General features: G+C 60.6%; 43 protein-coding genes, 1 tRNA gene and 1 pseudogene. 22 read left to right on the top strand and 23 right to left on the bottom strand.

Annotated features, from left to right (window positions below; all coding sequences use genetic code 11):
• The coding region (locus BS626_RS16915; RefSeq protein ID WP_139308857.1) for an autotransporter outer membrane beta-barrel domain-containing protein at positions 1-5876 on the top strand (5876 nt) is incomplete at its 5' end.
• A 162-nt stretch (positions 5877-6038) separates the two neighbouring features.
• Here BS626_RS16915 and wzz(fepE) read toward each other — a convergent pair.
• Positions 6039-7175: an LPS O-antigen length regulator Wzz(fepE) gene (wzz(fepE), locus tag BS626_RS16910; RefSeq protein WP_075183554.1), complete on the bottom strand. Its 1137-nt coding sequence runs from the start codon at positions 7173-7175 to the stop codon at positions 6039-6041.
• A gap of 316 nt (positions 7176-7491) precedes the next feature.
• Here wzz(fepE) and BS626_RS16905 point away from each other — a divergent pair, with 316 nt between their 5' ends.
• The 10 genes and pseudogenes from BS626_RS16905 (at position 7492) to BS626_RS18455 (ending at position 16057) form a co-directional block, all read left to right on the top strand.
• Entirely contained in the window at positions 7492-7920 is a 429-nt protein-coding gene (locus BS626_RS16905) for a MarR family winged helix-turn-helix transcriptional regulator (protein WP_075183553.1), read from the top strand.
• Positions 7921-7924: 4 nt separating this feature from the next.
• Complete coding sequence (locus BS626_RS16900; protein ID WP_075183552.1) at positions 7925-9616, top strand: MFS transporter; 1692 nt, start codon at positions 7925-7927, stop codon at positions 9614-9616.
• The gene (locus BS626_RS16895; RefSeq protein ID WP_075183551.1) at positions 9613-10707 is read left to right on the top strand and encodes an HlyD family secretion protein; all 1095 of its coding nucleotides are present in this window, start codon (positions 9613-9615) and stop codon (positions 10705-10707) included. Before BS626_RS16900 ends, BS626_RS16895 begins: the two co-directional genes overlap by 4 nt.
• Positions 10704-12086, top strand: a complete 1383-nt coding sequence (locus BS626_RS16890; RefSeq protein ID WP_240494328.1) for an efflux transporter outer membrane subunit — start codon at positions 10704-10706, stop codon at positions 12084-12086. The genes BS626_RS16895 and BS626_RS16890 overlap by 4 nt, the downstream gene beginning before the upstream one ends.
• Before the next feature lie 73 nt (positions 12087-12159).
• Positions 12160-12708, top strand: a complete 549-nt coding sequence (locus BS626_RS16885) for a phosphonate C-P lyase system protein PhnH (protein ID WP_075183550.1) — start codon at positions 12160-12162, stop codon at positions 12706-12708.
• A 179-nt stretch (positions 12709-12887) separates the two neighbouring features.
• The gene (locus BS626_RS16880) at positions 12888-13367 is read left to right on the top strand and encodes an Rrf2 family transcriptional regulator (protein ID WP_075183549.1); all 480 of its coding nucleotides are present in this window, start codon (positions 12888-12890) and stop codon (positions 13365-13367) included.
• A gap of 338 nt (positions 13368-13705) precedes the next feature.
• Positions 13706-14062 (top strand): helix-turn-helix domain-containing protein, encoded by a 357-nt coding sequence (locus BS626_RS16875; RefSeq protein WP_075183548.1) that lies wholly within the window; start codon positions 13706-13708, stop codon positions 14060-14062.
• Positions 14063-14324: 262 nt separating this feature from the next.
• Positions 14325-15101 carry a histidine phosphatase family protein gene (locus tag BS626_RS16870; protein ID WP_075183547.1) on the top strand — a complete coding sequence of 259 codons (777 nt, stop codon included), beginning with the start codon at positions 14325-14327 and terminating at the stop codon, positions 15099-15101.
• A gap of 225 nt (positions 15102-15326) precedes the next feature.
• Positions 15327-15461 (top strand): annotated as a pseudogene (locus BS626_RS19105) (IS1 family transposase); the annotation flags it as partial.
• Positions 15462-15676: 215 nt separating this feature from the next.
• Positions 15677-16057: a hypothetical protein gene (locus BS626_RS18455; RefSeq protein WP_139308855.1), complete on the top strand. Its 381-nt coding sequence runs from the start codon at positions 15677-15679 to the stop codon at positions 16055-16057.
• 312 nt (positions 16058-16369) lie between these two features.
• Here BS626_RS18455 and BS626_RS16855 read toward each other — a convergent pair.
• The 3 genes from BS626_RS16855 to BS626_RS16845 all read right to left on the bottom strand — a co-directional run bounded on the left by BS626_RS16855 (position 16370) and on the right by BS626_RS16845 (position 18109).
• Positions 16370-16445: transfer RNA gene (locus BS626_RS16855), tRNA-Asn, on the bottom strand.
• 102 nt (positions 16446-16547) lie between these two features.
• Positions 16548-17333, bottom strand: coding sequence for a DgsA anti-repressor MtfA (gene mtfA, locus BS626_RS16850; RefSeq protein WP_075183546.1), 786 nt, complete (start codon positions 17331-17333; stop codon positions 16548-16550).
• Positions 17334-17437: 104 nt separating this feature from the next.
• Complete coding sequence (locus BS626_RS16845; RefSeq protein WP_075183545.1) at positions 17438-18109, bottom strand: hypothetical protein; 672 nt, start codon at positions 18107-18109, stop codon at positions 17438-17440.
• A gap of 256 nt (positions 18110-18365) precedes the next feature.
• On the opposite strand from BS626_RS16845, the gene BS626_RS16840 reads away from it, so the two are divergent.
• From BS626_RS16840 to dgcQ, 8 genes are all read left to right on the top strand, one after another.
• Positions 18366-19070: a phosphohydrolase gene (locus BS626_RS16840; RefSeq protein WP_075183544.1), complete on the top strand. Its 705-nt coding sequence runs from the start codon at positions 18366-18368 to the stop codon at positions 19068-19070.
• Between the two features lie 73 nt (positions 19071-19143).
• The gene (locus tag BS626_RS16835) at positions 19144-19386 is read left to right on the top strand and encodes a hypothetical protein (protein WP_075183543.1); all 243 of its coding nucleotides are present in this window, start codon (positions 19144-19146) and stop codon (positions 19384-19386) included.
• Positions 19387-19533: 147 nt separating this feature from the next.
• On the top strand, positions 19534-20961 hold the full coding sequence (locus BS626_RS16830; protein ID WP_075183542.1) for a DNA cytosine methyltransferase: 1428 nt from the start codon (positions 19534-19536) through the stop codon (positions 20959-20961).
• Between the two features lie 32 nt (positions 20962-20993).
• Positions 20994-21464, top strand: a complete 471-nt coding sequence (locus BS626_RS16825; RefSeq protein ID WP_075183541.1) for a very short patch repair endonuclease — start codon at positions 20994-20996, stop codon at positions 21462-21464.
• Positions 21465-21887: 423 nt separating this feature from the next.
• Positions 21888-22157 carry a hypothetical protein gene (locus BS626_RS16820; protein WP_075183540.1) on the top strand — a complete coding sequence of 90 codons (270 nt, stop codon included), beginning with the start codon at positions 21888-21890 and terminating at the stop codon, positions 22155-22157.
• A 17-nt stretch (positions 22158-22174) separates the two neighbouring features.
• Positions 22175-23086, top strand: coding sequence for a DUF808 family protein (locus BS626_RS16815; RefSeq protein ID WP_075183539.1), 912 nt, complete (start codon positions 22175-22177; stop codon positions 23084-23086).
• A 40-nt stretch (positions 23087-23126) separates the two neighbouring features.
• Entirely contained in the window at positions 23127-23258 is a 132-nt protein-coding gene (locus BS626_RS19005) for a hypothetical protein (RefSeq protein WP_256374865.1), read from the top strand.
• Between the two features lie 190 nt (positions 23259-23448).
• Complete coding sequence (dgcQ, locus tag BS626_RS16810; protein WP_075183538.1) at positions 23449-25122, top strand: cellulose biosynthesis regulator diguanylate cyclase DgcQ; 1674 nt, start codon at positions 23449-23451, stop codon at positions 25120-25122.
• A gap of 129 nt (positions 25123-25251) precedes the next feature.
• Here dgcQ and BS626_RS18450 read toward each other — a convergent pair whose 3' ends face one another.
• From BS626_RS18450 to BS626_RS18440, 4 genes are all read right to left on the bottom strand, one after another.
• Positions 25252-25482, bottom strand: coding sequence for a hypothetical protein (locus BS626_RS18450; protein WP_139308854.1), 231 nt, complete (start codon positions 25480-25482; stop codon positions 25252-25254).
• 366 nt (positions 25483-25848) lie between these two features.
• Positions 25849-26151, bottom strand: coding sequence for a hypothetical protein (locus tag BS626_RS18445; RefSeq protein ID WP_139308853.1), 303 nt, complete (start codon positions 26149-26151; stop codon positions 25849-25851).
• 126 nt (positions 26152-26277) lie between these two features.
• Positions 26278-27066, bottom strand: coding sequence for a mannosyl-3-phosphoglycerate phosphatase-related protein (locus tag BS626_RS16800; RefSeq protein ID WP_371328512.1), 789 nt, complete (start codon positions 27064-27066; stop codon positions 26278-26280).
• A gap of 372 nt (positions 27067-27438) precedes the next feature.
• Positions 27439-27633 (bottom strand): DUF2525 domain-containing protein, encoded by a 195-nt coding sequence (locus tag BS626_RS18440; RefSeq protein ID WP_139308852.1) that lies wholly within the window; start codon positions 27631-27633, stop codon positions 27439-27441.
• A gap of 287 nt (positions 27634-27920) precedes the next feature.
• On the opposite strand from BS626_RS18440, the gene BS626_RS16795 reads away from it, so the two are divergent.
• Both BS626_RS16795 and dsrB read left to right on the top strand, forming a co-directional pair.
• A complete protein-coding gene (locus BS626_RS16795; protein ID WP_075183536.1) occupies positions 27921-28079 on the top strand; it encodes a YqaE/Pmp3 family membrane protein in 159 nt (52 codons plus the stop codon).
• Positions 28080-28121: 42 nt separating this feature from the next.
• Entirely contained in the window at positions 28122-28313 is a 192-nt protein-coding gene (gene dsrB / locus BS626_RS16790; RefSeq protein WP_075183535.1) for a protein DsrB, read from the top strand.
• Between the two features lie 32 nt (positions 28314-28345).
• Here dsrB and BS626_RS16785 read toward each other — a convergent pair whose 3' ends face one another.
• The 15 genes from BS626_RS16785 to fliF form a co-directional block, all read right to left on the bottom strand.
• Complete coding sequence (locus BS626_RS16785; protein WP_075183534.1) at positions 28346-30040, bottom strand: methyl-accepting chemotaxis protein; 1695 nt, start codon at positions 30038-30040, stop codon at positions 28346-28348.
• Positions 30041-30245: 205 nt separating this feature from the next.
• A complete protein-coding gene (gene rcsA, locus BS626_RS16780) occupies positions 30246-30890 on the bottom strand; it encodes a transcriptional regulator RcsA (protein WP_075183533.1) in 645 nt (214 codons plus the stop codon).
• Between the two features lie 639 nt (positions 30891-31529).
• Positions 31530-32315, bottom strand: coding sequence for a flagellar biosynthetic protein FliR (gene fliR / locus BS626_RS16775; protein ID WP_075183532.1), 786 nt, complete (start codon positions 32313-32315; stop codon positions 31530-31532).
• 34 nt (positions 32316-32349) lie between these two features.
• Complete coding sequence (fliQ, locus tag BS626_RS16770; RefSeq protein WP_075183531.1) at positions 32350-32619, bottom strand: flagellar biosynthesis protein FliQ; 270 nt, start codon at positions 32617-32619, stop codon at positions 32350-32352.
• A 26-nt stretch (positions 32620-32645) separates the two neighbouring features.
• Positions 32646-33377, bottom strand: coding sequence for a flagellar type III secretion system pore protein FliP (gene fliP, locus BS626_RS16765; protein ID WP_139308851.1), 732 nt, complete (start codon positions 33375-33377; stop codon positions 32646-32648).
• The gene (gene fliO / locus BS626_RS16760) at positions 33374-33763 is read right to left on the bottom strand and encodes a flagellar biosynthetic protein FliO (protein WP_075183529.1); all 390 of its coding nucleotides are present in this window, start codon (positions 33761-33763) and stop codon (positions 33374-33376) included. The genes fliP and fliO overlap by 4 nt, the downstream gene beginning before the upstream one ends.
• 1 nt (position 33764) lies before the next feature.
• A complete protein-coding gene (gene fliN, locus BS626_RS16755) occupies positions 33765-34172 on the bottom strand; it encodes a flagellar motor switch protein FliN (protein ID WP_075183528.1) in 408 nt (135 codons plus the stop codon).
• Positions 34165-35172, bottom strand: a complete 1008-nt coding sequence (fliM, locus tag BS626_RS16750; RefSeq protein ID WP_075183527.1) for a flagellar motor switch protein FliM — start codon at positions 35170-35172, stop codon at positions 34165-34167. Before fliM ends, fliN begins: the two co-directional genes overlap by 8 nt.
• Before the next feature lie 9 nt (positions 35173-35181).
• Positions 35182-35664 carry a flagellar basal body-associated protein FliL gene (gene fliL, locus BS626_RS16745; protein WP_075183526.1) on the bottom strand — a complete coding sequence of 161 codons (483 nt, stop codon included), beginning with the start codon at positions 35662-35664 and terminating at the stop codon, positions 35182-35184.
• Positions 35665-35816: 152 nt separating this feature from the next.
• A complete protein-coding gene (locus BS626_RS16740; RefSeq protein WP_075183525.1) occupies positions 35817-36995 on the bottom strand; it encodes a flagellar hook-length control protein FliK in 1179 nt (392 codons plus the stop codon).
• The gene (gene fliJ / locus BS626_RS16735) at positions 36992-37435 is read right to left on the bottom strand and encodes a flagellar export protein FliJ (protein WP_075183524.1); all 444 of its coding nucleotides are present in this window, start codon (positions 37433-37435) and stop codon (positions 36992-36994) included. The genes BS626_RS16740 and fliJ overlap by 4 nt, the downstream gene beginning before the upstream one ends.
• Before the next feature lie 20 nt (positions 37436-37455).
• On the bottom strand, positions 37456-38817 hold the full coding sequence (gene fliI / locus BS626_RS16730; protein WP_075183523.1) for a flagellar protein export ATPase FliI: 1362 nt from the start codon (positions 38815-38817) through the stop codon (positions 37456-37458).
• Positions 38814-39515, bottom strand: coding sequence for a flagellar assembly protein FliH (fliH, locus tag BS626_RS16725; protein ID WP_075183522.1), 702 nt, complete (start codon positions 39513-39515; stop codon positions 38814-38816). The genes fliI and fliH overlap by 4 nt, the downstream gene beginning before the upstream one ends.
• Positions 39508-40500, bottom strand: a complete 993-nt coding sequence (gene fliG, locus BS626_RS16720; RefSeq protein ID WP_075183521.1) for a flagellar motor switch protein FliG — start codon at positions 40498-40500, stop codon at positions 39508-39510. Before fliG ends, fliH begins: the two co-directional genes overlap by 8 nt.
• Positions 40497-42221: a flagellar basal-body MS-ring/collar protein FliF gene (fliF, locus tag BS626_RS16715; protein ID WP_075183520.1), complete on the bottom strand. Its 1725-nt coding sequence runs from the start codon at positions 42219-42221 to the stop codon at positions 40497-40499. Before fliF ends, fliG begins: the two co-directional genes overlap by 4 nt.
• A 237-nt stretch (positions 42222-42458) precedes the next feature.
• On the opposite strand from fliF, the gene fliE reads away from it, so the two are divergent.
• On the top strand, positions 42459-42770 hold the full coding sequence (gene fliE, locus BS626_RS16710) for a flagellar hook-basal body complex protein FliE (protein ID WP_075183519.1): 312 nt from the start codon (positions 42459-42461) through the stop codon (positions 42768-42770).
• The last annotated feature ends 537 nt before the right edge of the window (positions 42771-43307 follow it).

Here is a 43307-nt window from a genome sequence, read left to right as displayed (position 1 = left end):
CGCTGAACGCCGCCGGCGGGACGCTGACGCTGAGCAATGCGGAAAATAACTACACCGGCGCGACGTCAATTGACGCCGGCACGGTGGTGGCGGGCAGCGACAGCGCGCTGGGGAACACCGCGCAGCTGACCACGGCGGCGGGCGCGGCGTTTAACCTCAGCGGCCGGGCCCAGACGCTGGGGGCGCTGACCAACAACGGCGCGGTGACCCTCGGCGAGAACGGCGCGCTGACCAGCGGCGCGCTGGCCAATGGCGGCACGGTGGACATCGGCGGCGGCGCGCTGACGCTGACGGACGGCGGCAGTTCGACGGCGGCCGGCGGCCTGACCGGCGACGGGCGGCTGGTGCTGACGGGCGGCGARCTGCTGCTGTYGCAGGCCAACGCGGGCCTGTCGGGCAGCGCGGCGGTCGGTAAGGGGGCGAGCCTGACCCTGAGCGGTGCGGGCGCGCTGGGCGCGGCGGCGGTGGACGTGGCGGACGGCGGGACGCTGAACCTGCAGGCGGCGCAGACGTTGGGCAACGCGCTGAGCGGCGCGGGGACCGTCAACACCGACGCGGCGGTGACGCTGAGCGGCAGCAACGGCGGGTTCAGCGGGGCGCACGCGGTGGGCGCGGACGGCGCGCTGACGGTAGCGTCCCCGGCGAGCCTGGGCGGCGACGGTGCGACGGTGAACCTGAGCGCGGACGGCGCGCGGCTGGAGCTGAGCGCGCTGAGCGGGGCGATAAACAACGCGCTGTCGGGGACGRCGGGGAGCACGGTGAGCCTGACGGGCGGGAGCCTGGCGTCGGTGGGCGGAAATAACGCGGGCTTCCTGGGCGCCTGGGCGGTGGAGGCGGGCAGCGTGCTGCGCGCGCAGGGCGCGGACAATCTGGGAGGGCAGTCCGGCGTGACGCTGGGCGGGCCGGACAGCGCGCTGAGCCTGGCGGGCTGGCGCGGCGCGTTTGGCAACCGGGTAGCCGGGAGCGGTCAGCTGCGGCTGAGCGACGGGTCGGCGGTGACGCTGAGCGGCACGGAGGGGCTGGGGTCGGAGGTTGGGGTGAATGTAGGCGCGGACAGCGCGCTGACGCTGGCGGGGCTGAGCGGCTTTAACCAGGCGCTGACCGGCGGCGGGGCGCTGAACGTGAGTGCCGGCAATCAGGCCTTCAATTTTGGTTCAAATACCGGCGATGCCTTTGTCGGTCAGGTTACGCTGACCGATACACTGTTCGCTCTGAATGCGGACAACCTCAGTGCGCTGACCAATGCAACGCTGCAGCTGAATCAGGGCAGCGTAACCCAGGTCGGTAGCACGGATAGCACGCTGAATAATCTGAACGTTAGCGGCGGTAAGCTGGTATTTGAGGTTGATGCACCGCAGTCAAAAGCGAATGGCATTGTTAACGTTGACCCGCTGACGTTAAACGGCGGAGAGATTGCGGTAAACGGTAACGCGGAGTGGGAAAATGTCGGCGTGCCGGCAGCACCCGGGGTTTCGATCCTCGATCAGGATCGAGGCGATGTGCTGATGACCCTGGTGAATGCTAAGCAAGTCAGCGGTAACGTTAATGATATGCGGCTCAGTATTAACGGCACACCTGTGAGTGCCGATGAGCAGACGGTCTCTACTGCCATCACGCAGGGCGATGAGATTGTTGCTAATGCCACATACAGTTACGGCTTAACCACCAATAAAGGTAACGACAACGGACTGTACGTCAAATACGGGCTGACAGCGCTGACGTTAATGTCGGACGGCGCGAACGCGCTGCTGCTGGAGAGCGGCGATGCTGCATCCAATCACACGCTAAACGCGTCATTATCGGGTGATGGTGGTTTGAACATTGACGCATCACGTGGGGCTATCACGATCGCGAATGGTCATAACCGTTATACAGGCAGCACGACGGTCACCGGGGGAGAGTTGCTGTTGGGCGCTAACGGCGCATTGGGTCAAACATCGACACTGAACATTAATGAGGGAGCAACTACGCGTCTGAATGGCTTTAAACAGACTATCGGTGAGCTGAACAACAGCGGTAGCGTGTCGCTGGATAGCGGTGAGCTGATCATCAACAGTGGTGGTCGAATCCGCGCCGAAGACGGACTGAAAGGCGAAGGTACGCTCACCATCGTCGGTGGCGAGCTTTCCGTATCGGGTACTAATGACAATTTGAGCGGTAATATCGCCATCACCGACGGCGCTGCCATTTCACTGAGCGATAGCGGCAGTCTCGGTAGCAGCAATATTGACGTGGAGGGAGCACTGAATCTGAACGTCGATGGGTTGATGCTGCAAAATGCACTGGCCGGTGCCGGGCGCGTGAACGTCAATGCGGCGACAACGCTGGCGGGCAACAGCACATTTACCGGTGTGCATCACGTCAGTGATGAGGCTTCCTTAACCATTCGTCAGGCCAGTAATCTGGGGGCCGATGCCGCCAGCGTGTCTCTGGATGGCAGCGCGGCCGCGTTGGTTATGCGTGGCGTGAATGGCGCGATTAACCACGCGCTGACAGGCGTTCGGGACAGTGTTGTTGCCCTGAGAGATCGGGCCAGCGTGCAATTAACCGCTAAAAACGACGGCTTCGCCGGACAGTATGATCTGAGTGGAAGCAGTACGTTGCGGGTCGGTTCGCAGAGTCAGTTGGGTAAAGACGCACGCGTGTCACTGGCGGGAGCGCTTGATACGCTTATCCTGTCAGGCTATCAGGGAACATTGACTAATGATGTCGTTGGCAATGGTCGTCTGAGCCTTGCCAACAAGGCGGCGGCCACTCTGGCTGCTGACTACCGGGTGGATAAGACAATCAGCGTCAGCATCAGCGATCAAAGCGCACTAACGCTTGCTGGACTGCAGGGCTTCAATCATGCGCTGACGGGCAATGGCACGCTGAACGTAGAGTCAGGCGGCGATGCATTCACATTCGGTGATAATACCGGTTCGGCATTTGCCGGTAAGGTCAATTTGCTCGATACCGGGATGACATTAAACGACGAAAATGCCGCGGCCCTCAGCCTGGCAAATTTGACGCTGTCCAAAAATAGCGAGCTGAATGTTGCTGACGGCGTACAGAACATCGCCGGGCTGACGATGAACGGCGGCACCATTAAGTTTAACAATATCATTGACCAGTCCGGTGAGTTTGTGTCTTCGGGCACCGTTGAGACAAATCGCATTGACGTTACCGGCGGTGGCACCGTACAGATCAATCTGCCGACCAATGTTACGCCAGGGATCGAGGGGAAAACCCTGTCAGAGCTTGATGAAGGGCTGGTTCTGATTGATTTGGTTCACGGCAGCGCGACGGGAACTGGCCAGGAGTTAACCCTGACGGATAGCAACGGCCAGTTAATTACTCAGCCTGTTCAGTCTGCGTTATCTAACGAAGGCGCCAGTGCGCCATCGGCCATGGGCCTGTTTGATTACGGCCTGACGACGGGTAATGGTCAGGACGGCCTGTATGTGAATTACGGGCTCAAGGCGATCAATCTGCTGGCTCGGGGGGAGGATGCGCTGAACTTACAGGCGACAGAATCCCTTAACGGTCAACCGTCAAACGGCCTGTCGGCAAAAATATCCGGCAGTGGCGATCTGGCGATTGCCGGACTGACTGATGGCGCAATATTCGCTTTGGCCAACGCGAATAATGACTACACTGGCGCAACCTGGGTCAGTAAAGGAGGATTACGGCTGGAGGCCAGTCACGCGCTTGGACAGACCTCGGCGCTGGAAATGTCTGCCGGTACGCTAGTCGATATCAATGCAACACGCCAGACCGTAGGTCAGCTTAATACGCAGGCCGCTAGCCGCTTTAATCTTAACGGGGGTAACGTTACGATCGTAAACGGCGGACAACTTGAGGGTGATCTGGCCGGTAGCGGTCAGCTTAATCTCTCAGCGGGGACGCTCAAGGTTAGCCAGGCGAACAGCGCGTTTACCGCGAGCACGGCGATTAGCCGCGCCGCCAGTGTGCTTCTGAATCAGGCCTCCGGACTGGGTAGCGGAAATATCGCGAATCAGGGGACGCTAATCCTGAACGGTGCCCGGGGCCTGTTTGCTAATAGTCTGAGTGGAACGGGGGACGTGCAGTTGCAAAATAAGGCGGCGATTGAGCTGAGTGGTATGAACAGCCAGTATTCCGGCGTATTTTCTCTGGCTGAAAACACGTCACTGACTGCCCGCCGGGCCGGGCAGTTGGGGGGCGCTGAGGTGAAAAACAATGGCCAGTTAATTCTGGATGTTACCAGTGACTGGGACTTCAACAATCAGCTGAGCGGCAGTGGTGATTTGATCAAGCAGGGCAGTGGAACGCTGACGTTTGCCGACAATGCGGTAACGGTGGGGAATACCCTGATTAAAAATGGTCTCATTCAGCTGGGCGCCGGAACGGTAAAAACTACCGCTTCGCAAACCTCTGTCTCCGGTGACAGCAAGCTCACCGCCCGGAATATCTCCGCGCCGGTCGTCCTGACCAGCCATGTCACCATAGAAAAAGCGGGGGCACTCGGTGGATTTGGCGTAGTGAATGGCAATATCGATAACGCCGGGCGAGTGATTATGCCGCATGCGCTAACGGGAGATCGCTACGCTGATTTAACGATCCAGGGTAATTACGTTGGTCAGCAGGGTAGCCGGGTGTTGTTCGATACGGTCCTTGCCGGCGATGACAGTGAAACGGATCGTCTGGTTATTAAAGGGGACGCCAGCGGTGCCAGCAGCATCAAGGTGAACAATATTGGCGGCCGCGGCGCTTACACGAGTAATGGTATCAAGATCGTGGATATCGCAGGCAAGTCGGAGGCCAATTTCACCCTTGACGGGCGCGTGGTCGCGGGTGCGTATGAGTACAAACTTTATCAGGGAAGCGTAATTAATCCGGCCGACGGCGACTGGTATTTGCGGACAGATAATCCGGATCGGCCGGAGGCGGGAAGTTACATTGCCAACCTGGCGGCGGCGAATACGCTGTTTAATACCAGTCTCGAGAATCGTTCCGGTGAGACCGGGTATACCGACGCCATCACCGGTGAGAAAAAAACCACCTCGATGTGGCTACGCAGCACCGGCAGCCATAATCGCTCTCGTGATGCCGGCGGCAGTTTTAAAACGCAGGATAATCGTTTTGTGATGCAGCTGGGGGGAGATGTGCTCCGCTTTAGCCGCAGCGAAAGCGATCTGTGGCGTCTGGGGCTGATGGCCGGCTATGCCAACAGCAGCAATCACACCGTAACCTCGGCTTCTGGCAGCCGTTCAAAAGGGTCGGCGCACGGCTATAGCATCGGGACTTATGGTACCTGGTTTGCCGATGAGCAGGCGCATACCGGGGCATACGTGGATACCTGGCTTCAATACAGCTGGTTTAAAAACGAAGTGAATGGTGAAGGCCTGGCGTCAGAAAAATACGATGCCAAAGGCTTTACAGCCTCGCTGGAGAGTGGCTATACCTTCTCTGTGGGTGCAAGCCAGGATTATCACTTCTATCTCCAGCCTAAAGCACAGGCAATCTGGATGGGGGTAAAAGCAGATGACCACCGGGAAGCCTCAAATACGCTGATTTCAGGTCAGGGCGAGGGCAATCTGCAAACCCGTCTGGGGCTGAAAGCATTTATGATTCAGCCCTCCCAGACCTTAGATCCGCACTCGCAGGTATTTAAACCTTACGTGGAAGCCACATGGATTCACAATAGCAAAGACTTTGCGGTGAAAATGTCGCATGAAACGACCGGTAGCCATACCTTCAAACAGGGTGGTACTGGTAACGTGGCTGAACTGAAACTGGGTGTGGAGGGAGATCTCTCTGACCAGTTGAATATGTGGGGTAACGTTGGCCAGCAGGTGGGAGGGAAAGGCTACAGCGATACGACCGTGACTTTTGGCGTGAAGTATCATTTTTAACCGCAATGAGTTTCTGACGGCTACAATGGCGGGGATCACCCCGCCATTTTTTTTGCTGAAATACCCGACCCATCCCGGTAGGCAAGATTCCGCCCGTTAATTTGCGTGGGGAGCTGAGTCAATAAACACGCATCCGCAAGTGCGTGTTTATCTGTGCTCGATTCAGGCGTCGGCGTCGGGGCGTCGGCGGCGATCGCTGACCAGCGCGTTCATCAGAATCACACCGCTGGCGCCCAGCAGGCCCGCCAGACCAAACAGCACGGCAATCAGCGCGCGCTTGGGTTTGTCTTTTTTCACTGGCTGGTAGGGCTCGCGCAGATATTTAAACGGCTCCACATCCATTTTGTCGATTTTCAGCGCGTTCAGCTTTTCAAGGTACAGCTTACGATTTTGTAAATCGGCGTTCAGCAGATTGACATCGGCAATGGATTTCTCAATTTCCAGCTTGCGCTGTAAACCGTCAGCCCCCAGCGTGACCGAGAAGTCCGGATCGTCGGCAATCACCGTACCGTTTGACCACGACGGCTTTTTCAGGCCGGCAGAGTTGGCAATCTGTAACGCATAGCCAAGGCGCTGCAGCTTGACGTCGCGCGCATTCTCCGCCCGCTGGCGATCGAGATTATACTGACCGGTAGCGCGGTTTTTCACCTGGTCGATCTGATAGGTAACTTTCTGCTGCAGCTCTTTCTCCACCACTTCGGTGACATAATTAATATAGCCCTGCAGCAGATCTCTGGCTGCGGTCGGGGTCTCCGCGCTGTACTTCAGCTCGTAGTAGCGATACTCCTTAACGTCCGCCCCTTTATCCTGCGTCGAACTGTGCGACATAATATTGCCGTCAAGAATCGAATCAATAAGTCGATAGCGCTGGGCGTCATCCAGATGCTTATCCTGCACCAGGTCTTTAAAATAGGTGGTATTGACCAGATATTTCTCACGCAGGTCGCGCGAGTCAAAATAGCGCATAAAGTCGGACAGCAGCGTGTCCGGGGTAATATCCACCTTAATATCCAGCACCGCGAGTTCTGTCAGCGTCTGCTCAATGCTGCGCATCTGCTGTGACTCCGGAGCAACCAGCACGGCGGCGCTGGTCCAGCGCTGCGGCAGCAGCATGCTAACGGCAACGCCCAGCGCCAGCGCGCCGGCGGTGGCCGCAATCAGCGTTTTTTTACGGCGCAGCAGCAGGGCGACAATTTCCAGCAGGTCGAGTTCGTCACGCTGTTCGGGAAATAGGGGCAGATTCTGCGGGTGGGGGCGGTTGGCTGTTGAAAAGCGCTCATCCTGAGTAAAGCTACTCATTTCAAGTCCTGTTAAGCAAAAACGGCGTGACGCCAGTGCACATTAGTAGAGAAAATACACGACGCGACGGATGTCAGAAAGTGTAAAGATATCATCATGAATGCTCATAAATTGCAATAAAAATCAGAACTATCTGGATTTCAGGGGGCGGCGCCCGGTAGCGATACATTCCGTCGAGGGCGGGCGGCACGGCCGTTCAGGAAAAAACGCGCGGTGACGTTGCGAGAGGCCGCGGCGGCGATGCAATCCGGACGGCGATACGCTATGCTTGCGGAAGATTTAGTTAGATATCTAAGAATAAGGCGTAAGTTTTACTATGCATCCTGAAACCCCGTTTTCCCACTTGCTGCACTTGACGGCCCATGCCTGGCGGCAGGCGATTGCCCGTCGGTTAAAAGAGACCGGACTGGGTATGAGTAGCTGGCTGGCCGTGTCCACGCTCGCCGCCAGCGACGCGCCGCTGACGCAGAAAGCGCTGGCGGAGCGGCTGGGTCTGGAAGGGCCCAGCGTCGTTTCGCTGGTGAACCGGCTGGTCAGCCAGGGCTGGCTGCAGCGCGTGCAGCCGGCCGAGGATCGGCGCAAGCGGTTACTGGTGGTGACGCCGGCCGGAATGGCGCTCTGGCAGCGCGTCAAATGCGAAGCGGACGATCTGCGCGGTGAATGGTTGGGCAACATCGATCGGCACGAACTGGCGGTGACGCACCGGGTGCTGGTACAGCTGCTTGAGCGCGCCGAGGCGCTGTAATTCGATGCCACGCCGCAAAACGAGTCCCTATGTCCCCCGCGACTGGCAGCCGCATGAAAAACCGATGCTGCCTGGCTCGCCCTCCACGCCCCTGCATCCGGGGCATAAACGTATTGCCTTTGGCCTGATCGGCCTGCTGATCTCCCTGACGGGCGCGCTGAGTAATGCGCTGGTCACCGCTAACCTGAGCAATTTGCAAGGAACCTTTGGGGCCTGGTCAACCGAAATAGCCTGGTTACCGGCGGTCTACGTGATGGGCAATATCTCCATCAACCTGCTGCTGGTGAAATTTCGCCAGCAGTTCGGGCTGCGTATTTTTACCGAAGCGTTTCTGGTGCTGTATGTGCTGGTGGCCTTTTTCCACTTATTGGTGAATGACCTGAGCTCGGCGATTATCGTGCGCGCCGCGCACGGCATGGTCGGCGCGGCGCTTAGCTCGCTGGGCATTTACTATCAAATTCAGGCCTGGCCGGCCAGGCACCGGCTTAAGGCGCTGACTATCGGCATCAGCGCCTCGCAGCTGGCGATCCCGCTGGCGCGGCTCTTTTCGACCGAGCTGCTGGCGGTGGACGAATGGCGCGGGCTGTATCTGTTTGAGCTGGGGCTGGCCATGGTGGCACTCGGCGGCGTGCTGGTACTGAAGCTGCCGCCGGGCGATCGCAGCAAAGTGTTTGAAAAAATGGATTTTGTTACCTTTATGCTGCTGGCGCCGGGTATGGCGCTGCTCTGCGGCGTATTGTCGTTGGGGCGCCTTGAGTGGTGGACCAGTACGCCCTGGCTGGGCTACTGCCTGGCGCTGGCGCTGGTGCTGATTGTCACCGCCATCGTGGTGGAGCACAATCGCCTTAATCCGCTGATCAATACCCGCTGGCTCAGCAACGGGGCCATATTGCGTCTCGGGCTGGTGATGATTCTGCTGCGTATTCTGCTGGCGGAACAGAACACCGGTGCGATCGGGTATTTGCAGCAAATTGGCCTGCTGAACGATCAGCTTCAGGGGCTGGCTCTGGCGATCCTCGCCGGTGTCGTTTGTGGCATCGTGGCCTGTGCGCTGACCATCAACCCGAAACACCTGAACTGGCCAATTGTCGTGTCGCTGATCATCATGCTGGTCGCCTCGCTCATGGATGCGCAGTCGTCGCCGCTGACCCGTCCGCAAAATATGTACCTGAGCCAGTTTTTACTTGGCTTTAGCAGCGCTTTTTTTCTGGCCCCGGCGATGCTGCTGGGGATTGGCGGGGTGGTCACCCAGCCGCAAAACCTGGTCAGCTTTGTCGTGCTGTTTGGCATGAGTCAGAATTTGGGGGGGCTGCTGGGAGCCGCCCTGCTGGGCACGTTTCAGACCTGGCGAGAAAAGTACCACTCCAGTCTGCTGGGCGATCAGCTGTCGCAGCTGAATCCCTGGGTGACCGAGCGCCTGAACCAATACCGCGGCCTGTTTAGCGGACAGATAACCGATTCGGCGCTGCTGAATGCGCAGGCGACGGCGCAATTGCACAGCGTGGCCACGCTGCAGGCTAACGTGCTCGCCTGGAACGATGTCTATTATTTGACGGCTTCTCTCGCTTTCGTGACGCTGCTTTGGGTCCTATGGCGACTAAGTCGTTTACGTTACTTGAAATGGCGGGAAGCGCCGCAGAGCGCAGAGTCTCTGCCCGCTACCCCAGAAAAACCGGCGACGACGGAGAACGCATGAGTCAGCAGGAACATACCCCTAACGCAGAGCGCGAGCGTAATAATAAACTGCGAATTCTCTCCATCGCCGTTGGGGCGGGCATTGCCGTGCTTGGCGTGCTGATCATTCTTTACGCCTGGCAGATCTGGCCGTTTACCCGCCAGTTACAGTCTACCGACAACGCCTACGTGCGTGGCCAGGTGACGTTTATCAGCCCGCAGGTAAGCGGCTATATCACCGCCGTGGAGGTCACGGATTATCAACCGGTGCGCAAAGGGCAATCGCTGATGACCATTGACGATCGCATTTACCGGCAGCGGGTCGAACAGGCGGAAGCACAATTGGCAATGAAAGAAGCCGCGCTGGCCAACAACGCGCAGCAGCAAAACAGCGCCGCAGCGATTATCACCCGCAATCAGGCCGCGCTGGAAAACGCGCAGGCCCAGGCGCGCAAAAGTACGCTGGATTTAACCCGCGTGGAGAACCTGGCGGCAGACGGATCGCTGTCGGTGCGGGAGCGCGACGCGGCCCGCGCCAGCGATGCGCAGGCGCGGGCCGCGGTGGCGCAGGCCAAAGCCACCCTTGCGGTGTCGAAACAGGATTTGCAGACGGCGCGGGTTAATCGGGCGTCTTTGCAGGCCGATGTCGCCAATGCGCAGGCGGCGTTAACGCTGGCCAGCCTCGATTTAGCCAATACCCGGATTGTGGCGCCGCAGGACGGCCAGCTGGGACAGATCGCCGTGCGGCAGGGCGCCTGGGTGAATGCCGGTACGCGGCTGACGTCACTCGTCCCGGCTGAAAACTGGATTGTGGCGAATTTTAAGGAGACTCAGATGGCGCATATTCGACCCGGAATGCCGGTCACCTTCACCGTCGATGCGCTGGACAATGCCCGCTTTCACGGCGAGGTAGCGTTCATTTCTCCCGCGGCCGGTTCCGAATTCAGCGCAATTTCACCCGACAACGCCACCGGCAATTTCGTCAAAGTCGCCCAGCGCATACCGGTACGCATCAGCATCAGTCCGCAAACGCAGCGGCGGCTGCGTCCGGGCATGTCGGTGGTAGTCAATATCGATACGGCGTCTGCTCCTGCGCAGGAGCCGCGGTCGTGATCCCTGTATTGCGACGCGCGGCGCTGCTGCTGCCGCTGCTGCTCAGCGCCTGCGCCACCGAGGTGGCGCAGGCGCCCGCATCGCTGCTGATTCCCGATGCCTGGCGGCAGCAGGTGGGACCACAGTCGCCGGTGGAAGCCGAGTGGTGGCGGGCCTTCCACGATCCACACCTGAACCGACTGGTCAGTCAGGCGCTGCGCCGCAACGATGACGTGCTGATCGCCCGGGCGCGGGTCGACGAATACCGCGCCCGACTGCGGGCGGCGCGGGGCGCCAATGTTCCGCAAGTCGACGCCGGTATTAATGTCAGCCGCACGCGCGCGCTGTCGGCGATCACTGGCTTACCCGGTGAGCGGGATCTGTTTCAGGGCGTGCTACAGGCCGACTATGACGTGGATCTGTGGGGAGCCCGGCGCAATACCGTCTCCGCGGCCGGCGCGAGTCTGGCAGCACAGCGCGCCGCGGCGGACGCCGCGTCGCTCACCGTTGCCAGTTCGGTTGCGGCTGGCTATTTTAGCCTGCTGTCGCTGGATGCGCAGCTGCGCGTCACGCGCGACACTCTGCAGGTGCGTGAGCAGTCGCTACGGCTCGCCAGGCGGCAGTATGAGGCGGGCTACAGTTCACGACTGGAGTGGATGCAGGCCGCGTCGGAGTTGCAGACCGCCAGGGCGCAGATCCCGCCGCTGCAGCAGCAAATTGCCCGACAGGAGAATGCCCTTAGCCTGCTTACCGGGATGAATCCCCGACAGATTGGCCGCGCGGACGAGTTTGCGGTGGTGACGCCGCACACCCTGCCGGCGCTGCTGCCGTCCTCACTGCTGCAGCGCCGGCCGGATATTGCTCAGGCTGAGCGCTTGCTGTTAGCGGCGGACGCCAGCCTTGCCGCCTCGCGGGCGCGACTGCTGCCATCACTCACATTAACCGCGTCGGGCACCCTGCAGGGCAGCACGCTCAACCAGTTACTCAGCGACCCGTTCCGCCTGTGGAGCATCGGCGGTAGCGTGCTGGCGCCGCTGCTTAATCGCGAAGCCCTGACTGCGCAGGTCGATGTTGATCAGGCGTTGCGCAATCAGGCGCTATATGGCTACGAGCAGGTGGTACGTCAGGCATTTAGCGAAGTGAACAACGATCTGGAGGCGATTGCGCGCGGCCGTGAGCAGGTGGCGGAGCTGGATACGCAGCAGCGGATTGCCGCCGAAACGCTGCGAATCGCGCGCAATCGCTATCAGAACGGCTACAGCGCCTATCTGGACGAGCTGGATGCGCAGCGGACCCTATTTAGCGCACAGCTCAGCCTGGTGCAGGCAAAGAGTAACCTGCTACTGGCGCAGGTGGATCTCTATCGCGCGCTCGGCGGCGGCTGGCAGCCGCCGCGCTGAGCGCTGTCATCCTGCTGTCATGCCTGCTGGGCATAGTGGCGTAGACACCGCTTGCCGACAGAGAGGATTACCCATGATGCCATGCCGGTCCCCGATTGCCACGCCGCGCCATTCGCGCGCTACCGGTTGTCATTTGCGCAACGCCAGCGGCAAGCCCGGCGCCATCGTCTGGGTGGCATCGGTGGCCGCGTCGCCGGGCAATCCGGTGGGTATGATCACCGCGCTGACGGAGCTGCTGCAGCCGGACACGCCGGTGTGGATTGATCCGACACTGCCGCTGGCGGCGCGCTACGCCGGCCAGTGTGCGTCACTGGGCGCGCGCCCGGTGGCCTTGACGGAGGCGCGCGTGGCGATCCTCAGCCCGGCGTCGGTCAGTACGCTATCTGATCTGGTCGCGCGTGCGATCACCGTCGTGATGGAAGTGCCGGCCCTGACCGGTGGCCTGACGCTGCGCCTGCGCGATGCCAGCGGGGGGGCGGTGCGCGATATCACGCCGCAGCTGCCGCCGGCGCTGCTGAGCTGGCTGCGTGCCGATCCGGCTCCGCGGCAGCTTGACTGGATCCTGACCAGCGGTGACGCGCTGCTGTCGCTGCCGCCGCGGGTTGGCCTGCAGGTTTGCTAGCCGCGGCGCTGAAACACACGAACGGTTAACTGATTTTGCTGCCCAGAGCACAGCACGCCTGGCGCCTTTCTTCAAAATCATCGGCTGATTTGTTATATTACCTCGGCATTTCCGGGGATACTGGGTATATCCGTGATTCCCGGACAGGCCCTTTTTCGTTTTGTGTATCAGGAATTACGATGATTGATTATCGCTTCCCCACTGCTTTGCAAATTGTGTTAGGCGTTGCATCGGCGGAGCAGGCGGGCAAACGCGCCACCAGCGCGATGCTGGCTGAAAGTCTGGATGCTAACCCCAGCTTTGTGCGTAAGCTGATGGTCCCGCTGACCCGCGACGGCATCATCGTGTCGACGCTGGGGCGAAACGGCTCCATTCATCTTGGACGTGCCGCCGGTGAGATAACCTTGCGCGATATCTACAGTTCAGTTATCGAGGACAAACCGCTGTGGGCAGCCCGTCCGGAGTCGGAGGGGCGCTGTCTGGTGAGCGCAAACGCCTGCTGGTATTTTAAATCCATCGTCTGCGAAGCCGAACAGGCCTCGCTCGACGTGCTGGCGCGCCACACGCTGGCCGATGCCCTGCGCGACATTGAGCGTAAAGACTGCCGCCCGCGCCATCCGGCCTGCGATAGCGAAACCCTTGCCGGCCACAACGACTGATCGTTGCCGTCCGGCAGACGGGCGGCGTCAACCTTTTTGATTTTGTTATTCAGATTTTTTGACCCTCTACTGGCTATCAACCCCCTGCCTTTTTGTCGCAATCTGCAACACGTTTCTCAGCGCCTTGATTTTGCGTATTTTTTAGCATGACTTTTTTCTTTTACCGGCAGTGGATCTGAAATTCCTTTCTGGCCAGTGGATTAGCCGACCACCGGCGGGCGAAATAAATGTACTCATAAAACTTGCATTATAGTCGGGGTTCCTCTAGGATTTTCTGTATCTTAAAAAGTTGCTTTTAATGTTCCCCTCGCGGGAGCTCACAGGAACAGGAAAAAGCCATGAGTCATACCGATTTTATTGAAGATCTGATTGCCTGGATTGATAACAATCTCGAAGGAAAACTGGATTTAGATACCGTCGCCCGGCGTGCCGGTTACTCCAAGTGGTATCTACAGCGGATGTTTAAACACCACACCGGTATTTCACTGGGTGAATATATCCGCAACGCCCGATTAAAAGATGCCGCCACCCGTCTGGCTAACAGCCAGGCGCCCATCATGGACGTGGCGATGTCGCTGGGCTTTGATTCGCAGCAGTCGTTTAATCGCAGCTTTAAGCGTCAGTTTGGTGAATCTCCCGGGGCATGGCGGCGCCATGTTTCTCAGGGGCACAGCGGTGCCGCTGGCCATCTCTGATCCCCAGCCGACCACCGGTCGGCTTTTTTGTGCTTTTTTTCATCCTAAGGCGACGCAGCAGCGTGGAAACTGTCGCAATGGTCCTAATCATCAGGGCAAGTAGTACTTCAAACACCGCTTCTGGCCAGTGCATAGCTGATGCCCCGTAAATTCGCGACATGAACGTCTACTCTGCTGCGATGGGGCCTTTTGTGATCCGCATCGGTATCGTCCCTTATCATCTGCAATACCCTCGCCTTTTAACCATCAGAAAGGGAAAGTGATGAAATCATGGCGAGTAGCAATCGTGTTGATGGGAGGGCTGTGCGGCGGTGCACAAGCGCATCCGCAGGGGGGGCCGCGGGGGGACGTTGAGATTCTGTGGGTACGTCACGATGAAACTGTATTCAATCACTATGATCGCGTCCAGGGCTGGTCGGATACGCCGCTCACGCCGGCGGGAGAGGCGGTGGCCCACGCCGTGGGCGTGGGAGCTGGCGACATCAGGATTGACCGCTACTACAGCGGCGATCTCGGACGCCAGCGAGAAACCCTGGCGGCAATCATGCGGGCGCAGGGGATAAACGCGCCGCCGGTGGTCTGGCCGGCCCTGCGCGAGGTGTTTTTTGGCAACTTTGAGGGACTGCCCAATGAGACGATGAACGCGGCGGTAGGGCGGCAGCTGGGGCTGGGTGACGGGCAGCAGGTGGCGCGCCTGCGGCAGCAGGGGAAGGTATCGCTGGTGGAATTCGTCGACGCTGTCCATCGTGCCGATCCGCGCGGAGAAGCGGAAACGGCGCAGCAGGTGCGCGATCGGCTGCAGCAGGCGCTGGAAAACATGGTCAATGAGGCGCTGCAGCACGGCAGGCAGCGTCTGCTGGTGGTCTCTTCCGGGCTGGCCATTGGCGTCATGATAGCCGATATGACCGACAATCCGCGGCGAAACGCACCGCTGGGCAACGGTGCGCTGGTGCGTATTCGTTACCATGACGGTCACTATCAGGTGCTGGAGGTAGGGGACCTGCACTACGCGCGGGCAGGCGGTCGTGCAGGGCAGTAAAGGCACATCCGGCGGATGATACATCGGTCCGCTCAGGTTTCCCTGAGTGGATCGGGTACAACAGGGCTTGTGCGGGCATCGCTTAAATCGACTCCCTGCCGCGGTGGCGCCCCCTTCTTCGCCTGCCGTCGGCCTGTGACGTGGCGCTGGGGATAACGAAAGGATGGCCGCGGGAGACATCACGCCTGACGGGAAGCCGCTCGTTATCAGCAAGCGGTAGCGCAGCGAATCGGGCGGCGTGAGTGTAACCTTAAGTCGCATCTGGTCAGCTGGGCAGGACGTTGCTGTCGTTTCTCAACCTGGGTATTACTGCATAACAACGTCACCGGGCATTATCTCAACATACATCATTGGCGATAAATTGGCGTCACTGTTCCTGCACGCGACCACCGATGATTTGCGCTGGGCGCGCATGGCAAACGGCGGCAAAAAATAGCTTTCCGAACGCTGTCAGGCCACTAAAGAAACAGTGAAATCATCAATGCCCTCGCCAGCATACGCCATCAATGTACCGGTCCGGTTCCGTCGCCGGACGATACACCTCGCTTTTAAGCCAGATGACCCGGCGGTTAGTATTGCATCCATTTATTCCTGAAAATGGCAAGGACAAGGGCAGGAAGCGTCAATACCACAATCAACTGGCTCCGCAACGGCTGGCAACCGGGGATCAATATCTGACTACGGCGGAACAACTGGACAGAATGAATAAAGCGAGAGCGCTCATCGCTAATCAGCAGGCGGATTGCCGCCAGCATCCCGTTAATGCCCTATACCGTATTCTCGTGCAGGGCCGTCTCACCAGGGCGGGTGGAAGAGGGCGGATTGCCTGTAGCGGAAATCAAATTGAACGGTCAGACGGCAGAAAGGTTAACGTTGCGCTGGTTGGTGAAGGCGGTGTTTACCCTGATGGAAGAACGGCTAAAATTTTAACGGATGCGGATAAGTTAGTGAGGTAAACGGCCGTGGCGTAGCGCTGGTCAACAGGCGTCTGGATAACGGAGATAAGATTATCAGCACGCTGTGCGCCAGCCCGATGATTGTTGGTCATGAAGGAGAAGACATACCGGAGGATTTCCTGTCATCTGGTGAGGTGGCGTAATGGGGGAAATCGATCTGACGGTTATGGGCGGAGAACCGCACTGGAGGGAGATAAAACAACCACGGGTGCGGAATCTCAATGCCCAATGATTCTGAACGTGGACGGAGGGAGAGCGCGTTGGGGATAAAACAAAAAACCAGACGTCAGCAGACGTCTGGTTTCTTTAAATTGGCTCCTCTGACTGGACTCGAACCAGTGACATACGGATTAACAGTCCGCCGTTCTACCGACTGAACTACAGAGGAATCGCGTTGCGATGGAGCGCATATTAGCGAGAGCCGATCCCGGTGTCAACGCTAAAAATCACATTAGCTTTCAACTGGCTGCGTTTGCAGCAATGCGTTGCATTACTGCACAGCCGGTGAGGCGGCGAGGGCTCCCTCGTTCAGCCGCGCCAGCGGCGACTGCTGATAGAACCGGCTGAAGTACGCATAGAGTGCGGGAAAGCGCCCGTGCAGCAGATCGGGGGCACTGAAAAAATACTCCGACAGCACCGCAAAACATTCGGCCGGATCGGTTGCGGCGTAGGGATCGAGGCTGGCGGCGGATTCACCGACCAGATCAACCTCCTCCTGGATAGCCGCCATCGCCGCCAGCAGCGCCTGCTCCCAGCCGGCAATCTCGCGCAGTGGAATCGGCGGAACACCGTTAGCCGTCCCGCCGCCGCGGGCATCCAGCTTGTGCGCCACTTCATGGATCACCAGATTAAAGCCGGAAAGATCAAACGAGTCCTGAATATCCAGCCAGTTGAGAACGACGGGGCCTTGCTGCCAGCTCTGGCCCGACTGTACGTTACGGTCGCGATGCACCAGCCCGTCTTCATCTTCCCACTCATCCTCAACGACGAAGGGCGCCGGGTAGATCAGTACCTCGTAAAAACCGTCCAGCCACTCCAGGCCCAGCTTCAGTACCGGCAGGCAAAACAGCAGCGCAATCCGCCCGCGGGCGAGGGCGTCCAGCCTGACTCCTTGCAGACAAACCAGCCGCTTCTGCTGCAAAAAGCGGCTTGCCAGCTGCACCAGCTGCTGCTGCTCTTCCGCCGTAAGCGAAGAAAACAGCGGCACCGCCAGCGCCTCCGCCCAGGGAAGCGTCTGCTCAACGTTGTCACGGGATTGCCACGGCCATTTAAACATTACAGCGCGATTCCTCTTCAGTGATATCTGCTTTGTCAGCGGACCCGAGCTTAGCGTAACGGCCGCTTGTTGTCTGCGATCGGCGCCGCACTGGCGCACCGGGATTATGCCGCAGCAGGCAGGATATGAAAGTCGATCACCCACACCCAGGGATTCACATTCCAGCTATTGGGACCGTAATGCTTCTCCCAGTACTGTTTGTACCGCGTTCTGGCGGACGGCGCGCTGCCGGGCTCGGCAAAAAACTGGTTAAGGAAATGGTGACCCGGCCCGATCCCTTCGGCGACAACGTCGGCCTCACTGATATCGTGTAACCGCTCGACGCGCACGGCGTCAATCTGCAGATGCAGTCGGCTGGCCCAGCGGGGCATGTGCACTGCCGTCTGCCAGCCGGCGGCGTCCCTGTCGGTCTCGGCCGCGATCGCGCTGCCGCGATCGGCCAGGTATTGGCACCAGCGCGCCTGCCTGAATGTGTCCGGCGCCCTGGCGTACTCCTCCAGCCTCTCCGGCGGGACAACCGGGCCGCGCCAGGTTTCGCGTACCCACAGTCGGTCGCCTGGCTGACCGAACGGGCAGTGGCGGTTAACGTCTTCCATCCCCAGCGCATAAAACCCCTGCTGATGATGACTGGTGACGTCAAAGCCGTAGCAGCCCTCATGATTATCCTGCCCGCGGGAAAAGGCAAAGGACTTCATGATCCTGCGCGTTTGGGTCTGTTGACCGCTGAGCAGGGCGGCTACCCGCTGAGTCGAGAACAGTATTGGGCGCTCTTTCATCGCGTTACCTCATCAAAACGGCACCGCCGGCATGACCGGCTATGCTTGAATCCTACCACTCACTTCAGTTATAGCGTAGCCACTGACTGAGACGGAACTTTTACTTATGCTTGACGCTGTGGTGCGCTGGCGCTTTATTGTCGGCAGCGCCGCGCCATTCGTTAGCCATTAACGGTGTAACCCGCTACCCGAGAGGGAGAACCCGCCGGCGGCTGGCCTGATGCCCCGACCGGATGGAGATAAAAAGGAGGTGCCGATGTCGCTCACGTTCTGGCAGAACCGCTTTGAAAAGTGGTTACAGGAGGCCTGGCCGCAGGCGGATAAGGCTCATGATGTGGCTCACCTGGCGCGGGTATGGCAAACCGCGCAGCACATCATGCAGCACACCGAGGCTAATGCGCTGCTGGTGCTGGCGGGGTGTTACTTTCATGATGTGGTTAATCTGCCCAAAGATCATCCCCAGCGTCACCTCGCGTCCCGCCTCAGCGCCGAGGAAACCCGGCGGATACTGCAGCAGGTGTTCCCCGATTTCCCCCCGGAACTGCGTGAACCGGTGGCCCATGCGGTACACGCGCACAGTTTCAGCGCCGCCGTGCCGCCCCTGACCCCCGAAGCGAAGATCGTGCAGGATGCCGATCGCCTTGAATCGCTGGGGGCGATTGGGCTGGCGCGGGTCTTTTATGTGTCAGGAGCGCTTGGCCAGGCGCTGTTTCACCCCCAGGATCCGCTGGGGCACCAGCGCGAGCTGGACGACAGCCGTTGGGCGCTCGATCATTTCCAGACCAAGCTGCTGCGCCTGCCGGATACCATGCAGACGGAGGAGGGACGGCGGCTGGCCCAGCATAACGCGGATTTTCTGGTCACCTTTATGGCAAAGCTCAGTGCGGAGTTGAAAGGGGATTTTTTTGCCGTGGATGAGGCGGTACTCAGCGCCTTTTCATCCCGCCGGCTGGCATATTAAATTTTTGTGACATATAGATTAATGGGTAACGGTTTCGCTAACGTAATGACATCATTCTCAGGAGAAAAATAGCATGACAGGTAATGTAAACCTCACCCTGAAAGTGAGTCCGGAGTTAAAAGAGATGCTGAAAGCGCTCGCGCTGGAAAATAACACATCCGTCAGCCAGGAGGTGGTTAAGCGGCTGGAGCAGAGCCTGCAGGCGCCGGCGCATGACGTAGATAGTCAGGCGGTTGAAGAAGAGGACGTTACGCCACTGAGCGCGGCGGAGCTGCGGCAAATTCGCAGCCTGCTGAAGAAAAAGAAGAAAAAATAGCAAAACGGGGGGAGCTAAGCCCCCGCTGTGCTCCTCTCGTGCGGCGGTTGGATTGCGTCTGACGCCGCGCTCGATTATCCTGGTAGCCATTTTAAGCCGGCCCGTGACGCGCTGCATCACGCTGCCCCAGGACCTTACAGTGAGCGCATGAAAACCCCAAACTCCTCCGATTCCGGCCAGCCCCGGGAGTCCTCGCTGACGGCCGATCGTCAGTTAGTTCGTCAACTGTTCAGCATTTACGATGCGAAAACGCTGGCGGCAGCGCTCAGTGCCGTCGGTCATCAGCCGTGGCGGCCGGAGGGACTGAAACGCTGGCTAACCGCCCGCCGCGCGCAGCCGCTGATGGCCGCCGAGCTTGAGCGACTGCGGGCATTACTGCCGGTGCCGCCGGCGCATCACCCTAATTACGCTTTTCGCTTTATTGACCTGTTCGCCGGTATTGGCGGGATCCGCAGCGGCTTTGAGGCGATTGGCGGCGAGTGCATCTTTACCAGCGAGTGGAATAACCAGGCGGTGCGTACCTACAAGGCTAACTGGTATTGCGATTCCGAACGGCACCGCTTTAACAGCGATATCCGCGAGATAACCCTGAGCAACCGGTCGGATATCGACGAAGCGCAGGCGCGGGCGCACATTGCGGCGCACATCCCTGAGCACCACGTGCTGCTGGCGGGGTTTCCATGCCAGCCCTTTTCGCTGGCCGGCGTGTCGAAGAAAAATGCGCTCGGACGGGCTCACGGCTTTGCCTGCGAGGCGCAGGGCACGCTGTTTTTCGATGTGGCGCGGATCATCGCGGCCAGGCGCCCGGCGATTTTTGTGCTGGAGAACGTGAAAAATCTCAAAAGCCATGACGGCGGCAACACGTTCCGCATCATCATGGCCACGCTGGACGAGCTGGGCTACGACGTCGCGGATGCCGATGCCCAGGGCAGCCCCGATCCAAAAATTATTGATGGCAAACACTTTCTGCCGCAGCACCGCGAACGTATCGTGCTGGTAGGCATGCGGCGCGATCTGGCGCTGCCGCCCTTCAGCCTGCGCGCGCTGCCGACGCACTATCCACCGCAGCGCCTGCCGCTGCGGGCGCTGCTGGATGCGTCAGTGGAGGAGAAATACATTCTCACTCCGGTGCTCTGGAAGTATCTTTATCAGTACGCGAAAAAGCATCAGGCGCGCGGTAACGGTTTCGGTTTTGGGCTGGTGGATCCGGCGCATGTCGACGGGGTGGTGCGCACCCTGTCGGCGCGCTACTACAAAGACGGCTCCGAAATTTTGATCGATCGCGGCTGGGATCGCGCCCTGGGCGAGGCGGATTTCGACCATCCGGACAATCAGGCTCGCCGCCCGCGCCGGCTGACGCCGCGCGAATGTGCGCGACTGATGGGCTTTGAACAGCCCGGTGAGCAGCGTTGGCGCATTCCGGTCTCCGATACCCAGGCCTATCGTCAGTTTGGTAATTCGGTGGTGGTGCCCGCGTTTGCCGCCGTCGCCCGCCTGCTGCGCCCGTGGATTGCCGAAGCCGTCGCACGGCAGGCGGAATTTACTTTGCCGCCGCGTCCGGCAGGAGTAGGCTAAGTCAGGCTCTCACTGCTGAAGAGGGAAGCGGCATGGCTGACGTTCACTCCCGGAATGTGCGCAGCAAAAATATGCGTGCGATCCGCACCCGCGACACGGCAATTGAATCACACCTCGCCCAACTGCTGCGGCAGGGGGGCTTTGACTATCGCTCACAGGATAAGATGCTGGCGGGGCGGCCCGACTTTATCCTTGACGACTACCGGGTGATCATCTTTGTTCACGGCTGTTTCTGGCATCGTCACCACTGCCATCTGTTTAAGGTACCGGAAACCCGCACCGCGTTCTGGATGGGGAAAATCAACAGTAATGTGCTGCGCGATGAGCGCCACATCGCCACCCTGACGGCAGCGGGCTGGCGGGTCCTGCTGGTTTGGGAGTGCGCGCTGCGCGGTAAGACCCGGCTCTCTGATGCCGCGCTGACCCCGCGCCTTGAAGAGTGGATCTGCGCCGGCAGCGGCAATGCGGAAATTGATGGCCAGGGGATTCAGGCGCGAACCTAGCCGCCCCCGGAGCGGCGTCGGCCGGCTGACGTGCTGCCAGCGTAAGCGACTCACCGACCGGGGGCTTATCCTGCATGCCAGGCGGCGGGCGCGGCGGCCTTTCCTTCGGAACCCCTCGCTGGCACCGACACAGCGCTGGCCGCGCTTCGGGCGTCCCACGGCGGTATCGCCCGGCGGCCGCCGCGAACGGCTTCACTCCGCGGCCGTGGCGGCAGAAGATAATGGCGCCAGGCGTGGCACGGTGACCGTGCATATTAGCGCAACATTATCCATACTCTACAGCGGAACCGGGCGTACTGATGAGTCATCATCCACGCGCAGCCAGTGCTGGGTAAGCGGCGATCCGGGCGGCTGGAGGGAGGTCTCCCGTCATGGCGCGCCGTCAGCAGGCTGGCGCGCTACTCTTTTTTCACAGGTGACGCGATGGCACGCATAAAATTAACGGTTCGTCGGCTCTGGAAGCTGGACGGCGGACGCATGGTGCGCACGTGCGCAACGGCGCAAATCTACCTCGGCGATACGCTGATCGCCAGCGAAAACATTGAAGGCATGACCGAGAGTCCGGTGAGTAAAATTGTGCACCATCCCGGCCCGCTCGAGGGGCCGCTGCGGGTCGAATGGCAGAGCGACGGGGTCGCCGATATGGTAGTGCATGATATGCAGGGCTGTACCTGCTGTCAGGATGAACATTAACGCAAGGATAAACGATTTTGGCTGGAACAAGTTTACTCACGCTGCTGGACGATATTGCTACGCTGCTGGACGATATTTCGGTGATGGGCAAAGTCGCCGCCAAAAAAACCGCCGGGGTGCTCGGTGATGATCTTTCGCTGAATGCGCAGCAGGTCAGCGGCGTGCGCGCCAATCGCGAACTGCCGGTTGTCTGGGGCGTGGCGAAGGGATCGTTTATCAATAAGCTGATTCTGGTACCGCTGGCGCTGCTGATCAGCGCGTTGGCGCCCTGGCTGGTGACGCCGCTGCTGATGATCGGTGGCGCTTACCTGTGCTACGAAGGCGCGGAAAAGGTGCTGCACAGCCTGCAGCGGGACCCGCAGTCGACGTCGCCAGAAGCGCGCGAAGCGCGGCTGGCGCAGGCCGGACAGCAGGAGGCGCGCGAGTATGAAAAACAAAAAATTAAGGGGGCGATTCGGACGGATTTTATCCTGTCGGCGGAGATCATTGCCATCACTCTCGGCGTGGTGGCCGAAGCCCCGCGGCTCAATCAGGTGCTGATCCTGTCGGGCATTGCCATCCTGGTCACGATCGGGGTCTACGGCATCGTGGCGGGCATTGTAAAAATCGACGATCTTGGCCTGTGGTTGACCCGGCGCGGGGCAGCACTGAACCGCTGGATCGGGCGCGGCCTGCTGGCGGCGGCTCCGTGGCTGATGAAGGTGCTGTCGGTGGTCGGCACACTGGCCATGTTTCTGGTGGGGGGCGGCATCATCGTTCACGGTCTGGCGCCGCTGCATCACTGGCTGGCGGAATTCAGCGGAGCGCTACAGGGAGTATTCGCCACTATCGTCAGTAACGTCGCTAACCTGATTGTCGGTCTCATCTGTGGATCCATCGTGCTGCTGGTGGTAAATATGATTGCAAAACTGCGGGGAAAATCGGTATAACGCAGCCTGATTGGCCACGAAGTAATTGACGGGAGTCCCGATGAAAGACGATATTTTTGAATTCGACATTGATGCTGAGCTGGAGCAGGCGCAAGCCAGAGCGGCTGAAAAAGCGGACGAAGTGCCGGCTGACGTCGGCGATGAGGCGGACTGCGAAGGCTGCAAAATTTAAGTGGCAGTCAGGGGAAGACCAGCGTCTTTCCCTTTTTTTACCCCAGGCCGCGGTAAGTTAAACCGATAATCCCTACCTCACGCGCCAGTCAGGCGCTGGAGCGCGTAACAAGAATCGCGCATCGCCTGCCGGCGGCACGGGCCGGACGCGAGCGCGTGATGGTGCTGAGACTGGCAGGAGCGTACAACGGATGAAAGCGGTCTGGCTGGCGGAAACCGCACGGGGAAAACGGCATCCCAGGGTGCGGGTCCATGTCTGTTTTATCGTGGTATTTCTCTTTTCTTCTCTGCTCACCTGGCGCGAAGCGCTGGTGTTGAAAAACGCCTATCAGGAGAGCCAGCGGCAGCAGCTTGAGGCGGTCGGCGCCACCCTCGATCGCCAGTGGCAATACAGCCTCGACAGCCTGCTGTTCTATCGGGCGATGCTGCGCTATGCTCTGAGCAGCCCCATTGCCTCCGATATCAACCAGCAGGCGCTGGCGGCGTTTGCCGACGTGCGCCAGCGGGCGTTCTGGCAGCTCAGCGCGGATAACCACCGCGGCCTGCCGATTAACGGCGTCGGCGATCGCGCCGTGGCGGCGAGTCCGCTGCTGGATCGGCGCGATCCGCGGCGGCTGCGCGACGAATTTATCGCCGCGCTGGAGTTCAGCGCGATCCTGCGCCTCAACGATCCGGCCCACGATCTGCAATCGCGTACCTGGTATCTGTCTCGCGCGGGTTTCTTTGTCAGCGCCACGCCGCCCGGCAGCCTGCAGGAGGCGGAAAAAAGCTTTCGCGCGATGATCAGCCGACCCTATTTTCAGGCAATGAACTACGCAGGCAATCCCCGGCGCGACAGGCTGTGGAGCGGGCTCTATTGCGGAGCGCTGGATGAGGGACCGACCCTGACCGTCAGCATCCCGGTTGATTATGCCGGCTATTGGTATGGCGTGCTGGCGATGGATTTTTCGCGTCAGCGGCTGCACCAGCTATTGCAGAGCGCCGTTAACGGCGACAGCGAAAGTCAGCTGGCACTGCTGGATAGCCAGCTGAACACCGTGGCGGTTTCAGGCCAGCAGCCGCGCCGCCGGGATGGCTACCTGAGTTCGCCCGAGCTGCAGCAGCTGCGGCAGGCGATCGGCGCGCAATCCGCTGGCCAGCTGCGCCTCGGCTCCCGCTATCTGAGCTGGACCCGGCTGCACAACTTCGACGGCGTGCTGATCAGCATTCAGTCACTGCGCCAGGGGCTGCTGGGCAGCTATGGCCGGTTAACGCTGGTGCTGTTTGGCATGTGGATACTGTTCAGCCTGGTGCTGCTGCTTTCGCACCAAACGATAGTCCGGATGGTGAATCGCATGGTGCAGCTGCAGAGTGACCTCCATCATCGGGCCTGGTATGACGGACTCACCCGGCTCTATAACCGCACGGCCTTTTTTGACGTCGCCCGCCGCGCCGCCGCGCAGGCAGAGCGCTTACAACAGCCGGTGGCGCTACTGCAAATTGATCTCGACCACTTTAAATCGATCAATGATCGGTTTGGACACCCGGCCGGCGACCTCGCCCTGGCGCAGGCTGCCGGGCTGCTGAATCAGGCACTGCGTGAGGGAGATATTGCCGGCCGGGTAGGCGGCGAGGAGTTTTGTATTTTTCTGCCCAACACGACGCTGGCGGAGGCGGCGCAGATAGCTGAGCGACTCCGCGCAAGGCTGGCGCGTAAGGAGGTCCTGATCGCCAGCGACCGCAGTCTGAAAGTGACCGCCTCGTTTGGCGCTGCCGCCAGCGATGAATGCGGGGCGTATTTGCCGGCCACCCTGCAGTCGATCGCCGATAAACGCCTCTATCTGGCTAAGCAGCAGGGACGCAATCGGGTGTGCAGTGCGGATTAGCCCCGCCCGCGATTGTCCTCTTCGACGGCCTGAACGAGGCGCGCCGCCGCGCGGGCAGCGCCGAGGCTCCGCGTGACCCGCTGGAAATAAGGGGCCGTTCGTTGGGCGGCCATAAACGAACGGCCAGCCTCAGGGGTGGTTTATCCCCACGGCCGCCTCTTCGCCATGCTCAGTAAGCGCCAGCCGGTTCATGGGCGCCTCGTGGCTGTGACCCTCAATCCGATCCAGCGCATAGCGCAGTGGGTTGCCTTGAGCTCGCGGAATCAATCGCTGCTCAGCGGCACGCCGAGGGGGCAGTTTGCCCGGCAGCGACGGCACGATATCACCGCTCATGCGGCGCAGACCGCCGCCATCGGCCATGTTGGCCTGGCCTGTCTGACGGGGCGGTAGGGGGCTGACGGTACGCCAATCCCCAGCCTCAGTCGCCGGGGAACTTCATGACCTTCACCCCCGGGGTTGCCGGGCAAGCTTGCCGGAGAGGGGGTTGCGAAAGCCGCTCAGATAATCCAGCCAGTCGCTATGGCCGCATACTTTATGGAGCGCGCCTGCGGCAGCGGACCGGGCAGCAGGCGGTCAACCCGGCCGTTCAGCCGGTCACTGGCCACCCGCGCGCAGCTGCCTTTGGCAACGGCGGCATTCAGTGTCGGGCAGGCGACCGGATAGATCAGCCGGTCCAGCAGCTCACGTCGCCAGGTGCGAGTGTCGCCATCGTGCAGCGCGACGCGGTCAACGCGGAGGGAGGCCAGCGTGTATCAGTACCGTACCAGACGCTGCGGCCTTTACCGGGCTGACGTGGCGCGAGGCCGGCCCCGGCCAGCTCGGCATCCAGCGCGCGCAGAGGCGAGCCGTCCTGTCACAGCGGGCGGGAGAGCACGACCGGGCAAACAGGGAGCGATCGCGCTCGGCGCGATCGAGGCCGGTAACCCTTTCGCTCAGCCCCGGGATCTGCCCCAGCCCGTTAACCCTGTGGTCCAGCGCATCGCCTTCCCGTTCAGAAAACTGGCGGAGCAGCAGCCAATGCGGTGACATTGCGCCCGGCACCCGTGCCCGCCTGGTATCTCTGCGGAGATCCAGCGAAGGGAAAGTGGTCATGAGTCCGTGCCGCTGAAATCACACAGGGCGTACTCCCCGGGGGCGGCCCCTGCGCCGGCGGCCCTAAAGGAGGAAGTGCGACAGTCCCTCACTCCATCCGGTCGGCCCCGGAGCCGTTGCGTAGTAGACGCGCGAACTGGCGTCGCGCATCAGGGTTACCGGAGTTTTGCTGTGACCTTTGATCACTACCGCGTAGTCTACCAGCTCCAGCATCGGCGCATCATTGGGGCCATCGCCGAGCCCGAGCGTAGTGAAGGTCTGCCCCGCCATGGCGAACTCCCGCAACATCCATGCCAGCGCAAGGCCTTTTCCCGCCTCCTGCGGCATGACGTGCCAAAATCGTCCGCCTTCGGTCAGCTGCAGCCCGGCCTGCTGCAGCCGCTGGCGAAACGCCGCAAAGTGCGCCTCGCTGTCGCGCCAGATCAGCGATTCGGCGGCCTCGCGCTGCATGGCCAGCCGCGCGTTAGCCAGCGACAGGCCGGTCCAGTCCGCCACCTGCTGCGCGGTCGCGTCAGCAAAGCCGGTAAAGCGAAAGCCGCTGTCGGCCCGCAGCTGCCGTAAAAAAGCGCACAGCGCGCCATAGTTCGGCTGTCCGAATTCGCGGCGTTCACCGTCGAGCAGGCACGAGGCCCGGGCGCCATTTTCGGCGATAAAGGGGGCGTCCTCCAGTCCCATCTCCGCCTGCAGAGGGCGGATTTCTGCGGCGGTCTTGCTGCTGCAAAACACCAGCGGCACCTCACGCGCGCGCAGGCGATCCAGCCAGCTCAGCGCGTTATCCCAGCGGTAGGTGTGATGGTCCAACAGCGATCCGTCCAGATCGGTGACCACCATCAGGGGATGTGATAACGTCATTACCATTACGGCCTCACTTTACCGATCGATCGGTGAATGCGATAGGGCAAGTATAACCTAACCGTTCACCGGTGAAGCCCGGACTGGCGAAACGTTTCTCATGAAAATTCTGGCGGTTAGCACGGCGCAGGTGGAGAAAAAAAACCAGGATTATTCCTAAAAAACGGCGAGCCGCGCGCGACTAACCCGGCCGGTATGCCGGTATCAGGCGCGCCGCTAACGGCCCGCCGCTACAAGCGGGAAGACGACGGAAAAACCGACTTGTCTTAGTAAGTAGTCATAGTAATCTGAACGGGCTGTAAAATTTCCTGAAGTAACGAATTCCCTGCTCAATTTCGATCCCGCGCCGCAACCGGCCGGGATTTTTTTTGCTTAGCGCCGCAGCTCCGCCGCGCTGGCATCTGCCACATCCCATTCAAACTCAAGGCAAAATTCCCGACAGCTGTCGCAGGAGGAGCCATCGGCCCGTCGGCGGGTCGATGCGCACTCCTCACCGTCAGGCCGCTGGCGCTCCACCTGCGGCGCGGCAGGCCCGGTATCTGATTCGGGTACAGTACGTGGTGTCATCATCGCGCCCTCAGCGCAGCGGTCATGGTCTTTCCAGTATAGTCGCTGCCCGCGCGGTGAGGAGCCGCGCCTGCAGAAGGGGCGTGCCATCGCCCGGGCGAGGGGGGCGTCCCGGACCGGAGGTCGGCGGCAGGCGATAAGCGCAGGCCCGCTTCGCGAAGCATCGTGGGATAAGCCAGGTAGCATGCGAAGCTTCAGCGCGACGCGGTCGCTGCCGGGCCGCCAGGTAAGTGTGTAATTAACGTCTATGCTTATTCGTGTTCAACTGACTACCACACGGAGTGGATATGGATATTATACGTATTATCATCGCTATCTTATTACCGCCGCTGGGCGTGTTCATGCAGGTTGGGTTTGGCGGCGCGTTCTGGCTGAATATTCTGCTGACCCTGTTGGGCTACATTCCCGGCATCATTCATGCCGTGTGGGTGATCGCGCGTCGCTAAGCGGCTGCGCCGGGCCGCACGGGGGTTCACGAGGGAGAACAGATGCAAATTCACGATCGGGTCACCGTGAAAACGGATGGTGGGCCGCGTCGGCGAGGCACGCTGCTGGCCATCGAACCGTTTCAGGAAGGCACCATGTATCTGGTAGCGCTGGAGGACTATCCGCTGGGGATCTGGTTTTTCAATGAGGCGGACCAGCCCGACGGCGTCTTTGTCGAGCCGGACCCGGCCTGAAGCGCGCCAGAGCCAAACGCGGCGCGGCGGGGTTAAAACGTTTCCCAATGTTCCTGAGCTGGCGCCTGCGCCAGCTCAGGATGCGTTGGCGGCAGCGGGACGCTGGCCGGCGTCGGACGCAGGCGGGGTTCGCCGAGATGAAAAGCCGCAACGGCCTCACTCAGCCGCGCCGCCTGCGCCTCCAGCGCCGCCGCGGCTGAAGCGGCTTGCTGCACCAGCGTGGCATTCTGTTGCGTCACATTATCCATCTCGCTCACCGCCTGGCTCACCTGCTGAATGCCCCGGCTCTGTTCATCAGAGGCGGCGGCAATCTCGCCCATGATATCGGTCACCCGCCGCACCGCATCAACAATCTCACCCATGGTGCTGCCGGCCTGGCTAACCTGGCCCGAGCCGGTGCTGATTAACGTCACGGACTCGCCGATCAGGCCCTCAATCTCTTTGGCCGCCTGAGCGCTGCGCTGCGCCAGGCTACGCACCTCGCTGGCCACCACCGCAAAGCCGCGTCCCTGCTCCCCGGCCCGTGCGGCCTCCACCGCGGCGTTCAGCGCCAGAATATTGGTCTGGAAGGCGATACTATTGATCACGTTAGTAATTTCGGCGATTTTCTTCGAGCTGGCGGAGATATTGCTCATGGTGCTGACCACGCCGGCGACGATCTCGCCGCCGCGGCTGGCTTTGCCGGAGGCGTCGGCCGCCAGCTGGCTGGCATGGTGGGCGTTTTCCGCATTCTGCTTCACCGTCGCGGTCAGCTGTTCCATGCTGGCGGCGGTCTGCTCCAGCGCGGCGGCCTGCTGCTCCGTTCGGGAGGAGAGATGGCTATTGCCGGCGGTGATGTCGCCGGTACCCTGATAAATGGCCACCGCACCGTCGCGCACGGTGCGCACCGTTTGCGCCAGCGCCTGCTGCATGCGCTGCACATTGTCCCCCAGTACGCCAATCTCGCTGCGCCCCCAGCGGATAGGGGACGCGGTAAGATCTCCTTGCGCGATGTGCTCAATGCGCGTCACGGTATCGCGCAGCGGATGAATGACCACCCGCCGTAAAAACAGGAAGGTGAGGGCGGTCAGCAGCGCGGCGGCCAAAAACGCGGCCGCCATCATGATATAGCCCAGGCGGGCTTCGGCGTGCGCCCTGGCGTTAATGGTCCTGGCGCGATCGTCGCGGATCGCCACCGCCTTGTGCATCAGGGCCGTGAAGGCATCATCGAGCGTGTTGGTCTGCGCCGTTTCCTGCGAGATAACCCCCTCAAAGCTGCCCTGCCTGGCCGCCGCGATCATCGGCGCCAGCCCTTGCTGAACGTAAGCATCAAATGCGTTGCGTAACGGCGTATCCAGCGCAATACCCGCCGGGGTTTTACCGGTACGATGCAGGTAGTGGCCAATGCTGCTCGCCGCCTCGTTGATAAGGGCATCGCCGGCCGCCAGGTTAGCACGGAAGCTATCCATATCGCCGATGCGCGCCGCCGCCGCGGCGCGAATAATGGTCAGGCGCGCGCTGCGTAAGCGATTGGCACTGTCGGTCAGGTTCGCGTGGATACCGATCTCGACGGTGGCATCCTTTAGCGCCTGCTGGCTGTGCAGCAAAAAATAGCTGGCGCAGCCAATGCTCAGAGCAAACAGCAGCAAAATGGCGGCAAAAATAGTGCCAAACAGCGGCACCAAACGTACATGCTGCCAAAAACGCAGCGGGGCAGAGGTTTCTGGCGTAACGGAGCGAAGGATCATGGTACACAGTCCCGGTCAGTGAAAAGGATCAATCCCTGACCTGATCATCGGCAGCGGAGGGCAAAGGCTGAGGGGAGTATTTGGGATCGCGATCGCAAATCAGCCAGGAAGGCCGTTGAAAGCGGACAGCGATTTGTCAGGCGCGCGGCCCGGGCTCGTGACGAACGCGCACCGGGCCGCGGCGGCCGCGCGTCAAGGCGAGGGGTTAAGCCTGACGCACATTCACATAGATACCGCTGGTGACGTTGTCGGTCAAACGGACCACATGATAAATGACCTGCTTATTATGCGTTTTGATTTTGCGTTTAATATTGCCTTTGTGCGATGACACGGTTTTCGCTTTAATTTTCATCTCTTCCGAGATGCGAATGGTGTCATGTCCGGACATCCACATTTTTAGCATGTTTGATTCCGTCTGGCTCAGGGTAAGCGGATGCACGTCGTGAGCAGCCGATGCCAGCCGGGGCGTGGCCACGTTACGTTTCTGAAAATAACTGTGTAGCAGGGTATCCAGCGTTGAAGATTTAATCGACTTTGACGTAATAATTAAATTCTTGCGGACATATAAGTATTCCTCAAAATGGATATTCGTGATCGCCATAAAAATAAAGAACAGGGTCTCGGGATGCTGCATGATAACGTGCCTGATACGCTCGCTAGCATCAGGCTCATGAATAAAACAGTCCTCGTTGAGGAAAACCACTCCGGGTTTGATCTGATGACACTTAAGTTGCAGTTGCTCGATGTCGGTAACGGAAAAAATATTTTTCTTTTTCATACCCTTGAGCGACATGTAGTCTGTCAGGCCCATCCGTGTATAACTGCATGAATCCATAATAATCGTTGGCATGATAGCGGCCCTCACCAAATATGTTATCCGTTTGAATCAACGATGATTTACGCGTTCCCGGTGTAAGACACTCCCCTGTCAAAAACGTGAGCTAACGGGCATTAAAACTGAACGATTATGACATTCAGGTGACACCAGGCTGTCCATGCTCTTTATATATAAGATTTCAGGGCGACAAAGCACAGCGCTTTGAGCCAGCCACCATCCGTGCGGTATCGCGGGTCAAAAAGTGACGCAGATCACATCCGTTTAGCCGAAATGAGATTGTCACTCTGTCGCATCGTCAGAGGGATGCTGATAAGACAATTCTCAAAATTATTCACATGATGAATAATCACTCTGCGTGAGTCAGTTGACAATGACGCAAAATTCGTATTCTGACAAGAAAAAAAATACATATTGAAACATGTTAAAAAACAGTATCTTATGATTTCAGTCTCGACTGGTCCTGTTGGCTAACCCACCGGCATTTCAAAACTAAAATACGTCAAAGACCGTTTAATAAGAATCATTTTTGCAGGTATTTCCCATTTATCAGAAAATCCTTACGAATTTTCTGATAAAAATGGTTCGAAAAATGCACACACTGTTTTACTGGCTTAACGTATTAGTCTCTTCACTTAGTGAAATGGCTAATCTTTATCCGGCGGGCAGCTCGGCGAGCAGTCGCGATAACAAATCAAAGACTTCGCCAAACAGGTGTTCACAAAAAGGCGCCAGTAGCGGGATTAGCATGCCCATTGCCAGCATGCCTATTGATAAGGTCAGCGGAAAGCCAATCACGAAGACGGAGAGCTGAGGTGAAATACGGTTTAATAAACCCAGGGCCAGATTCAGCCCCAGTAGCAGCGTAATGATCGGCAGGGCCAGCATCATACCATTAATAAAAATTAATCCTGCGGCGCGGGTCAGCGCCATGAAAGCCTGCCCGTTGAGGGGCTCACCGCCGATGGGTAGCGTATAAAAACTGTCCGCCAATAAACTGAGTAACCATAAATGACCGTTAAAGGTAAGAAACAGCAGCATCGCCAGCATATCTAAAAAGCGTGCCAATACGGGCATATTGAGACGGCTGGCGGGATCAAAGAACGTCGCAAACGACAGGCCCATTTGCAGACCGATCACTTCGCCGGCCATGCGTACGGCGGCAAACGCCAGCTGCATGGTAAAGCCCAGCGCCACCCCGATCAGAATTTGCTGGATCAACAGCCAGAAGCCCGCCGGCGAAAACAGGGTCACCGGCACCACCGGCAGGCCGGGGGCCAGCAGCCAGGTGATCATCGCCGCGAGGCCAATCTTCACTTTGTGGCTCACCTGACGCTCACTGAAGATCGGTGCGGTACTGACCAGCGCCAGTACCCTGACCAGCGGCCAGAAGAGCTGGGCCAGCCACATCATCAGCTGGCTGCTATCGAACGTTATCATCGCGACGCACGGGCGGGCAGCATGGCAAGGGGCCTTAACCGATCATGGCCGGCAGGTTGCTGAACAGACTGCGCATATAGTCGAGGATCAGATTCAGCATCCACGGGCCGGCGACCACCACGGTCGCGGCCACGGCGAGGATTTTGGGGATAAACGACAGGGTTTGCTCGTTGATTTGGGTCGCCGCCTGCAGGATGCTGATGATCAGGCCGCTCAACAGCGCAACCAGCAGCAGGGGCGCGGCCAGCGCCAGCGCCACTTTCATCGCCTCGTGTCCCAGTACCATTACCGCTTCGGGGGTCATTGTTCTCTCCGGGTTGCTCAGGCGCGCTAGCTGTAAAAGCTTTGCGCAAGGGAGCTGACCAGCAGCTGCCAGCCATCCACCAGTACAAACAGCATCAGTTTAAACGGCAGGGCGATGGTAGCGGGGGGGACCATCATCATCCCCAGCGCCATCAGCACGCTGGCCACCACCAGATCAATAATCAGAAACGGAATAAACACCGTAAAGCCAATTTGGAAGGCGGTTTTCAGCTCGCTGGTAACATAGGCCGGCAGCAAAATGCGCATTGGCACCGCTTCCGGTCCGGCCAGCGGTGGCTGATTAGCCAGGCGGGCAAACAGCGCCAGATCCGCCTCCCGCGTTTGGCGCAGCATAAAGTCGCGCAGTGGCTGGGCGCCTTTATCCATCGCGACTTCCATGCTTATCTTATCCTGACTAAAGGGCAGGTAGGCATCCTGATAAATCTTGTCGAACACCGGTGCCATAATAAAGAAGGTCAGAAACAGCGCCAGACCTAGCAGCACCTGGTTCGGGGGCGCCGAGGGCGTCCCCAGCGCATTGCGCAGCAGGCCAAAGACGATAATGATGCGCGTAAAGCTGGTCATCATCAGCAGAATCGCCGGTAAAAAGGTCAGTGAGGTGATAAACACCAGCGTTTGTACTGGCAGGCTCCAGCTCTGGCCGCCGTTCGCCAGCGGCGTGCTGATCACTCCGGGCAACTGGGCCTGGGCGGCGGGTACCAGCAGCAGCAGCAGCAGCGCGATGCAACGCCCCATCATGAACGTCCTCGTTTCAGTGCGCTGAGCAGCTGGCGAAAGTCCGGTTTTGCCTCCGGCCCGGTGACCGGGGAGGGCGGACTGGCCGCGGGCAGCGTGTGCAGATGCGTAATGTGCTGCGGCGTGACGCCCAGCACCAGGCGCGCGCCCTCCACGTCCACTACCACCACCCGCTCGCGAGCGCCCAGCTGGCAGCTGGCGCTGATGTTCAACGCCTGGCGTCCGGCGCGTTTACCGGCAAAGCCCAGCCGTTTCACCAGCCAGCCGGCAAACAGAATCAGCAGGATAATGCCGGCCAGTACGCTGCTGACCTGGGTCAGCATGGCGCCGGAGGTGGGCGCGTGGCCGGCGACGGGAAGGGAGGTGCTGGGGGTTGGCGCAGTGTTCATGTTAGCGGCTCAACCGGCGCATGCGTTCAGACGGCGTAATGATGTCGGTGATGCGCACGCCATACTTGTCGGCGACCACCACCACTTCGCCCTGGGCGATCAGATAGCCGTTGATCAGGATATCCAGTGGCTCTCCGGCGAGGCCATCCAGCGCCACCACCGATCCCTGCGTCAGACGTAGCAGCTCTTTAATGGTCATCTTGGTACGGCCCAGCTCGACGGTCAGCTTAACCGGGATATCCATAATCAGGTCGATATCCTGCGGCGATCCGCTGGTGGCAGAGGATTCAAAGTGCTTAAACACGGCGTCGCCCGCGGGCGCGGCGCTTTCTGACTGCTCTTTCATCGCTTCAGCCCACAGATCGTCCGCAGCGGTGTTGTCATCGGAAGATTTACTGGTTTCACTCATCGGGCTGTTCCTCATTCAGCGAATTCAACATCGGGTTAATCAACTGTTCTACGCGCAGCGCGTACTGACCGTTTACCGTGCCGTACTGACTGGTCAGCACCGGTACGCCGTCCACGTGGGCGATCACCCGATCGGGCTTCTCTATCGGCAGCACATCGCCCGGCTTCAGCGCTAAAATGTGCGACAGACGGAGTGACACATCGGCAAAATTGGCCACCAGCTCCAGCTCCGAATGTTGCACCTGCTGCACCAGGTTATCGCGCCAGCTTTCATCCTCCTGGCGGGAGTTTTCCAGCGGTGGATTCACCAGCAGTTCACGCAGCGGCTCGATCATGGAAAAGGGGATACAGATATTGAACTCCCCCATTAAATTACCAATCTCCACCTGAAACGGCGTGGTGACCACGATGTCATTGGGCGAGGTGGTAATGTTGGTAAATTTTACCTGCATCTCAGAGCGCACATACTCCACCTCCAGCGGATAGATCGCCCGCCAGGCATCGCTGTAGGCATCCAGCGCCAGCTTCAGCATGCGCCGAATCACCCGCTGTTCGGTATGGGTAAACTCGCGGCCTTCCACTTTGGTGGGAAACCGTCCGTCACCGCCGAACAGGTTATCCACGGCGATAAATACCAGGCTGGGAGAAAACACCAGCAGCGCCGTGCCGCGCAGCGGCTTCAAATGAATCAGGTTCAGGTTGGTGGGCACCGGTAAATTGCGGGCGAACTCGTGATAGGGCTGAATCTTGACCGCGCCGACCGAGATATCCGGACTGCGGCGCAGCAGGTTAAACAGCCCCATGCGGAAATGGCGCGCAAAGCGCTCATTAATGATCTCCAGCGCCTGCAGCCGCTCGCGGACTACGCGGCGCTGGGTGTTGGGATCGTAGGGGCGAATCTCATTGTCGCCCGGTTGTAACGGACTCTCATCTGCCGCGGCGTCACTGTCACCGTTCAGCAGCGCGTCGATTTCCGCCTGTGAAAGAATGTTATCGCCCATAGCTGTCCATCATCGCAAGATAAACGCCGTAAACAGCACGTCGTTTACGATCTGTTCGGGTTGACCTTTAACCAGCGGCGGCGCCAGCACCTGTTTAATCTCGGTCACCAGCTGCTGTTTTCCCGTCTCTTTGGCCAGCGCGACGGCGTTCTGTCGTGACAGCAGCAGCAGCAGGCGGCTGCGGATCTCCGGCAGGTAATCGTTCATCCGACGACGGGTCTCCTCATCCGGCAGGCGCAGCGTGAAGCCGGCATACAGCACCCGGTCCATGTCGTTCTCCTCATTGACCAGGTTGACGGTGAAGGTATCCAGGGCAAAAAAGACCGGCGGCGCGGGCGATTCCGTCCGGGCCGGCTCCGTGGGATGAGCGGGGGCGTAAAACATCCGCCACCCGGCGTATCCCGCCCCGGCTAATGCGGCAACGGAGATAATCAGCACCAGCGGTACCAGCAGGCGGCGCTTGCCGCCTTTGGCTTTTGCGTTATCAGACATAGTCGCGGTAACTTCCTGTGTGTTTAAAGGTTACGGATATCGCCTGACGCCATTCCGGAATCCCTGCTTGCCCGGGTATTATCCGGCGCCAGGCCCCGTTCAATACGGAGAACAGGCAGGCGTTTTGCCATCACCTTGGGCGTTTGCCCCGATCAGGCGAAAATATCCACGCCGCCGCGGCCTGAGACCTGCGCCTGCAAGGAGGCGGGCACCGTCAGCGTGGCCTCTGGCTCATCAGCGGCCGCTATCGGGGCGGCGGCCGGTGAGGGCGGATGATCCTGCTGCCGCTCTCCGGAGGCCGCGTGCTGGAAGGCGCCGTCACCGCTGACGCTGCTCTGCCCCAGCTGAATGCCGCTCTCCGCCAGCGCGGTGCGCAGGTGGGGCAGCGCCGCCTCCAGTGCGGCGCGGACCTGGCCGTGACCGCTGACCAGGCTCAGCTGCGCCTGATCATTGTCCAGCGTCAGACTGACCTGAATCGCACCTAGCTCCTGCGGATGCAGCTTCAACTCGGCGCTCTGCTGTCCCTGGCGGCTAAACAGCATAATGTGCTGGCTTAATCCCTGCTGCCACGCCTGACTGCCCAGTTGGGCACTCAGCTGGGCCGTGACCGGCGGTGGCACCGGGCCGGCGGGCTGGGCCACCGCGCCCATACTGCCAGCGGCGGGCAGCGCTGGCGTTGACTGCGCGGCCGCTACCGGAGCCGCCGGCGTCGCCTCTTCACGGATGCGCGGGGCCAGCGCGGCCAATGGCGGGCTGGCCCCGCGCGCGCTATCTGCCGCTGCGTCGGCCGCCGGTGCGCCGCCGGTCTCGCTGCGTGCGGCCAGCGGGGCGGCCTTCGTCAGCAGGTCGCCTGCGCGGCGGGTCGCCGTGCCTGCGTCGGCGACGGGCGCAGTCGCACCGGCGGCTACCGCCGGTGGCGCTACCGCAGGCGGGGCCACCGGCAGCATGGCAAACAGCGCCTGCAGCGCTTGCTGATCTACCGCGCCGCGCCGCGCGGCGTCGGCCCGATCGTTATCATCGGCGGCGTGCGGCCGGGCTTTAATACTTTGCGGCGGCAGCCGTGCCTGCAGACTGGCGGGATCGCCCAGCGTGCTCAACAGCGTCTGCCACTCCGCCGGCAGCGCGGACGTGTCGGCCGGGTCGGCGGCGGACAACCGCGGCTCGGCAGAGGCGGCGATCGTCGCCGACGGCGGTGCGGCGCGCAGGCGATCGCCCAGCAGCGCCAGAAAGGCGTCAGGCAGCGCGGTGGACTGGCGGTCGGCTTCTCCTCCGCTGGTAACGGGTTGCCCCGCCGGTCCGGACGTCGCGGTCAGCATCGGCAGATTGATCATTCACGGTTCCTCTGGCTGGCGCGCTGGGCAAATTCATCCATGCGCTTCTGATCGAGACGGTTCTCCGCCAGCAGGGCGGCGCTGGCGGCGCGGGTATGCAGGGTATCGAAGGCACTCAGCCGTTTCTGCTTGTCGCGCCAGTGCTGCAGCGCCAGCTCCAGACGCTGATTCCACTGGTTCAGCAGCTGGCGGTGCTGCTCAATAGCCTGCTCCAGCGTGGTCAAAAACTGGTGGTAGTTGTTCCAGCAGTGGCTGGTAATGCCGCCGCTCAGGGTCAGGTCGAGCTGATGACGGTACTCATTCTGGTAAGAGAGCAGCGTCGTCAGCTGTTCATCAGCCTGCTCTCGGGCGCGGCGGACTTCACCCAGGCGCAGAGCCGCGTCATCGACGTCTTTCTGCGCCAGCGATCGGAGAGTGTCCAGCGGTGAACGTGGTGGCATGCGCATGACTCCAGACAAGTTCAGGTAAACAGCGCGTCGAGCGCGGCACAGGCCTCGTCCCAACTGCTGCGCTCAAAAATTCCCTGCTGTAAAAAGGCTTCCAGCTGCGGCCGGAGCTGGATGGCGCGATCGAGGGTCGGATCGCTGCCGGCGGCGTAGGCGCCCACGCTTATCAGATCGCGATTGCGCTGCCAGCTGGAGAGCCACTGTTTACACTGGCGGACGCGCTGGTAATGGGCGTCGTCGACCAGGTGGGTCATCGCGCGGCTGATTGACGCTTCAATATCGATAGCCGGGTAGTGACCGGCTTCCGCCAGCCGGCGTGAGAGAACCACATGGCCATCCAGAATCGCGCGGGCGGCATCGGCGATGGGATCCTGCAGATCGTCGCCCTCGGTGAGCACGGTATAAAACGCGGTAACCGAGCCGCCGCCGTCAATACCGTTACCGGCACGCTCAACCAGTGCCGGCAATTTGGCGAACACCGACGGCGGATAGCCTTTGGTGGCCGGAGGCTCGCCGATGGCCAGCGCAATTTCGCGCTGCGCCATGGCGTAGCGGGTCAGCGAATCCATGATCAGCAGCACATGGTGTCCGCGGTCGCGAAAGTCTTCCGCAATGCGGGTGGCATAGGCGGCGCCCTGCATCCGCAGCAGCGGTGAAACGTCCGCCGGGGCGGCAATCACCACGGAGCGGGCGCGTCCGTCGACGCCGAGGATATTTTCGATAAAATCTTTCACTTCGCGGCCGCGCTCCCCAATCAGCCCGACCACGATCACATCGGCGCGGGTATAGCGCGCCATCATCCCCAGCAGGACGCTTTTACCGACGCCGGAACCGGCAAACAGTCCCATTCGCTGGCCGCGACCCACGGTCAGCAGGGCGTTGATCGCCCGCACGCCGGTATCCAGTACGTCGACAATCGGCGTGCGCTGCAGCGGGTTAAACGGCGGAGTGATCAACGCGGCACGGTAGCCGGTATCCGGTGGCGGCAGCCCATCCAGCGGGCGGCCACTGCCGTCCAGCACGCGCCCCAGCAGGGCCGGGCCGAGCGGCAGCTGTTTACCACTCTGGGGACTCTCGCCGTCGCTGCGGGCAAATACCCGCGCACCGGGCAGGATGCCCTCCACGTCCTCCAGCGGCATCAGCATCAGCTTCTGGCCGTTAAATCCCACCACTTCGCTGTCAACTTCGCTGACTGCCGTACCGTCCAGCCGTTCGATCACGCAGGTTGCACCCAGCGGCAGCTGAAGTCCGGTGGCCTCCAGCACCAGGCCGGTGGCGCGGGTCAGGCGTCCGTAGCGGCGCACGTCCGCTACCCGACTGACCCGCGCTTCAAACTGATCGAGCGCCCCCAGCCAGCGCGAGAGACGGGCGGTCATGATCGTTCACCGGGCGCGGCCAGTCGGCAGAGCTCGTGCCAGCGGGTAGCGACGCTGGCATCCAGATCGCCATCTTCCGCGCTCACCTTGCAGCCGCCGGGATGCAGCGTGCTATCGGCGAGTAACCGCCAGCCGTGCAGGCTGAGGGTGGCGCCGAGGCTTTGCTCAATGCGCGGCAGATCGTCAGGGTGCACCCGCAGCTGCGGCCGGCCGCTGAACAGCGGCTCCTGCTGTAACAGCTGCTGGATGTGGCGCAGCAGGGCGCTGCCGTCGCACACCGCCGGCTGTCCCAGCACCTGACGGGCAGCGGCCAGCGCCAGCTGCATCAGTCGCGAGGGGATCACGCTGTCGAGGGCGTCCAGCGAGTGCTGAAACTCCGCGACCAGCTGCTGCAGGCGCGCCTGATGCGGAGCCTGCTGCTGCAGCGCCTCGGCCAGTCCCTGCTGATAGCCCGCCTCGTAGCCGGCTTTTTGACCGTCGCTGAACCCCTGCTGCTGCCCCTCCTGATAGCCAAGCCGCTGTCCATCCTGCTGCGCCTGCTGGCGCAGCTCGCCCAGCGCCAGCTGTTGGAGGTCAGCCTCGACGTGCAGCGGTAGCGGTGCGGTGTCGCGGGGAGGAGCGGGGTCCGCCGCCTGCGAACGGGTGCCCAGCAGATCGTCAGGCTGCCAGCGCTGCCAGGCCAGGGGTGACTCAGACATAGGTTTCCTCGCTGCCGCCAATCACCATCTCGCCGCTCTCCGCCAGGCGGCGGACAATCAGCAGGATCGCTTTCTGTTCGTTTTCTACCTGCGACATGCGCACCGGCCCGCGGGTGGCGAGATCGTCGCGCAGGATATCCGCCGCGCGCTGCGACATATTGCGCAGGAATTTTTCGCGCAGCGGTTGATCGGCGCCCTTCAGCGCAATCAGCAGCGCTTCCGACTCCACTTCCTGCAGCAGGCGCTGGATACTGCGATCGTCAACGTCGACCAGGTTTTCGAACAGGAACATTTCGTCGATGATCTTCTGCGCCAGTTCGCCGTCAAATTCGCGCACCGCATCGATGACCGCCTCTTCCTGCTGGGTTTTCATCAGGTTGATAATTTCGGCGGCGGTACGGATGCCGCCCATCTTCGCGCGCTTGAGGTTCTGACCGTCCAGCAGGTTATTCAGCACCTCGGTCAGTTCGGCCAGCGCGGCCGGCTGCACGCCGCCAAAGGTCGCGATACGCAGCATCACATCGTGGCGCAGACGCTCGTCGAAGAGGGCAATGATATCCGCCGCCTGACCGCGCTTCAGGTGCACCAGAATGGTGGCGATGATCTGCGGATGCTCGTCGCGGATCAGGTCGGCCGCCGCCTGCGGCTCCATGAAGTTGAGGGTCTCCATACCGCTGGTGGTTTCGCGGGTTTCGAGGATATCCTCCAGCAGGCTGGCGGCCCGCTCTTCACCCAGCGCCTTCACCAGCACGCTGCGCAGGTACTCATTGGCATTGACGCTTAGCGCGGCGTACTGCTCCGCCTCGGTCTCAAACTCCCCCAGCACGTCGGTCAGCTGCTTGTGGGAGACCTGGCGCATATTGGCCATCGCCGCGCCGAGGTGCTGAACCTCGCGGGTGCTGAGGTGTTTAAAGACTTCGGCGGCGCGATCCTCACCAACGGTCATCAGCAAAATGGCGCTCTTTTCCGTTCCGCTCAGGCTCATAGTTCGTCCTTCATCCACTGGCGAATGACCAGCGCCACGACGCGCGGATCGTTTTCTGACATCTCGCGAATGCGCTGGGTCATCATTTCGGCGCTCATCCGGTGCTGCGACTTACGCTGGCTATTCAGTTCATCTTTACTCAGCGTGACGCTGACTCCCGCATCCTCCCGCTGCTCGCGGCGGCGAGCGTGAGCTTCCGCCACCGTGCTCGCCTCCTCGCTGCGGCGCTGCAGCTGCGGACGCACCAGTTTGCGCCACAGCAGCCAGGCCGCCAGCGCGACCAGCAGCCAGCGTCCGATATCCAGCAGGCGATCGACGGTCTGCTCTTGCTGCCAGAACGGCAGTTCGCCGCCGGCCGGCTCGCTCTGCGTAAACGGTGAGTTGACCACGTTCAGGCTATCGCCTCGCTGGCTGGAGAACCCCATCGCTTCGCGCGCCAGCGCCTCTACCTGCTTCAGCTGTTGGGCGTTCAGCGCCAGCGCTTTCCCCGCGTCATCGGTGCGGTAGTTCACCACCACCGCCACCGAGAGGCGTTGAACGGCGCCCACATTCATTTTGGTGTGGCGAATGGTGCGATCCACTTCGTAGTTAGTGGTGTTATCGCTGCGGCTGGTCGTCGGCACGCTGCCGGCGCGGGTGCTGGCCGAGGTTGCTGCGTTACCGGCGGCGGTCGCCGCGCGGCCGTTTGCCGCGCCGCTCGCCGGCGCGCTGTTCGCCGCCGGCGAGGCGATCGGCGCGCTGTTGGCCGGCGCCGGCTGGTTCGAGAGCGCGCCGGGCACGCCGCCGGGCAGGCCACTGCCAATCTGCTCGCTGCTGCTGGTCTGGCGCGAGCGGATTGCCGCCTGGGCCGGGTCGCTGTTTGGCTTATATTGCTCTTCGGTCTGCTCGCGGCGGTCAAAGTCGATCTGCGCGGTAACCTGCGCATGGACGTTACCGCTGCCAACAATCGGCGCCAGAATCGCTTCAATACGCTGCTGATAGCGGCTCTCAACCTCGGTTGCATACTTCAGCTGCGCATCGTTCAGATCGCGACCGGCGCTATCGCTGCGGGTCAGCAGGCGCCCGCTCTGGTCCACTACCGTCACGTTTCCCGGCGGCAGGCCGGCGACGCTGCTGGAGACCATGTGCACGATAGCGCTGATCTGCCCCTCGTCGAGCGCGCGCCCCGGCTGTAGCGCCAGGGTCACCGATGCGGACGGTGCTTTCTGTTCGCGAACAAACAGCGACGGCTTCGGCATCGCCAGGTGTACCCGCACGCTCTTAACCGGCCCCAGGGTGGCAATAGTGCGGGCCAGTTCCCCCTCCAGCGCGCGCTGATAATTCACCTGCTCGCTAAACTGGCTGATGCCGAACTGCTCCTTATCCAGTAGCTCAAACCCTACCGCGCCGCCTTTCGGCAGCCCCTGCTGCGCCAGACGCAGGCGCAGCTCATGCACCTTGTCCGCCGGTACCAGCAGTGCGCCGCCGCGGTCGTCAAACCGGTAAGGGATATTCATCTGCGTCAGCTGGGTGACAATCGCGCCACCGTCTTCATCGGAAAGGTTGTTATACAGCACGCGATAATCGGGTTGTTTGGCCCACAGTACCAGGGCGATGATCACCGCAATGGCGGCGGCGGCGGCAACGATGCCGCTCAGGCGCGGGTTGGCGCGCAGGCGCGCAACAAGGTCACTGAAGCCTTTCTTCTCGTTAGGTGCGTGTGGCGTAACGGTAGCATTCATGACCTTGTCCTGCCTGAACGGTGTACGGTCCCGGTGGTATGGTTAAGTCGAAGCAAAACGGACTCCCTGCAGCGGCCCTGGATAAAAAATTCCACTTTAATCACCTGCCATTATTTGCCCGGTGCCAAAATTCGATGGCTGAATAAGGTGGCTTTTTTGCAGTTAATTACCGCCTTTGTCCGCTACGCGCTGTGGTAATTTTGCAGCCGTTAATCGGTTATTCCGTGGGGAGTCAGCATGGCCATTCAGGGCATTGAGGGTGTGGTACAGCAGCTGGCGTTGGGCGCCCGTCAGGCGTCGGGCGTTAGCGCGGAGGGTGGGGCGCAGCTGGACTTTGCCGCCGCGCTAAAATCGGCGCTGGGGCAGATCAGTGACGTACAGCAAAGCGCGCGGCAGCAGGCGCAGGATTTCTCGCTGGGCAAATCCGGCGTGGCGCTGAACGATGTGATGATCGATCTGCAAAAATCCTCGGTATCGATGCAGATGGGCATTCAGGTCCGTAACAAGCTGGTGCAGGCGTATACCGATATCATGAATATGCAGGTTTAGGCAGATAACTATCTGAACCTGTTGATGTTTATAATACTACCACCTTTAGTGGAGCACGTATGTAGCACAGGATCGCTCATTCTCGTGTTGATGAGCGAGAGCTGGTCAGTGTTGTTCTCTGACATCCAGGCGCCATAAACCTGATATACCCTCTGCGCATCTGAGTGAGCCCTTTGCGATGCAGCGTAGTTCAGGTTTGCGCCTGCGAAGAGAGCCCAGCAGACGAACGTATGACGTGACTGATATGCTGTCCGGTGACGCCGGCCTGCACGCCTCAGGGCGCCGGTCCATATCTGACCGAGTGACTCAGTTGAGTCAGTTGCGCCCGACCTCCCGTTGACTGCGTTCACGCATTACAATGCAACTCCCCGCGCACAGCGCGCCGGGATATTACTTCCCGAGAGAATGCCGACGGCAGCGGGCATCGTTACGACAGCTGTCCGGAGATGGCGGGTCAGGAGCAGCCACTAAGCCAAATCTTTGGCTGAGCAAACAGCACCATTTTCACCAGGGCGTTCATCACAGGACGCATTGGCG

This window comes from Pantoea sp. 1.19, assembly GCF_001922585.1.
Taxonomy (GTDB): Bacteria; Pseudomonadota; Gammaproteobacteria; order Enterobacterales; family Enterobacteriaceae; genus 1-19.
The sequence above is the reverse complement of the archived record's forward strand: the minus strand, read 5'-3'. Positions and strand labels throughout refer to the sequence as shown.

Bases quoted from the DNA above. Each gene is read 5' to 3' on its own strand.
- fliP (WP_139308851.1), bottom strand. From the start codon at position 33,377: ATGATGGGGCGTTGCATCGCGCTGCTGCTGCTGCTGCTGGTACCCGCC.
- BS626_RS18440 (WP_139308852.1), bottom strand. From the start codon at position 27,633: ATGACACCACGTACTGTACCCGAATCAGATACCGGGCCTGCCGCGCCG.
- BS626_RS18445 (WP_139308853.1), bottom strand. From the start codon at position 26,151: ATGTCACCGCATTGGCTGCTGCTCCGCCAGTTTTCTGAACGGGAAGGC.
- fliG (WP_075183521.1), bottom strand. From the start codon at position 40,500: ATGAGCCTGAGCGGAACGGAAAAGAGCGCCATTTTGCTGATGACCGTT.
- BS626_RS16845 (WP_075183545.1), bottom strand. From the start codon at position 18,109: ATGAAAGAGCGCCCAATACTGTTCTCGACTCAGCGGGTAGCCGCCCTG.
- BS626_RS16825 (WP_075183541.1), top strand. From the start codon at position 20,994: ATGGCTGACGTTCACTCCCGGAATGTGCGCAGCAAAAATATGCGTGCG.
- BS626_RS16895 (WP_075183551.1), top strand. From the start codon at position 9,613: ATGAGTCAGCAGGAACATACCCCTAACGCAGAGCGCGAGCGTAATAAT.
- BS626_RS16870 (WP_075183547.1), top strand. From the start codon at position 14,325: ATGAAATCATGGCGAGTAGCAATCGTGTTGATGGGAGGGCTGTGCGGC.
- BS626_RS16830 (WP_075183542.1), top strand. From the start codon at position 19,534: ATGAAAACCCCAAACTCCTCCGATTCCGGCCAGCCCCGGGAGTCCTCG.
- BS626_RS16835 (WP_075183543.1), top strand. From the start codon at position 19,144: ATGACAGGTAATGTAAACCTCACCCTGAAAGTGAGTCCGGAGTTAAAA.
- fliI (WP_075183523.1), bottom strand. From the start codon at position 38,817: ATGACCGCCCGTCTCTCGCGCTGGCTGGGGGCGCTCGATCAGTTTGAA.
- BS626_RS19005 (WP_256374865.1), top strand. From the start codon at position 23,127: ATGAAAGACGATATTTTTGAATTCGACATTGATGCTGAGCTGGAGCAG.
- fliR (WP_075183532.1), bottom strand. From the start codon at position 32,315: ATGATAACGTTCGATAGCAGCCAGCTGATGATGTGGCTGGCCCAGCTC.
- BS626_RS16905 (WP_075183553.1), top strand. From the start codon at position 7,492: ATGCATCCTGAAACCCCGTTTTCCCACTTGCTGCACTTGACGGCCCAT.
- BS626_RS16785 (WP_075183534.1), bottom strand. From the start codon at position 30,040: ATGATCCTTCGCTCCGTTACGCCAGAAACCTCTGCCCCGCTGCGTTTT.
- fliF (WP_075183520.1), bottom strand. From the start codon at position 42,221: ATGAATGCTACCGTTACGCCACACGCACCTAACGAGAAGAAAGGCTTC.
- dsrB (WP_075183535.1), top strand. From the start codon at position 28,122: ATGCAAATTCACGATCGGGTCACCGTGAAAACGGATGGTGGGCCGCGT.
- fliQ (WP_075183531.1), bottom strand. From the start codon at position 32,619: ATGACCCCCGAAGCGGTAATGGTACTGGGACACGAGGCGATGAAAGTG.
- fliN (WP_075183528.1), bottom strand. From the start codon at position 34,172: ATGAGTGAAACCAGTAAATCTTCCGATGACAACACCGCTGCGGACGAT.
- BS626_RS16795 (WP_075183536.1), top strand. From the start codon at position 27,921: ATGGATATTATACGTATTATCATCGCTATCTTATTACCGCCGCTGGGC.
- BS626_RS16820 (WP_075183540.1), top strand. From the start codon at position 21,888: ATGGCACGCATAAAATTAACGGTTCGTCGGCTCTGGAAGCTGGACGGC.
- fliL (WP_075183526.1), bottom strand. From the start codon at position 35,664: ATGTCTGATAACGCAAAAGCCAAAGGCGGCAAGCGCCGCCTGCTGGTA.
- fliJ (WP_075183524.1), bottom strand. From the start codon at position 37,435: ATGCCACCACGTTCACCGCTGGACACTCTCCGATCGCTGGCGCAGAAA.
- BS626_RS16740 (WP_075183525.1), bottom strand. From the start codon at position 36,995: ATGATCAATCTGCCGATGCTGACCGCGACGTCCGGACCGGCGGGGCAA.
- dgcQ (WP_075183538.1), top strand. From the start codon at position 23,449: ATGAAAGCGGTCTGGCTGGCGGAAACCGCACGGGGAAAACGGCATCCC.
- rcsA (WP_075183533.1), bottom strand. From the start codon at position 30,890: ATGCCAACGATTATTATGGATTCATGCAGTTATACACGGATGGGCCTG.
- fliH (WP_075183522.1), bottom strand. From the start codon at position 39,515: ATGTCTGAGTCACCCCTGGCCTGGCAGCGCTGGCAGCCTGACGATCTG.
- fliE (WP_075183519.1), top strand. From the start codon at position 42,459: ATGGCCATTCAGGGCATTGAGGGTGTGGTACAGCAGCTGGCGTTGGGC.
- BS626_RS16840 (WP_075183544.1), top strand. From the start codon at position 18,366: ATGTCGCTCACGTTCTGGCAGAACCGCTTTGAAAAGTGGTTACAGGAG.
- BS626_RS16900 (WP_075183552.1), top strand. From the start codon at position 7,925: ATGCCACGCCGCAAAACGAGTCCCTATGTCCCCCGCGACTGGCAGCCG.
- mtfA (WP_075183546.1), bottom strand. From the start codon at position 17,333: ATGTTTAAATGGCCGTGGCAATCCCGTGACAACGTTGAGCAGACGCTT.
- BS626_RS16875 (WP_075183548.1), top strand. From the start codon at position 13,706: ATGAGTCATACCGATTTTATTGAAGATCTGATTGCCTGGATTGATAAC.
- BS626_RS16880 (WP_075183549.1), top strand. From the start codon at position 12,888: ATGATTGATTATCGCTTCCCCACTGCTTTGCAAATTGTGTTAGGCGTT.
- fliO (WP_075183529.1), bottom strand. From the start codon at position 33,763: ATGAACACTGCGCCAACCCCCAGCACCTCCCTTCCCGTCGCCGGCCAC.
- BS626_RS18450 (WP_139308854.1), bottom strand. From the start codon at position 25,482: ATGGCCGATGGCGGCGGTCTGCGCCGCATGAGCGGTGATATCGTGCCG.
- BS626_RS16885 (WP_075183550.1), top strand. From the start codon at position 12,160: ATGATGCCATGCCGGTCCCCGATTGCCACGCCGCGCCATTCGCGCGCT.
- BS626_RS16800 (WP_371328512.1), bottom strand. From the start codon at position 27,066: ATGACGTTATCACATCCCCTGATGGTGGTCACCGATCTGGACGGATCG.
- fliM (WP_075183527.1), bottom strand. From the start codon at position 35,172: ATGGGCGATAACATTCTTTCACAGGCGGAAATCGACGCGCTGCTGAAC.